Raw genomic sequence first — 57671 nt, 5'->3', positions numbered from 1 at the left:
TTCAAATTTGATAGCTATACTTCAAAAAAAGCATATAGGCAAATTATCTGCATTCTGTGGTGTTGTATGTGCTGCTACAGGTTCTGCCTCGGCAATAGCATATTTGCATGACTGTGATTATAATGTTATTTGCAATACAATAACAAATGCATTATGTACAATAGGGGGTATGGTTTGCGATGGAGCTAAATCTTCATGTGCTTCAAAGATTGCTGAAGCCGTTGACTGCGGTATATTAGCTTTCAATTTGGCTAGAGACGGAAAGGTATTTAAAGCCGGAGACGGACTTGTAAAAAATGATATAGAAGCAACTATTGATAGTATAGGAAGAATGGCTAAAGAAGGTATGAAAAGTACAGATATAGAAATACTTAATATAATGATAGATAAATAAATTGCACTATAATGATAAAATTCCTCTTTATATAAGTTTTTATAGCATCTAAAAAATGCTGCCTTAAAATATAAATCAATATTATGATATTTCTTTATACTAGATTTATTTTAAAAAAATTGTATAATCTATTGTAAAGATTTTTCGATATATTATGATAACAGATAATTTATAATAATTTTTACATATTAAAGTAATACTTTTCATAAGGGAGGTTTCAATGGCAAGTTTAAGCGACAAAGAAATTAATGCAACTTTAACAAAAATAAGAACTGAATATGAACAAGGTGCTGAAAAATATGGTAATAAAATATATAATGTAAACAGTTTTAATGACAGATACAGAGAAGCATTGCAAAACAGACAAGATTTATCAAATTTTTTAATTGTTGAAATAAAAATTTTAGAAGATATAAAAACTACTTTAAGAGAAAGAGAATTAGAAAGACAGAGAAAAAAGCTGAAGAAGAAAAAGCTAAAGAAAATTCTTTTATGAATAAAGTAGATAATATGATAGAAAAATTCAAAAGTGCTACAGAAAAATATCCTTTGGAAGACATACATCCTAAAGCGGATCAGGAAATTTGCCATTTATACGGAGCTTTCAAAGAATTGTATAATTGTTTTTCTGTTATTAGATATTTTTCATGCGGACCTGCAAGTGATTATGTTGTAGAAACTGCTATAAAAGACTATGATAATCAATTCCAAAAATTTATAATTCCTGTTGGAGAAAGTAAAGTACCTCAAATATTTGCTGACTATGTTTTTGCTTTAAACAAAAAAGAAAACTCAAGCAGGGCAGAACAATTCATACTTAAAGAATCAGGCTTCTTCCTTCATGCATTCATTGAAAAAATGAACAACATAAAACCATTAGCTCTCAAAGCAAGCAGCGACGGAGAAATAGTTCTTCCTGATTATTTAAATGTACAATCGCCTAGAGTATATAATTTTTTCAAAGGAAAAACCAAAGAAGAAATGTATGATGCCACTATAGCTTATGCCAATGCTATGATAAACGATTTCAGACTGCAAAGTTTCAAAAAAGATGGACGTTAATAAGCTAATTTTTATACTTTTTTCTTTAGTTACATTATCATTATATTCTCAGACAAATGATGTATTCAAATATGACAGGAAAAATTTATCTAATGCATACAGATATTATAATGCCAAAAATTATAAAAAAGCCGCTGAATTATTTGAATATGAAATAGAATATTCTCCTATTCTTAAAATAGAATATTTTGAAAATTTAGCTAATTCCTACATGAATCTAAAAGATTATACCAATATGCTTAGAGCAGCAAGAAGCGGTATAATAGTAAATAGTTTTTCCTCTAAACTGCATTTCCAAAAGGGATATGCTCTTTATAAATTAGGAGATACAAATAAGGCTATAGATTCTATAAGATATTCTATAAGTCTAAAACCTAATGATGCTTACATGAATAATTTTCTCGGTCTTTTATATTTATATGTAGAAGATTATAAACAAGCTGAATCTTCATTTTTAAAAGCTACAGTTTACAGTCCGAATAATGTAGTATATATGGTAAATCTTGCCGCCACTTATGAAAGAGATAAAAATTTTAGCTCAGCACTTAATACTTATCAGGAAGCATATAAAATAAATCCTAACTACAGAGGATTAAAAGATTCAATAGATAGAAATAAAAATATATTAGCTAGAATATCAGGAAATACAAATAGTATCTCTAATTTATTGGAAGAAAATAAACCGATTAATACAAATCAAAACAATACAATAATAACATACGATGAAGATGTTGAAGTTAAACCAATAGAAATGGATATGATTGAATTAGCAACAAACACTGTAATGACAAATGATATCATCAATACCAATAATATAATAATAAATACAAATGATACAGCAGCAAATACTGCCGATACCAATATCACAATTTCTCAAACCAATACGCAGCAAACTAATAATTAATGATATTGATTATATAAAAAATTATTGTATCATTATATCGTAAGGATTTATAAATGCATACAATAAAAAAGACATTAGAAGAGTACTCAGATAGAAAATTATATCAAAATATTAATTTAGCAAATTACATAAAAATATCTCAAAAATGGGATGATATTATGGGAGAAGTACTTTCCAAAATATGCTATCCGTCATTTTACAGAAATGCCGTTCTCACTGTAACTATAACTGATAGTGTATGGGCTAATGAAATATTTATGAACAGAAACAATATATTCAAAAATATAAAAAAAGAAACTAATATAGAAGTAGTAGAACTAAAAACTAGAATTGGTGAAGTTAATAATAAAATAACAGAAAATACAAATAATAAAGATAAAAAAGAAGAAGAAAAAGAATTAACAAAAGAACATAAAGAATGGATAGAGAATACTATAAGAGAATCGGGTATAAAAGATGAGAGAATGAAAGAAATATTTGCTAATATATTAAAATACGAGGATAATGATGATAGATGATGTATTTATAAAGAAGCTGATTCTGGAATATAAAGCTGCTAGAAGTATTGAAACTTTAAAAGAAATTAATGAGCATTTGTCCAATTATATTTATAATTATCCTAGAAAAGTTTTCGGAGTATTTCATGATGATGCTTTAGAATTCTATTCATATTATATAGAGAGAATAGATAATATAATAATAAAATATAATGAAACAGATGCCAAATTTATCACTTGGTTTACATATACATTAAGAAGCCATTATTTAAATTTCTTGGATCATAAAAAAAGAAAAGATAAATACAAAAAACAAGAAATATCAATAGATGCTCCATTATGCGGTAAGGAGGCATTAACATTGCATGATGTACTCTATGATAGTAAATCTTATGTTATGAATGAGTATACTAATGATTATAATGAAAGCGATATCGAAAAACTCTCGCTTAATATGTTTAATTATATAGAAAAAGAATTCAGCAAGAGAGATTCAATAGCATTTTTTATACATAATTTAGAATTATTTATAAATCTTATAATACAGCCTCTAATGAAATATTTTAATATAAATTATGAAGAAGCATATTCAATAATAGAGAAAGCAAGAGCAACATACATAAAGAAATATAATGAAATAATAAAGCAGCAGGATAAAATAGCAAAAATAAATGCACAAATAGAAATCAACAATAAAAGAGGACTTTTCACAGTACATTTAGCGAGTAAAAAACAAAATTATATTAAGAAACTGCATTCTATAAAAATAAATGTACCTTATGAGTTTATAGCAAAACTTTTAAATATTACAAACAATGCAGTTACAAAAATTATAAATAAAATAAAAACCAGTTTAAAAGAGCATTTTAATAATTTATTGGACTTATAATATGAGCAAATATAATTATACAAAAGAAGAAATTATAAACTATGTTAATGGCATTAAAGTATCTGATGATTTTCTAAAAGAACTTGAATTGAATGCTGACTTACAAAGAGAAGTAAGCTCTCTAAGAAATGATTTATTTCTTATGGAAAATATAGAAGATTCTGATATGCTTAAAGAAGTTAAAATAAAGCCAATTATTAATATAAAAGACAGCATAATTGATTATATGCTTTATTTCAGCAAATTGACTCCATTATCTTCAAGAGGAGAAGAAGATAGTAAAATCAAAGATATTTATGTTTATAAAAATATAGAAATATACAAAAGCAATAATCAATATTATATTAATATCAGCAATATAAAAAATTGGTGTGTAATAGAATACAATGGAGAAAAAATAGTTAATATATTCGGACAAAAAGATAATTATTCTTCAAGTTTAAAAAATGGAAATTATAATATAAAAGTTGATGATGCGGAAGTTTCAATAAATATAGAATAAAATTATAAATAGGAAAATGTTTTTAATTATGCAGACAATATGCAAATGGGCTAAAAGCGAAATAGAGATTAAATACCATAATGAAGAATGGTGCAGAATATGCCACGATGAAAGAAAATTATTTGAAATGCTGATACTAGAAAATATGCAGGCAGGTCTTAGCTGGAGATGCATATTAGAAAAAAGAGAAAATATGAGAAAAGCATTTGATAATTTTGATTACAAAAAAATATCTAAATATGATGAAAAAAAATAGAAGAGCTTTTAAATAATAAAGGAATAATAAGAAATAAAAGAAAAATTAATGCTCTTATAGTAAATGCAAATAAATTTATAGAAGTACAAAAAGAATATGGAAGTTTTGACAAATATATATGGTCTTTTACTAATAGAAAACAAATAGACAATAAATTATGCGATGAAGATCCACTTCCGGCAAAAAATGAATTATCAGATACTATAAGTAAAGATATGATAAAGAGAGGATTTAAATTTGTAGGAAGTATTATTATATACAGCTATTTAGAAGCTATAGGGATAATAAATGATCATTGTGTAAACTGTGATTTTTACAAAAAAACTCAATATGATAAATAAAAAATAAAAACTGAATATTGACTAATAATAATAATGAATTAGAATAAAATAATATAACTGTTATACGGATAAAATATATGCACAAATATAATACAGCACATTTTAAAAAATCAACTATAATTTATATTAAAGATCAAATACCAAAAGATGTCTTTTACATAATAACAAAGGGCAAAGCCATATCTTATGGTACTTTTAACTATAATGTGGAGTTCAATCAAGGAGATATTTTAGGGTTAGTAAATATTTTATTAAATGAACCTTATTTCTTTAATGTAAAAGCTATGGAAGATGTGGAAGCTATAGAAGTAGATATAACAGAGGTAATTAAGACAAAAAATGAAGAGTTAATGGTAAAAATAGCTGCAAATTTAGATGCTTCATTTGAAACTTGGCTTGGAAGATATTATATGCTGCTTTCAGAAAATAAAGAAATTGCTAAGATAAGAACCAAAGAAGAAATAATGAATATGGCAGATATTTACAAAAAAAATGAATTTAAACATGTAGCATATAAACTTTATAATGAATATATGAAGCTATTTCCAGAGAATGCTGATGATGTAAAAGATAAATTATCAGAAATGACTCCTATAGAAGAGCCTCAAAAAAATGATGATAATGTATACTATTATAAAAAAGGATATTGTTTGTATACAGAATTGGAATACACAAATAAACTTTATATTATAAAATCAGGAGAAATAGGAATATACAACATAGTAAATTTAGGACAAGTTACAAGAGCCATTTATTCAAAAAACAATATGATAGACGGATACAAGCCTGTTTTGCAGTATCAGCCTCTTTCAACCTGTGCTGTTGCTTTGGAAGATTCTTATATAAAAGTACTAACTAAAAAAGAATTAATAAATATTACAGAAAATGATCCTGAGCTAAGTCTCTACTATATAAAAATGGTAAGTGTAAAAATAAGAAATACCATATTAAAGTTAATGGTTCTTAGTGTAGATGATTTACTATCAAAACTGCTTATAACACTTTATTATATGTTAAAAACAGAAATATTACCTGAAGATGTTAATTCTGTGAATTTATTATATACATTAAATGATATAAAAACTTTAATGAATATAAAAGATGTAAAACTTATAGAAAGAGAATTAAACAGAGTAAGAGGAGTATCAGTATCATCAGACGGTTATATTAATATAACAGATATAAAAAGTCTTATAATAGAATACAGAAACTGTATTAACAGACTAAGCAACACTCATCATCATAGTATGATGTATTTTTAATTATGTACTAACATAAAGAATATGTTTTTATGTTATATATTTTTAATTGCATCTTAATAAATTTACGGATCTATGTTAGTTGTTAAATTTATTTAAACAAAATATTTTTTGCTATATATAGTAAAAATTAATATTCAAGCAATATATGATAATCTTAAATATAGAATGCCTAAATAAAGAACTAAATATCAATAAAAATTATAAAATAAAAAGCAAAACATTTTACTTTTATACGCAGTTGTTTTATAATATATTAATATAATTTTTCAGGAGTTTTAAATGCCCACTTTAAAAACAAGCATATCAGGAATAAGAGGAATAATAGGAGACGGTTTAGATATAAGAACTGTAGTGGATTATACTGCTGCATTTGCATGTCTTTTTCCAAAAAAAGCTAAAGTTTTAGTTGCAAGAGATACAAGGATAACAGGAGAATCTATATTAAATGCTGTTGCTTCAACTTTAATGGCATCAGGTATAAATGTAATAGATATAGGTATAACTCCGACACCTACTGCTCTATATATGGTGGAAAAACTTAAAATACATGGCGGTATAATGATATCTGCAAGCCATAATCCTATAGAATGGAATGCATTAAAACTTATAGGCAAAGGCGGACATTTTTTAGATGAGAAAGCAGTTAATGAACTTATGAAGCTTTATGATAAAAAGGCATCAAGATTTGTTAAAGCATTGGAAACAGGCACTTATGAGAAAATAGACAATGCTATAGAAGAACATATCAAAAGAATATTAAGATGGATAGATGCAGAAAAGATAAAAAAAGCCAATTTTAAAGTTGCATGCGATTATGTTAATGGAACAGGTTTATTTGCAACTCCTCCTCTACTTAAAGCATTGGGAGTTAAAGAAATTTCTATCAATAAAGAACATACAGGAAAATTTGCCCATGTTGCTGAACCTTCTGCTGCCAGCATGAAAAGTTTATCTGATTTAGTTAAGAAGAATAAAGTCAATATAGGATTTACTCAGGACCCTGATGCTGACAGACTTGCATTAGTTCTTGATGACGGTACTATAATAAGCGAAGAATATACTTTGGCTTTATGTGCTAAATATTTATGGCTTGTAGGTAAAGGAAATGCTGCTGTAAACTTATCTACTTCAAGAATGATAGATGATTTAGCTAAAGAAAAAGGATATTCTGTAGATAGAACAAAAATAGGCGAAATAAATGTTTCTTCACATGTTGTAAAAAATAAATTATACTTTGGAGGCGAAGGAAACGGAGGAATAATAGTTCCGGCTGTTACTCCGGGAAGAGATTCGCTTTTAGGTATAGCATTAATATTGGAATTAATGGCAAAAACAGGCAAAACTATTACTGAACTTGTAAATGAAATACCAAAATATGAGATAGTTAAAGAAAAATTAGAAGTATCAAAAATAGATGAAGATAAATTCTTAAAGCAAATTAAAGAAGAGTACCCTAAAGCTAAAATAACATCTATTGACGGTATAAAAATAGATTTAGAACAAGGCTGGCTTCATGTTCGTTCATCAAATACAGAACCTATAGTAAGAATTATTGCTGAAGCTAAAAGTAAGAAAGAAGCTAAAGACTTAATTACAGCCGCTATGAATATGATAAAAGGAGTAAAACCTTCTGTAAAACCTACAAAGGAAACAAAATCAAAAGAATCTAAAAAAGAAGTTAATAAAAAAACTAAAAAATAAATATTATTAATAAAGCACAAAAACTTTGGAAAATTATAATTCCAGAGTTTTTTGTACTTCGACTTTTAAACCAAAAAAGTCGAAAATTTTAAAATGATATTTTTTGCTTGACAAATTCAATATATTTTGTTTTAATATAACATATATTTAACTAATAAAAATTTTTTTGTTATATATCTATATCTTTATATACTTCAAAAAGGGTAAATATGGACTTAAATCTTAAAAATAAAACAGCTATAATAACAGGTTCAAGCAGAGGAATAGGAAAAAAAATAGCAGAAACTTTAGCAAAAGAAGGAGTTAATGTTGTAATCACTGCTACAAACTTTGAAAAAGCCTCTCAAGTAGCCGATGAAATAAAATCATCTTTCAATGTTGAAACTTTAGCAATTTGCCATGATGCAAAATCCAGCGAATCATGTAAAGATGTAGTTGCTAAAACAATAGAAAAGTTCGGCTCTATTGATATACTAGTAAACAATGCCGGCATCACTAAAGATATGTTAGTACTTCAAATGGAAGATAATGCTTGGAATGATGTAATATCTACAAATCTTTCAGGTACTTTCTATATGTCAAGAGAAGCCGCTAAAACTATGCTTAGAGCTAGAAAAGGCAAAATAATAAATATATCAAGTGTTATAGGAAAAATGGGAAATGCAGGACAGGTTAATTATTCCGCTGCTAAGGCTGGAATCATAGGAATGACCAAATCTATGGCTAAAGAATTTGCCCCTAGAAATATATGCGTAAATGCAATAGCCCCGGGATTCATACAAACAGATATGACAGGAGTTTTACCGGAAGATACTGTAAAAGGAATTATGAGTATTACACCATTAAAAAGATTAGGAACACCTGAAGATGTATCTAATCTTGTATTATTTTTAGCTTCTGATATGAGCAGTTATATTACAGGAGAAGTGATAGCGGTTGACGGCGGTATGTCAATGTAAAATCAACAAAATTATAAAGCTTATAATGTGCTAATATGCACTTTATTAAAAAAATAATAAATAAATATAAATAACTAAGGAGATTAAAAATGGCATTAATCGATGAAATTAAAGATGTTGTTGCTAATCAATTAAACATCTCAGACAAAAGTAAAATCACTGATACAGCTTCTTTCGTAGATGATTTAAACGCTGATTCACTTGATTTAGTAGAATTAATCATGGAATTAGAAAAACGTTATGAAATCAAAATTCCTCAAGAAGATCAAGAAAAAATCAAAAATGTAGCTGATGCTGCTAAATATATTGAAGAACATAAAAAATAATTATACTATTTAATTTCCCGTAAATAGAATCATATCTTTTACGGGAAATTTTTTGTATAGTTCAAAATCATAGGAGTTTTATATATGAGTGAACGCAGAGTTGTAATTACAGGACTCGGTATAGTAAGTTCTCTTGGAAATGATGTAAAAACATTTTGGGATAACTTGCTTAATGGTGTTTCTGGAATAAAAACATTAAGTAAATATTTTGATCCTGAAAAAGAACAGCTTATTACCAAAATCGGTGCTGAAGCTTTACCATTAGAAGGTGATTATTATTCTGATAAAAAAATGTTAAGAAGACTAGACCCTTTTATTAATTTTGGAATATATGCCGCTCATCATGCATTTAAGCAGGCTGGTATAGAACCTAAAACAGGATTTGATCCTTTAAGAGCCGGCTGTGTTCTTGGCAGCGGTATTGGCGGTATGACTACTCTTTTATCTAACCATCAAGTTTTACTTAATGACGGACCTAGCAGAGTATCGCCTTTTTTTGTGCCTATGCAAATAATCAATATGACACCGGGTTTAATATCTATGGAATATGGTATGAACGGACCTAATTACAGTACAGTTACTGCTTGTGCTTCTTCAAATCATTCTATAGGTTTAGGCTACAAACATATTAAAGACAATGAAGCTGATATTATGGTAGTTGGCGGTTCTGAAGCTACTATTAATCCTCTTACTATAGCTGGTTTTAATAATGCCAGAGCTTTATCTACTAGAAATGATGAGCCTTCAAAAGCATCAAGACCTTTCGATAAAGGAAGAGACGGTTTTGTTATAGCTGAGGGTGCCGGTATATTAATACTTGAAGAGTATGAACATGCCAAAAAAAGAAATGCTAATATAATTGCTGAAGTTTGCGGTTATGGATTTACTGCTGATGCTAATCATATCACTGCTCCTTTAGAAGACGGTGCTATGGGAGCAAGGGCTATGTCTTTAGCTATTGAAAGTGCTAAAATCTCACCTGATAAAATCAGCTATGTTAATACTCATGGTACTTCTACTCCTGTCGGAGATATTGCTGAAATTAAAGCTATTAAAAAGGCTTTAGGCGAAGATCATGCTAAAAAAATAAAAATTAACTCTACAAAATCTATGACAGGACATGCTTTAGGTGCTGCAGGCGGTATAGAAGCTATTGCAACTATTATGAGTATGATTGAAGGCAAAGTACACCCTACTATTAATGTAGAAAATCAGGACCCAGAATGTGATTTAGATGTTGTTGCTAATACTGCTCAGGATTACAAAATAGAATATGCTATAAGTAATTCTTTCGGTTTCGGCGGACATAATGCTTCTATAGTATTCAAAAAAATATAATATAAAATCATAAAAATAATAAGCTCTGTTTTTTATGAAACAGGGCTTTTTTATTTGTGCAAAATAAACATTTTTAATATTCATATAAATTTAACTTATATTACAATTTATATACCAATTTTAATATAGCATAAAGACTACAAAATATAATATTAATAAAAAGCCATGCTTAAAATAGAAACATGGCTTTTTATCTAAATAAACTAAATAAATATTTATTATTATTATTTATTCATTAAGTAAATATTTGTTCTCTAAAAGTTTTAAAGGCTTACTTAAATGTTTTGCTATAAATCCTACCAAAATTGCAGCTATTATAGTCCCTTCCCTAACCCCCTCTAAATGACCTAAAAATACCAAAACTGTTATTAAAGAAATCAATACCAATACAACATCAAACATAATTTTTGTATTTCCAAATTTTAAAGGAAAAACTTTGCATATAGCAAGTACAACGCCTTCACCCGGAGTAGTTACAAGTTTTACCATAATTTCTATACTCACTCCCACTCCTACCAAAATTATTCCAATAAAACATAATACCCATTGCTGAAAATAATTGCTGTATGTTATGTCTTTTATTAAAGAGCCGCTTATATCTATCATTATACCAAATAAAATAAGTGCCGGTATTTGAAAAAGCTGAAAAGGATTATATTTCTTTCTAAGAAGCAGTATTTGTGTTAGTATAAATACAAGATTAATAATAATTGTAGTTTCTCCCACAGAAAGCCCTGATATGCAGCTTGTAACATAGGGTACGCTTGAAATAGGAGAAGTACCAAGCGACGCTTTAATAGAAAAAGCTATGCCTAAAGACATAATATAAAGTCCTATTAAAAGTATTATAGTTCTTTCTATAATACGCTTTTCTAAAATTTTCTTAAACATAAATTAAACTCCTTTTAATGAATTACACATTTCAATCAACAGTTTTTTTAATTTTTCTTTATCTTTTTCTGACAATTTATCAGTAGCAATATTCTCAGCATCCTCAAATATTTTTTCCATCTTCTTTGAAACCTCTGCCCCTTTTTCTGTCAAAAATACATAAAGCGAGCGTCTGTTTCCTTCTCTTTGCTTTCTCTCTATAAGACCAGATTTCTCCATACCAAGCAGTATGCTTCCTACTGTTGCCTGCTCTATTTCGAGATAGCTGGCTATAGTTTTTTGATCAGCCTCTTCAAATCTAGATAAAAAATATAATATTTTAGGCTGACCTGATGTAAGCCCTATCTTATTTGCCTCGTACATCACTTTACGAGCAAACATAGAATTGGCTTTCATTAATAAATAATGCAGATTCTCCAATGGTAAGTATCCTTATAGTAAGTATTCTTATAATAAGATAGCTTATTATATATAAAAACAAAAATAAGTCAAGTAAAATATACGATATATAGGTATATTTAAAAAAATAAAAAAAGGTATTGACTTTTAATAAAGTTAGAGTATACTAATTAAATAAATTATAAATATAAGCGAGGGGAAATAAATATGTCAGTACAAGAATTAAAAACAGATAATTTTGAAGCAGCTATATCTGGAGATAAAGCAATATTAGTTGATTTTTTCGCTGAATGGTGCGGACCTTGTAAAATGCAGACTCCTGTATTACATAAAGTAGCAGATCAATATTCTGATAAAATGAATTTCGGAGCTGTTGATGTTGATGCTGCTGAAGAGGTTGCTGCTAAATATGGAGTGCAGTCTATACCTACTTTAATGGTATTCAAAGGCGGAGAAGTTATTAAAAGAGCTGAAGGTATGAAAAATGAAGCTCAATTAAAAGATTGGTTAAAAGAATATCTATAAGAAAATATTTTATTTTTAGCCTAATTTTATTAAAAATTAGGCTTTTATTTATTCTAAATTGATATATAATCGCAATTATATTAAAATTTAAGGTATAATTATGCTTAATACTAATAATAAATTGCTAGAAAATATATCAAATGAATTTAATATAGAAAATAATGAATCTGAAAGCATCATTCAAAAATTATTCTCAAAAATAACATCATCTATTTTAAATGGAAATAGATTCTATATTTATAAGGTTGGTATTTTAAGTTTAGATGAAAATAACAATATTATATTAGATAAGGAAGATGAAAATTTTGATGAATCATTGGAATCTTTAAATGTTACAAATAATAATATAAAAAATATTTTTTTGGAAAAATCTATATATAAAAGCATATTCAAAAATATAGCAGATATATCAAAAGAAGAAGATGTATATATAAAAAACTTCGGTACTTTTTCAAATAATCATTTTGAAACTGATGCTTTTTTAAAAAACCAAATAAAAGAATTGCATAATAATGAAATAGCAGAAGACATATTAGATGAATTGGATAGTCAAATAAAAAATAAAAAATTAAGTTATAACAATGATGATGATGAAATTGAAGAAATTATTGAAATTAATGATGAAGAAAATAAAGACGAAGAAAACAAATCAATAGATAACAATGTCGTAGGAAATATATGGAAAAATTATAATTCTATAGATTTAAATAGTATGATAAAAAAACTAAATGAAAAAAAAGATATAGAAGATGAAAAAGAAAATAATAATAATACATCCGATAATGACAAAAATGATTATCCTGAAATGAAAGAATATTCTAAAGAAGAACTACTTGATATTAATCATTTTGATAAAGAAGACTTAGAGCATGCTGATACTAATGCAAACACTAAAGAAGACGAAAAAGAAAATAACTTATCAGAAATAAATATACAAAAGGAATTACTAAATAATAAAGAAAAACTAAACAATAATATTAAAAAATCAGGAAATAAAACTATGAATAAAAACAATGTTAAAAGCAAAAATATGCTGCTTGTAGGCATAATAAGAGTAATACTCATAATAATAATAATATTTATACTTGGCATAGCATCATCAATATACTATAGCAGTAGTAGAATAATATCTGATAATAGTATAGAAAATAGAAAACTTTATGATATAGTTAATGAATATTTTAATGAAATAGATTCTGCAAACTTAACATATATCACATCAAAAGATATGTATTATTGGGATATAGCAAAAACTCTATACGGAGATGCCACATATTGGCCTTTAATATATGCTTATAATAATGATAAATTCAAAATAAGTAATGTTATAAGAAAAGGAAGCACTATATCATATAGAAATATTGCAGATTTTTATTCTATAAAAGATATAAAATACTTAAATAATACATTATCAAAATCTTATATATATGTTTATCCTGTACTAACAAATGATAATAAATATAATCATGCTTTATGGGCATTAAAATTATCAGCATACTATGATTTGAATGTATTTAAAAACAATTCAAATATTATGCCTAAAGAAATATACACAGAAATATTAAATAATAATAACACAATAAGCACCACATATAATGATCTTATTAAATACGGTCAATTAAATGAAAATATAGTTTTATCTATTTTTGATATTATAAAGGAATCATTAGGAATAAAAAAATGAAAGTTGTAACTACAGAAGATCTAATTAACATAGACAAAAAAACAATAGAAAAAATACCTTCAATACTTCTTATGGAGCATGTAGCCAGTGAAATATTTTATTTGCTTGTAAAAAGACATAGAAAATTATTATATCAAAAAACAGTTTATATTTTCTCATCTGTAGGAGGAAACGGAGGAGACGGACTTGCAATAGCTAGGTATTTAATAAAAAACGGATATGATGTTAAGATATATATCACAGGGAATCTTGACAGAGTTAATAAAGATACATACTCCAATTTTAATATATTAAAATCTATGAATATAGATATTAATTACTTAGGAAGCGAAGAAGATGCTATATCAGCCGCTGAAAATATAGAAAGAAAATCTATAGTATTGGATTCATTATTCGGTACAGGCGGAAACAGACCATTGGAAGGAATACAAAAAACTCTTATAGATAGTTTAAATAAATTAGATGTTCTTAGAATAGCAATAGATATACCTTCAGGATTAGCCTCAAAAATAAATGACTATGACAATGTACATGTTTGTTTTAAAGCACATGAAACTTACACAATATGCTTTGCTAAAGATATATTCTTTTTATATAGAACTAGAGAATATATAGGAAAATTATTCATAATAAAATCAATATTCCCTAATGAAATACTAAATAATTGGGGATATAAGGCCAAATTAATAGATTATAATGAAAAGGTACATATAAATAGAAGCTCACTATACAGTAAAAGAGAACAGGGAATGCTTGCCATAGTGGCAGGAAGCAATAATTATATAGGAGCTGCTGTTTTAGCTGTAAATGCTGCTTATAGATTAGGCGTAGGTTATATAAGACTATATGTACCTAAAGGCATAGTTAAAAATATAAGAGATGCTGTAATACCGTCTATGCCTGAAATTGTTATTATAGGAGTTGGAGAAGAAAATCAAAAATTCTTCACAGAAAATGACATTGAAATAGTAAATGATATAAATAAAAGCGATGCCTGTATAATAGGTTCAGGTATAGGCAGAGATATGTCCACAGAAATTTTCGTAAACAGCATATTAAAGCAGATAAACATACCTACTGTTATAGATGCTGATGCTTTATATTTAATGTTTGAAAGCACTCTTAATGAACTTAAAAATAATTTTATAATAACACCTCATATATATGAATTTGAAAAACTTACACAAATAAATCATATAGAAGCATTAGAAAATCCATATCAGGCATTATTAAGATACAGACAAAAAACAAATGCTTCAATAGTATTAAAAGATGCAGTAAGTTTCCTGATGTATGAAAATGATATATATATAAATTATAATCCTAGAGAATCTATGGGAAAAGCTGGTATGGGAGATGTTTTTGCAGGATTTATAGGTGCTTTGCTTGCCAGAAGATTAAATATACTAGATGCTTCAAAATTGGCATTGATAATACAGGCTAAATCTTTTAATATATTATCAAAAAAATTCGGAAATGACTATATTCAGCCTAAAGATTTAGCAAATATTTCATATAAAATACTAAAAAGGATATAAATTTTGCCTAGAGAAGTTTACGACCCTAAACAAAAAGAATTAGAATTCTATGCTAAAAGAGATATAAAACCTCCTGCCCCTAAAAGAGAAGTAAGCATATTTGCAAGAAGATGGTTTATGTTTTTATACGGTACTTTTCTAACATTAGCAGTAGTCGGCATGCTTTTATATAAAAAAGGTTTCTTTAATAATATACCATTATTTGAAGCTTTAAAGCCTAAAACTGATGTAATAGTAAAGATTAATAAAGCACAGTCTATTGATGATGTCATAATAACAACTATAGAACTTGAAAATTCCAATTATACTAATTCTGAAAGTATAGAAATACTAAGAACTTCTTTTTCATTATACAAATATAGAAAATTAATATTTTCAGGAGATCGTTCTTTTAATAACATAAGATTTCCTGTAGGTCAAAGAATAGGATTCAATCTGAACTTTGATAAAAATTATTGGAAAGAAGCTGATAAACTAGAAATAATACTTCGTTTCGATAATAATCTAGTCAAAACAAATAGCATAAATACCAAAAAAGTCAAAATACAATATTAAGTTATTGAATTAACAAAAATAAATAAAAACTACTATTTTACAAATTGTTTCAGTTTGTAAATATATATTTTTAGTCAAATTAATTATATTTATTGATTAGAAACAGTGTTTGTATTTTCCATAGTTGGGGCAGCATTAGTAGGTGCTGTTAATGGAGCTGTAGTATTTGCTGTATTATTAGCAGGAGTATTCGTAACATTTTCAAAAGCGGTTTTTTGAGTGCTTATAGCAACAGATATAAGTAAAGCTCCTACTATAAATATAGTAGAAAGAAAAGTAGTAGCCTTACTTAAGGCATTTCCTCTTTGGCTTCCCAAAACATTAGCCTGAGCACTCGAAAATAAACCTTCAGCTTTACCGCCTTGTATAATGATTATCAATATTAATAGTACACATATTATAGAATAAACTATGATTCCTAAAGTTAGTAAAGCGTTCATATATATTTTTCCTTAAAATTAATTTCTTATATCATAAAGACTATTTTGTTGCTGAAAATTATACCATTATAAAAAATATTTTTCAAGCATAAAACTATTAATTTTATTTCAGAAATATGATATTATGTAAATAAAAAAATATTTTTATTAGTAAATTTAAATTTTTTCCGTTAATACTAATAAGGACTATAATATAATGGCAGGTACTTTATAATGGCTGTAAAAAAAACCGATACTAAGAAAACTTCATCAGAAGCAAAAACTACAGGCAGAATTTCATACAAAGAATTATCTGAAGAATTAAAATTAAAATTGCAGCAATCTGAAGAAAAAATCGCTGAACTTAATAAAAAATATAAAAAAGTAGTAGATATACAAAAAAAGAAAATAGAAGACAAATACAAAAAAATAATAGAAGATTTAGAGTCAAAAAAATCTATACCTGCTAAAAGTCAAAGCAGTAATGCTGAAATAAATAAACTTCAAAAAAGATTAGAAAAATTAGAAAAGACTAATCAAAAGCTTGAAGAAGAAAAAAGAAAAATAGAATTAAAAAATGAAGAGCTGAAACTAAAAGCAAAAGAAGCTATAAAATCAAAAACTGAAACCGCATCAAAAACTGCTAAAACAGACAGAGAAGCTCTAAAAGAAATTAAAGCATTAAAAGAGCAGTTATTAGAATCAGAACAGGAAAAGAAAGAATTAAAAGCAAAATTAAGAGAAGCTGTATCAGAATTAAAAAATGCTAAAAAAAATACAAATAAGCTCTCTAAAGAAGATAAAGAACAATATAAAGAAAATTTAAAAATATTAAAACAGATAGAAAAAGAATCAAAAGCATTAGATAAAAAAAGAGAACTCTTAAAAAAAGAAGAAGAGAAATTAAAAGAAATAAGAGGGGATATAAAAAGTTCTGCTAAAGATATAGCTTCTACAATGAAAAAAAGCTATATTACAGATGATGATGATGAAGCAGATAGTGAAGGAAGCGGCGATTTGCTTTCTAATATGAATGCAAAAACAGAAGAAGGTATTACAAAATTAGCTACTTTATTATGTGCTGCTATGGACGATTACAGAGAGCAGAAAGCAAAAGAAAGAGAAGAGTCCGAACTTGAAGAAAAACCAGAAGCTGTATCTGTTTTATCTGAAGGGGAAGAAAGACTAAACAGAGCCTCTGAAGAATTAGAAAATCTAGTTGAAAACAGACTCGAAGATTCAGACAGTACTAAAGATGAAAATTTAAATAAAAGACCTTTCACTATAATAGATAAAATAGAAAACAGCCGTGTAGAAATAAATGAAGGATATACTCCTCCTCCCGGCGGACAATCTATAGTAGCTTCTCCAGATTCTGCTCAGCAAATAGGACAGGCTCCTCAAGCTCAGCAGCCTAATATCACAGTTAAAGTTGAAGCTCCTAAAGAAAGTGCTAAATTGGCTAAGCCTGAATCTCAATTAAAACCAGCAAGTGAAACCCCTACTATGAGAATGAAGCTCTTAGATGATATAGATGATTATGAAAAGAAACTTGTAATTACTTATGGTTTTGATAATATGCCTGAAAATACTTACTATTCTAAATACAAAAGAATATTAAGAAATGCAGCTAGAATAAGTTTGTTCGGTAATTTGCAGGAAGGACTTGAAATGTTCAAACTTATAAGAGATCAGAATATACCTGACGAATATAAACAAATGATAGATAAAAATATACAAGATATTACATATTATTTAAGAGGATTGCATAGAGTTAGAATGGAATAAATAACAGGATAATAAATAATAATGAAAAAATTGATTATTATATCACTACTATTGATAATACCTATATTATCATGCTCGCCAAAAAGAATAGTAGACAGAGAAATAGAAGCTGTTTATGATAAAAAAGATAATTCTTATACTATTACATATCCTGAATATAATAAACAGTATCCAAAATTTATAAATTTAAAATATGGAAAGAGTGTAAAAATAAATGACGGAATATTATTAACTTATAATATAGATTCTGATAATATACCAATACAATTAAATATAGAAGTAGAAGAAAACAATATAATAAAGACATTTAATATAGAAAATCCATTAGTTAATAGAAATATAAATCTCACATTATACGCTACAAATTTTAATCCTCCATTGGAAAAAGATAAATTAGACAGACTATCTGTAAGCATAGAAACAGTTGGAAATGTTGATACAAAAGATAAAGTAAAAATAGCAATAAATGAGTATGATGATAAAATAAAATCAAGAGAAAATATAGCATTGATACTTCCTGAAAGCGGACATATAGCAAAGAGTAATCCTCCATTTGTTATGATTAATAAAAGAACTACTCTCACTAGAATATCAATATCTAAAGAGCTTTCATTTACAACTCGTTATGAATATACATTGAGAAATAACAGCTTCTTCTCAATAACAAATACATTAGAAAACGGCAAATGGTATATAGCATTTGATGAAAATGGAGACACAAATTTAAGAAGAGTCTATCATTTCTTTATAGATGACAGCAGTACTAAAATCACACCTATAACAAATAAAACTTTTAATATACAAAGACCTTTTGTATTAATAGATAAGCAGACATTTGAAATATTATATAATTTACTATACAAAGCAAACAGACTTCAGCCTTCTGTACTTTTGAGAAATATAAATGCATTCAAATCATATACTTCAGCAAATATGGGTAAATGGTCTGTAAATAATATATCATATTCATTAACTGATGATACTAATAAATTATACTTTGAGAATCTTCCTTCTCATACTATGGTTATGTCTTTAAAAGCAGCATTTGAGCCTAATAATAATTTATTAAAATATGAAATTAAACAGATGATAAGAGATATAGTGAATTTAGATGAAACAAAAATAGACAATTATAATATTATAGATTCGGTTAATATATTAGCTAATTCTCTTCTTATGCCTTTTGATTTGATGTATGATGAGTTTTCGCCTGAAGAAATAGTTTTGATGAAGCAGGAATTTATAAAATACGGAGAAACACTTTATAACTATATAACAGAAAATCCTTCAGAATACAGAAATAAAAATACTATAAAATACATTACAACATTAGGATTAATAGCAATTAATATGCTTAATGAAAATATAAATCAGGATCAAGTTAGAAATTGGCATTATTTTTCTATGAATTACATAAACAGCATGGTATTTTCTATGTTTGAAAATGACGGAAGTTTTAAATCATCAATAAGCGAAGCATTTGATACTATAATGCCTATATTAACTTATGCATTATCATTGAAAAATGTAGGCATATTCGATGCTTTTACTTTTGAATCATTTAAAAATATAGGAAAATATTTATCGATAGTAGGATATCCGTCAGGCTATACTTTACCTATAGGATACACTGCTATAGATAATAGAAGCAAATTAAGATTTGATACGGGTGCTAGAAGTGCAGTTATGGAGCTTCTAAGCAGAATGTATGCTAATCCATTATATAAAAATTATGCTGTATTTGCACAAAGCGAATCTGCTGAAATAAAATATCTCCCTTATGCTTTAATGTGGAATAATTACTATCTTAGGGATAATGTTAATTCTAATATTGATTTTCAATGTGAGACTTTACTACTAAAAAAAATACAAACTGCTATCTATAATGAAAATATAAAAGCTCTGAATGCACCTTATTTGGCTATATATGCTAAAGGAAGAAACGCTGATGATTCTTTAGGACTTAATCATAATGACAGAATGAGTTTTGTATATTATAATTACGGAGATTCTATAATAGATGAATTAGGCTACAACTTTAATTCTAATAATTATACACTTTTTAAAGATGCTGATTTTCATAATGGAATATCAATAGACGGAAACAAAATAGAAGAAAATATGGGAAGTTATTCTTATATAGAAAATATAACTAATTATTATAAAATGTTCTATGCCCATGCAAAAGCAAATCAAAGATATACATATTCCGTAAATCTTAAAAACTATGACAGAAGATTCTACTATCTAAAACCTAATATTTTAATAATAAAAGAAGATATTGAAGCATTGCCTGATATAACAAAACAATATCATGTTTACGGATATAAATATAAATGGAATGCCAATTCAAAACTTCCAATAACTTTTGATAATGAAGCAAATAAATTCATTATAGAAGGAACCTATTCTTATACATATATACAAATATTATCTTCAAATGAATTAGAATATAATATTATTCAAACCTATATAGGACAGAATAAATTATATACCGCAGAAGTTTCAACAAGAGATAATGTAAAGAAATTTGAACCTTGGATAATTATAAGTACAATGCCTAAAAATAATGTAGCTCAGGCTATTAGAAGAAATATTATAAATACTAATATCACTTTAGGAAATTTTACAAGTACAAATTTAAATTTCAAAGCAGGAAATAAAGAATACTATATAAACATAGAAGATTATATAAATACTTCAGATAATACGAATAAAATAAACAATATACTATATACAGAAAATAGGGAAAATGTTATAATAAGCTCCGATTAATTATAAAGGACTTATTAATGAATATATATATAGCTGATTCATATCAAGATTATACTGTATTCACAGCAAAACATATTCTCAATTTCTTAGAGAAAAAGCAGGAAAAAAAAGAAAAACTTTATATTTCAGTTTCTAGTCAAGATGATACTAAAGACATTTATAAAGAACTAATAAGCAATATTAATAACTATCAAATTGATTTCAAAAATATATTTATATTTCAGCAGTCGGAATATATAGGACTTTCTCAAACAGATAAAAACAGCAAAGCATATTTTTTAAAAGAAAATCTGCTTTCCAAAATAGATATACCTGAAGAAAATGTATTTTTATTTGACGGAAAAGGCGATGAATCTCAAATGGATAAACAGCTTGAAATTATAAAAAAAATAGGAAGATTTGATGTTATATGGTATTCACTTACCGCTGATTCCACTTCGGCAGGAAATGAAAGAATGTCATCATTATCTTCACTGTTTAGAATTAAAACTTTAAGCGAACACTCTATAAATGAGATTAAATATAAATTTGAAGATGAAAGCAAAGTACCTACAACAGTATTTAGCATGGGTATGGGCTTTATAGATATGGTTGATACTGTATTGTTAACATCATCTGGAATAAATAATTCCTGCTCTCTAAGAGATTGCTTAGAGCATGGAATAAGCAATTCTTCGCCTTTAAGTAAATTACAAAAGCATAGTGATGTTACTGTGATAGCTGATTACGAATCATCTTTGAGATTATCAAGTCAGACAGTATTTATGAAAATAGAAAAAAATATAAAATAAAAGGAGAATATACATGAGAATCATTATTACAAATGAAAGCGTTTATGAATGGGCTGCTTATTATACTGTAAAATGTATATTAGACTATTCGGATAAAGACAAGCCTTTTGTGTTATCTTTTCCTTTAAGATATATCAATAAATCATATTATCAAAAATTATTATCTTTCTACAATGATAATATAGTATCTTTTAAAAATATACATATAGTTTCATCTGGCGAATATATAGATTCAAATATATCGCAGAAATATTTAGAAGATAATTTCCTAAAATTTATAGATATACCTAAAGAAAATGTTCATTTATTTGACAGTAATGTAGTAAATAGAAAAGAAGAAGCTAAAAGAATGGCTAATTTAATAAAAGAATTAGGAAACATAACTTTATTGATAGATAATTTGGCTGAAGACGGAAGTTTCTTACTTAATACTCCAAGCTCATCATTAGAAGGAAGCATAAGAGATAAAAAGATAAGCGAAATAATAAGAAGCTATGAATCCAAAAAATTTAATATGCCTATAGAGATGTTCCCAAGAGAGGGTTTCACATTAGGATTTGAGGAAGCATTTAATGCAAAATACATACTTGTTATGGCAAACGGATATGAAGTGTCTGATGCTTTAGCACATTGTGTTGAAGGAGCTATAAGTCAATTCTACCCTACTTCTGTACTTCAGGAACATAAAAAACTTATAATTGTCGCAGATGAAGAATCAAGCAGCGATTTAAAAGTAAAAACTTATAAATATGCTAAAAGTTTGGAAAGCAAAAGTCTTCATCCTAAAGAGCTTATTAAAGGGCTTTATAAATCTTACTATGCACTTACAAACATCAAAATATTTGACGGCGAGAAGTTTATAGACGGGCATTGTATTGTTATAGAAAACAATGTTATAAAAAGCGTTGAGAAAGAAATAGATGTTGATGCTGTTATTACTAGAATAGATTTGGGAGGAAAAATAGTTGCTCCCGGATATATAGACTTGCAGGTTAATGGCATAGGAGGATATGATATTAATGCTACTCCTACAGTTGAAACATTAAAAAATACGAATGAAGTTTGTCAGAGATACGGCTGTACTTCATATTTGCCTACTGTTATTACAAATAGCGACGAATATATGTTAAAAATCATAGATTTATTTAATAGTATAGAAGATCTGTCAGTAATCGGAGTATTAGGAATACATTTTGAAGGTCCTTATATATCACATGAAAAAAGAGGAATTCATAATGAAAAATTTATAAGAGAACCTAATATGGAAATGATAGAAAAAATCAATGCTTCTAAATGCGTAATGGTAACTGTTGCTCCTGAAATGGTTTCCGGAGAAGTTATAGAGGCTTTTGCTATGGGCGGAAAAGTTGTATCTGTGGGACATACTAACGGCACATACAATGAAATAAAAGAAAAAATACCTTATGGAATAACTTTTGCCACACATTTATTTAATGCCATGCGTCCTTGGGGTTCAAGAGAGCCAGGTGCTGTCGGAGCGGTACTTGAAACTAAAGACATGTATGCAGGTTTAATATGCGACGGAGTTCATTGTGATTTTGCTTCAGTAGAGCTTGCATACAAATTAAAAACAGGTCATATATGTATAGTTACTGATGCTATAGCCCCTGCAGCTGCCCCTGAAATAAAAGAATATATTTGGGCTGGCAAGAAAATACATAGAGACGGCAACAGACTCATAGATGATAACGGAACTTTAGGAGGTTCAGCTATAACAATAAGTCAGTCTGTGAGAAATGTAGTTAATGAGGTAGGTGCTACTGTAGAGGAGGCTTTAAAAATGGCTTCGCTTTATCCTGCTAAAGTTATGGGCATAGACGACAAATACGGCAGAATAAAAGAAGGATACATTGCTGACCTAGTTATATTAGATGAAAAATTAGTTGTAAAAGGTGTGGTATTCAAAGGAAACTACAAAGAGTATAATTATGACCATGAATGGGTAACACATGCTTAAAATACTAATTTAAACAAATAAATTTGAAAAGGCTTTAATTAAATATACTTTAGTTAAAGCCTTTTACAAATTTAAAAAAATGGTATAATACAAAAATGAAATTAACAATAAATAATTTTTCCAAAATAAAAAAAGCTGATGTAAATCTAAAAGGTATAACAGTAATATGCGGTGAAAATAATACAGGAAAAACTACTGTAGGAAAAATTCTATTCTCTATTTTTGATTCAAATAAAGATAAATATATTAAAATAGAAGAAGAACTATTATTTGAATTTCAATTAATATTTTTAAAAAACTCTATAGATATTACATCACATAATAGATATTTATATAATAGAATTATTGAAAGATTAGATATTATTCTAAAAGAAATTAATTATTTTAAAGATATAAAAAATATATCTATTAATTTTATAAAAAATATTCTCAAAGAAATATTTGACTATAACTTTTATAATTTTTTAGAAACAACTTCAGATAATATAGAAACTTATGATATCATTATAAATAATATTTCAAATGATATAGAAAAAATATTGAAAAATCCGTATAATAAAATAATGCAGGAAGTAAGTAAAAGATATTTTAATGAAATATTTAAAAATCAAATAAACAATTTACATCACAGAGATATTAAAGCATCATTAGAACTAGAAATAAAAAACAAAAAAATGAATATAGAATTTAAGAATAATGAGTGCATAAAATTTGAAGAAGAATTTGATATTATTAACAACATTTACTATATAGATAACCCATTTATACTAGATGAAATAAACAGTACAGAACATAAATATGGTCTTATAGCTAAAAAATTAATTACTTCTCTTACAAAAGATTATACTGAAAACATGTATAAAAATATTTTCAGTGCTGTAAAAAATAATGATATAATGAAAAATTTAGAAGAATTATTAAAAAATATAACTATTGGAGAAATAATAAAAAATAATGAAATTTACTATTTGAAAGAGGATAATATTGATATAGTATTTGAAAATTTATCTGCGGGTTTAAAATCATTTATAATTATAAAAATGCTTCTATCAAATACATCTTTAAAAGAAAATGATATTCTAATATTAGATGAGCCTGAAATACATTTACACCCAAAATGGCAATTAATATATGCTGAGTTAATAGTATTACTTAATAAGTATTTAAATCTAATTATTGTAATAACAAGTCATAGCCCTTATTTTGTAGATGCTATAAATAGATATTCCAAATTTTATAAAATAGATGATAAAACTAACTTTTATCTATCTGAATTAGAAAAAGATAATAAAAATACAATGATTATAAATGTAAATGAAAACATTGATTTAATATATAAGAAAATGTATGAACCTATAGAAACATTAAACAATATGAAATATGATGAAGATATAGAATAATGGAAAATAAAATTATAAAAGATATAAAACAAATAATATCTAATTTTACACAAAACATAGAAATAAATAATTTAGAAACTACTATAAGGATAGCATCATATTCACCTTCAAATAATGAATATATGACGGATGCTGACAATATTGTAATTAATGGTGATATTTTAAAAGATATTTATAACAGTAAATATAATTTTAATAACAGACCAAAGTCTGCAGATGCTGTTTACAAATTTGAAAATGGAAATATATATGTAATAGAATTTAAAAATGGCAAAATAAATAATAAAGAAAAATTAGATATTTTTAAAAAAGCTTATGATACATTTTTAATACTGCTTGATATAGGAATAATAAAAAATTTAAATTATTCAAGAAATTATGCTACATATATAGTTGTTTATAATAAATTAAAAAATGATGAACCTAACAAAGATAATATTTATAAATATTTTGCTAAAAATGCTTTATCTTATAAAGAATATAAATTTAAAGATTTAAATACTTTGCAGGAAATATTATTTAAAGAATCATTTGCTTGTACAAAAGAGAATTTTAATGAATATATAATACCTGAGCTTAATAAAGAACAAAATTAATAAAAAACAAACTTTAATTAAATATAAACTTGACTAAAAATATTATTTATGTTATCATAACACAATCATTTAAGGAAATATATAGTTATGGAGAGATGCCCGAGAGGCCGAAGGGAGCAGTTTGCTAAACTGTCGTAGGCAACCCCTACCGCGGGTTCGAATCCCGCTCTCTCCGCATCGGTTTATATATGATTAAAAAAATTTCTGTCATATTCTTAATTATTTTCAGCATAGCACTAACTCAAGAAAATACTACAAATCAAAATAACACCAATAATGCTGATATAACAACAGAAGAAAATATAGAAAATACCGCCCCTGAAACTAATTTCTTCAATGCCCCTATAGATAATACAAACAATGCTAATGAACCTGCTATATTACAAGATATTAGAAATATTCAGGACAGAGCAGAAGTAAGTAACGGCTGGATGTTTATAAGAGCTATAATTGGTTTTATAGTTACTTTAATTGGTATATATTTGGTATTTATATATTTAAAAAATAAATCTAAAAAAGTGTCAGGCTCAAGCGATATTATTAAAGTGCTTGCCACTACTCCGGTAGCTGCAAACAGATATATATCTATAATAGAAATTGTTGAAGACATGTATTTGGTTTCTATTTCAGATCATAATATTAATTTATTATCAAAGATAGAAGATAAAGAAACTAAAGATCAAATAAAAATGATGTATATTAACTCTAAAAATAATACAGTAGATGATAGTTTTAAAAATATCTTTAATCAAACATTATCCGTATTCAAGCAGCCTAAAATGAAAGAAAAAGATCCTTTAAAAACGACTTCAGAAATAAGAGAAAGGCTTCATGATTTGAATGCTGAAAATCCTATAATAAATAATAATGATAATCAAAATAATAAAATGCAATAAAAAAGGATAGGCAATAAGCTTATCCTTCTTTATTTTTATATTTAATTAATATACCATTCTTTGATTAGTTTGATTATAATTTATCAATGTATATGAATGAAGTCTTCCGTCGCTTCCCTTATAAACATTCATATTAATAGGATCAACTTCCCATATTCTGTCTACTACAAAGTTATAATAATAATTACCCGCTTCAGGTCTTAAAGTGATAACCCATAAATTATTAGAATAACTCATAGGATATCTTAAACTATCAAAGCCCAATTTATCAGAGGTAAACATAACTTCCTTAGCAGTATCATTGCTGTAAAAGAATGTAACCGTGCCGTCAGAATTATAAATAGGGTTTTTTTCATAAAATCCTACATCATTAGTTAAAACAAAATAACTTACAACCTGATTATTATTATCATATTCAATATTAGCATTTACAGGATCATTAATCCAAACCCCATTAACTCTGTACCTATAACTATATTTTCCTGCTTTAAGCGGATGCTGCCAAAGATAATAATAAACTCCGTAGGAACTCTTTATAAGAGGTATACTATCTTCCCAATTATTGAAATCGCCGGATACTTCTACAGAATCATAATTCTCTGCAAAAGTAAATAATACTCCATCATTTACAATTCTAGGCTGCATAACATCTTGTATATTATAATATTTTAAAATTTCCAGCCTATTCATTCTAGCTTCATACTGCTCTATAGTTTCAGTATCTTTCTCACCGCATGATAAAAGAACTATACTAAAAATAATAAATAATACTGTTAATTTATACATTTTTTCCATTGCTTATTCAACCTGTTATATTTAATTTACTATCGCTATTTTGTGAAGAATTATCTTTACTATTATTAGGTGCTGCTTTACTTTCGCTATTAGTTTTAGACATTTGCTCTTCAACACCTTCCCAAGCTGTTTTAAGCTCTTTGAGATACCTTATAACTTCTAACAAAGGCGGCTTAGTTTTAGATATATTGCCTTCTGTAAGTTTTTGATTCATATATGTATATATAGAAGCAAGTCTATGTGCTATATCTCCGGCTTCATAATTAAGAGAAGATAAAAGCTCATATATGATTTCCTGTGCTTTTACTATATTATTATGTGCCTCTTCAGTACCATGTTTTTTATCCATAGCAGCACAGGCAGTTTCTAAAAACTTGATAGCACCGTCATAAAGCATAACGATAAGTCTGTTCTGTGAAGCGGTACTCACATCAACTTTTTTATATTTTTCGTATCCGTTATTACTAGACAATTTACTCCCCCCATTTGTATTATTATGTTAATTACTAAATATTATCGGAAAATCATAAAAAGCATAAAACATTTTTTAAGATAATAAAAATATAGCTGTAATATTATCTATTATAACATATAATAAAATTAATACCATAATATAAAAAAGGAAGAAGTTATGATTAATGTAAAATTTAATAATGGTATAGAAATGCCTATATTTGGTCTTGGACTATATAAAATAACAGATAAAAAAGAATTAGAAAATGCACTAAGATGGGCTATAGAAGCAGGATATAGAAAATTTGATACCGCCCAATTTTATAATAATGAAAAAGAATTAGGAGAAGCTATAAGAAAAATAGGAATAAAAAGAGAAGAAATATTTATAACCACTAAAATATGGAATACAAAACAAGGTTATAATTCTACAAGGAAATCATTTAAAGAAAGTTTAGAAAAACTTAATATGGATTATGTAGATTTAGTGCTTATTCATTGGCCCGGACAAAAAAAGGAAAGATATTTAGATACATACAGAGCATTAGAAAATATATGCCAAAGTAAAAAAGCCAAATCTATAGGATTAAGCAACTTTGAAATAAAGCATTTGAAAGATATATTTGCACATTGTAATATTGCCCCTGTACTAAATCAAATAGAAAGACACCCTAATTTGCAAAGAAATGAATTAATAGAATTTTGTAAAAATCATAATATCATTGTAGAAGCATGGTCTCCATTGGCAAGAGGAAAAATATTTGATAATAAAACTATAATTGATATAGCAAATAAATATAATAAAACTCCTGCACAAATAATATTAAGATGGAATATAGAAAATAATATATCTGTTATACCTAAATCTGTAACTAAAGAAAGAATAGAAGAAAATATAAATATATTCGATTTCAAATTGGACAAAAATGATATAGAAAAAATAAATTCATTGGAAAACGGATACAGAATAGGAGAAGATCCTTTAACTTTCGATTTTTAAAATCATTTTTATTATAATAAAATATTATAGTTTATAAAAATAGATTTTTAATATATAATTTATTAATCATTATTATTTGGAGGATTATTTTATGTCTGATATAAAAAGAATTGCAATAATAGGTGCTATGGATTCAGAAATTACCAATTTTAAAGGTATGATTGAAAATATAGAAGAAATTGAAATAGCTAATATTATTTACTATAAAGGCACATTATGCGGTAAAAATATAGTACTATTAAAATCTGGAATTGGTAAAGTTAATGCGGCTATTGCTACAACTATAGCTATAGAAAGATTTAATGTAGAAAAAATAATATTTACAGGTGTTGCAGGTTCCGGAAATCCTGATTACGATATATCTGATATAGTTATATCAAAAGACTTAATAGAACATGACTTTGATACAAGCGATTTAGACGGAGAAGAACTTACTGTATTAGTTAAAGGCTATAATAAAAATTATTATCCTGCAGATGCTTCTTTGATACAATTAGCAAAAGAATCAGCACAAAAAGTGATAAAAGAGAATAAAGTATATATTGACACAATAGCTACAGGAGATCAGTTTGTAGGCAACAATCAAAAAGTTAAGCAAATACATAATAAATTTAAGGCTGGTGCTATAGAGATGGAAGGTGCTGCTGTTGCACATGCTGCTTTGATGTATAAAGTTCCTTTTGTAGTTATACGCTCTTTATCTGATAAAGCAGACAGTGATGCCGTGGTAGATTTCCCTAAATTTGTTGTAAAATCTGCACAAAACTCAATGAAAATTGTTGTAGAAATGCTTGAAAACATGAAATAAAAAGCTAGCATAACAATAATAAAAAATAGCCGATGACTTATGAATGAAGTTATCAGCTATTTTTTATATAGTTTATCAAAATAAATAATATAAACTTTTCTAAATATAATTAATATCTATTTTTCATATTGAAAAATAATACTATTTACAATTAATTTACTATTGAAAATATTTTGCATTTATAATATAATCTTTACTATTAATTAACATAATATCGGAGAATACATGCCTGATAAAAGAACGATATTAAATGGAAATGGGGTTGGCGATGATGTAGCTATAGGAAATTCTTTTTTTTATACTCCATACCTAAATACTCCCATATACAAGATAGAAGAATCTGATATAGAAGAAGAATATAAAAGATTTGATGAAGCTGTAAAAAAATCTATAAATGAAATAGAATTATTACAAAATCATGCGGATAATAATATCAAAAATATCTTACATACTCATATACTAATGCTTCAAGACAGAGTAATAATAAAACAAGTGAAAGAAGAAGTTAAAGAAAAATTGCTTAATATAGAACATGTATATGATACTATAATATCAGGATATCTCTATAAATTATCGTCTATAAATAATAAAATGCTTTCAGAAAGAAGCAGCGATATTATTGATATAAAATCAAGACTGATAAGAAATTTGATACAGCCTCATTCAGGAGATTATTCTAAAGTACCAAAAGATAGTATTGTAATAGCAAAAACACTTACACCTAGCGATGTATTAAAATTTAATGCTATAGGAGTTGCAGGATTTATAATAGAAAGCGGCGGATATACATCACATGCTGCAATACTTGCCAAGTCTTTCGGCATAACTACAATATTTAACATAGCCGATATATCAAGCAAAATAAAAAACGGAAGAAAAATAATAATAGACTGCAAAAGTAATATAGTTATAATGAATCCAAGCGAAAGAGATATTTATAATTATACTATATTGACAGAAAATATAAAAAAATTAAAAGAAAAGGCTATATCAGATGCCAAAGAAAAAGCATTAACAAAAGATAATATAGAAATAAAAGTACATGCCAATATAGATATACCGGAAGAAACAGAAAGCTTATTGAAATTTGGCGTAGATTCCATAGGTTTGTATAGAACAGAATTTTTATATATATTTTCAGATGAGGAAATAGCATCAGAGCTTCCCACAGAAGAAACTCAATTCCAAGTATATAAAACTATAGCATCTAAAATAAAAGGAAAAGTTATAATACGAACTTTAGATATAGGCGGAGATAAAATATCACCTGCTTTGGGGTTAGAATTAAAAGAAGATAATCCTTTTTTGGGATGGCGTGCTATAAGATTCTGCTTATCTAATAAACAATTATTTAAAAATCAAATAAAAGCATTGCTTAGAGCTTCTCATTATGGAAATATAGAAATAATGATTCCTATGATAAGCACTTTAGAAGAATTTATTGAAACTAAAAATTTTATAGAAGATATCAAAAAAGAATTAAGAGATGAAAATCAAAATTTCAATGAAGAAATAAAAATAGGTGTTTTAATAGAAACGCCTTCAGCTGCTGCTATAATAGATTTAATAGTAAAAGAAGCTGATTTCTTATCCATAGGCTCTAATGATTTAGTTCAGTATATGATGGCATGCGACAGAACTAATGAAAAGCTGATATATTTGTATAATCCAATAGATATATCAGTTCTTAGAACATTAAAAAGAGTTATAAAAATAGCTAATGAAAATAATAAGCCTGTAACTTTATGCGGTGAAATGGGAGGTGTTCCTGAATATACTCCTGTACTATTAGGACTTGGTATAAGAGAGCTTTCAATGTCTGTAACATCTATTGCTAAAATAAAAAATATTGTTAGAAACATAAGCATAGAAGAATGCGAAGATTTAGTAAATAAAATGCTTGATAAATGCGATAATAATTTCTCAAGGTCAATTTTAAAAGATTTTTTAAGAAAAAAATACAAAATTAATTAATGAAGGTAAATTAAATATGAATAAAATATTATTAAGTATAATTGTATTAATATCTGCTGTACTACTTAGTTCATGCAAAGCGGCAGATTCAATAAATGAGTATAGAAAATTAAAAGATATAGAAAGCACAGAGGATTACGGACCTTTAGGAGACTTTTTAAAAACTCTGCCAAAAACAGAAGAAGAAAATGCACAATCTCCGTATAATGAACTTACAACATTCATCACAGGAAGAAATCAAATATTATCATCAAGCTATAAAGAAGGTTTTGAAACTTTAGCAAGATTTTTATTCACCTACCCTTCAAGTTATTATGAAAGCGAGGCATCATATCTTTTAGGACAGACATTAATATATATGGTAGAAAATGAACCGGCATACATAGAAGAATTCTACACTCAATTATTATCCGAGGGTATAGTTGAAGGTGAAGAAAATAATGATGATGAAGCAGTTACAAACTTACAATCCTCATTAAAAAATATATACAATCAAATGGGAATAATAGCAAAAGACGGACAATACTCTTTTAACGGATATATATTCGACAGAATACTTCAAGATGAAGAAAGTGTTTTTCCTTTGAAAGATTTTGCTTACTACTTCAGCATAAGACATAGATTCAGCAGCATACAAAATGAAAATGATAAAGCTAAATTTATTACAAATATTACTTATTTAAGAAGATTCTCAGACAGATACAGAACAAGCGTACTTCAAGACAGCATATTACATAATCAATCATATTTCCCTGATAATCTGCCTTTTACTTTAACTTCTGCTGAAAATAAAAATTATAAAGGCACTATGGAAACTGTACAAAAAAGAATAGATGCTATAAAAGCAGAATTTGAAGAAGAATACTATGTTATAGGAAATGGAATTATAATAAGAGACAGAATACCTGCTATTACTCCGGGAACTGAAAAAGAACTTTATACATTATATAATTATGATTTTGTAACAGTGCTTAATAAGACAAATGTATATAATCCTAAAGAGAGGGCAAGAGAAGATTGGGCTTTAGTAAAATATGATACTTATTACGGACCTATAGTAGGCTGGAGCTATTTAAGATATATGACAAATAATATTCAGAATATGGGAGATATATTTGAAAATTATAAGGCTGCTATGAATTCATATAAGAATTATGACTACTTAAAATCATCAGACTTCTTCTCTTATATACTTAATGATCCTAATACAAATTATTTCACAGATAAGTCAGTATATTTCCTATGGAAAGTTAATAATAAAATAGGAGAATTAGTAAGTTCAAAAAATAATCCTTATTATAAATATGTATTAGATTATCCTAAATATTTTTATTATAATACTAATAACAATGTACTTCAAAGTTCTACTTTATTGTATAATTATTTAGTTAAAATACTTCCTACTAACCCTTACAGATTTGTTATAAGCGGAGACAGTGAAGCAGAATATAGCGTTGATTAATTTAATAATTAGGAGCATATATGAATGAGAATATAAAATTTATAACAGATTTTATAAAATGCGATTATGAAATACTTGAAGGCGGACTTAAAGATGATACTAAAATAATGAATTGGTATAAAGAGAATTTGGAGAAAGGAAAAAAAGAAGGATACACTCCTTTAATAATAATACCTACAGATATACTCACTGAAGCGATTGAAATGTTTTTGGAAGACAATGATGCAGAAATTGAAGATTCAAAAAAATTAATAAATGAATATATAGAAAAATCCAAAGAAGTAAACTATAAAGAATATTTGCATCAGAATATTGAAGATATTTATGATGATAAAGAATATATTGAAGAAATAAAAAAATCATTCAATGCTCCTATAGTAGAAGGCTTTGAAGTTGTGAATAGTTTTTGTTCCTATTATGATTATAGTTTAGATAATCCTGTTACGGTTGATTTAATATTAGCAAAAATTCCTACTCTTAATCCTTATGAATTGGCATGCTATATTCCAATGGGCGGATTCAATGACTGTCCTAATCCTGAAACGCAGGCAGCAATTTTCAAGTATTGGTATGAAAAATATAATGCCTATCCTGCTGTAGTAGGTTATGATACTTGGGAGCTTTTCACAGAAAAACAGCCTCAAACTGAAGAAGAAGCTAGAGAACTTGCTATAGAACATTATTATTTCTGTTTTGACAGAGTAGATCAATCTGGTGAAGATTATGATCATGGAAAATTAGCAGGTACATTATTAAAATCAGATGTTTGGTATTTCTGGTGGGATTAATCCGTTTTTATAATTGACTTTTATATTTATTAATTTATAATATTTCTTGATTTTCATTTACTACTATATGGTATACTATTTTTGTGGGGTTGAATTATGGAAGAAAACAATATTCAAAATAATACTATAACTGAAAAAACAAATACAATTAATGATATAAATAGTAAAATAGGCAAAATATTAGAAAATAATTTAATATCAAATTTAATAATTATTTTTATAGGTCTTATTGCTTCATCTCTTATTACAATTGCTGCTTTTATTTTTATGGATAATAGAATTTCTAGATTCCTTATGTATTCAGAATATCTTTTTTTATTAATTCCATTTTTTCATTTATTTTATTTTTTCTCTTTAAGTTTAATATTTTATATAAATAAAAATTTCAATTTAAAAAATATATTGATAACATTTCTATCAGTTATTTTTATATTAATTGTAGATTTAAGCACTAGTTTTTTTATAAGAAGTGTTGCTATAGATAATATGGATTTTTTTGAACAAATCTCTATTATAAAATATATATTTAATAATATAATATTTTTTATAATATTAGCCTTGTCATATAATGGTTTTCAAGTATTAAACTCCAAAAGTATTTCAGAGTTTTTTACTTTTTCTGCTGATATATCAATATTTGCAGGTTTAATAGCAGGCATAGTATCAACAGTATTTGGAATATTTGCTATAATAGTTATATTTTTGATAAAAGATATTATTGACATCTTAGACAATGAAATTATAATAAAATTAATAGTATTATCAATATCATTCTTTACTTCATTATTTCCATTTTTGGTATATACAGTTTATAGAAAAATTAAAACTAATATTTCTATATATTTATCAAGAATATTAATGCCTTTTAGTTTATTATTTATATTTATACTTTTGATTCTTTTATTAATGCCTGATATAAGTCCTTATGATAACAGAGTCAGTTTTATACTCTATAATATAATGCTTGCTGTAATTGTATTAAACATGTTCTTTGTAAGAATTGATTATAAATCAAGCATATTTACTAAAGCAGTATATTTAATTCTCCCTATAATAACTATTATTTTTGATATATTGGTATTGACTTCTTCTTTGTACAGATTAATAGAATATGGTATAAGCCCAAATAAAATAACATTGATAGGTACAAATTTAGTTATGTTAGGTAATTTAATTTTTATAACATTTTTTAACATCAAGTCTATACTAATAATATTCAAAAAACCTGATAGTATTCCAAATATAAAAGAAATCACTATTGGAGATACTAAATCAGTATTTTATATATATATTTATGGAGCTTGGGCTTTTATAGTATGTTTTATAATACCTATATTGTTTTCATTATTTAAATAAAAATTAATTATGAATTGACATAAAAATAAAATATTTTATAATACAACTAGGCGATAACTATACAGCTTATATAAGTTCACAATATGGCTGAACGTTTCTACCAATTACCTCAATAATTGACTATAAGTTTTGTGCCTTATTTTAATTAGCGGAGGTATCAATATATGTCTAGTCTATTTATCAAAAATGCTTCTTCTATAGTTACATGTGATAATAATGATACGGTTCATAATTCTAGTAATTTATTTATAGAAAATGGAGTTATAACTTATATCGGTAAAGAAACAAAAGAAGAAAAAAACGCTGATAAAGTAATTGACGCTGAAGGTTGTTTTGTATATCCGGGACTTATAAATACACATCATCATTTATTTCAAATATTCACTAGAAATCTGCCTCAGGTTCAGAATATGGAATTATTTGAATGGCTTACTAATTTATACGAAATATGGAAAAATCTTAATAACGATGTTGTGTATTACAGTTCTATGACAGCAATGGGGGAATTATTAAAAACAGGCTGCACAACATGTTTTGATCATCATTATTTATTTCCTAATAACAATGCAGAAGGAATATTAGATTCTCAATTTGCTGCTGCTAAAGATTTGGGAATAAGAATGTATGCTTCAAGAGGAGGTATGGATTTAAGCAAAAAAGACGGAGGACTTCCTCCTGATTCTGTGGTTCAATCAATAGATGATATTTTAAAAGATTGTCAGAGAGTAGTTGAAAAATATCATGACAGCTCAAAATACTCTATGAAAATGGTGGCATTAGCTCCTTGTGCTCCTTTCAATGTTACAGGTGAATTATTAAAGCAGTCTGCTATTTTAGCTAGAGATTTGAAAGTAAGACTTCATACACATTTATGCGAAACTAAAGATGAAGAAGTTTTCGTTAAAGAAAAATTCAATATGCGTCCTTTGGAATATATGGAATCTCTTGGCTGGGTTGGTGAAGATGTATGGTATGCTCATGGAATTCATTTTAATGAAAAAGAGTTAAAATATTTGGCTGATACAAAAACAGGCGTAGCTCATTGCCCTATATCAAATATGAAATTAAGTTCAGGAATTTGCAAAATACCTGAAATGCTTGAATTAGGTGTACCTGTAGGTTTAGCAGTTGATGGAAGTGCAAGCAATGACGGTTCCAGCTTACTTGAAGAGATGAGAGTATGCTATTTACTTCATAGACTCAATTCAAGCAATAAAGCTCCTAGTGCTTATGATATATTAAAAATAGCAACAAATGGAGGAGCAAGAGTTTTAGGCAGAGATGATATAGGAAGTTTGGAAATAGGAAAAGCAGGCGATTTATTTATTATAGATATGCGAAAATTAGAAATGGTAGGGGCTAATTTCGATGCTAAATCTTTATTTGGTACTATAGGATGGAAAAATACTGTTGACTATACCATTGTTAATGGAAAAATTGTTGTTGAAAAAGGAAAAATTATCACTATAGACGAAGAAAAAATATATAAACTTGCCGACGATACAGAAAATAAATATCTTAGTAAAGATAGATAATTATAAATACAATAATTGACTCCTTGTTTAATATACAAAATATAAGCACGGCTTTATATATTGGGCCGTGCTTTTATTTTTTTAATATTTAGTTTATATTTTAACATAATTGACAAATATATAATATGATATAAAATTTAAACAAAATGGAGTGATTACTATATGAAAAAAATTTATTTTATTTTAATTTTTATATTAATAACAATATTATCATGTCAAAAAAATAATATTTTACATCCTAAAGAAAGCGGAAACCTTATAATAATTCACATGAATGATACTCATGGAAAAGATGAAGAAGAAAATGGAATATACGGAGCTGCTAGAAGAGCTGCTTATATTAAGCAAGTAAAGGCAACTAATAATAATGTTTTGGTTCTTCATGCAGGTGATACCATTACAGGAAGTATTTATTCTACAGTTTTCAAGGGGGAAGATGAAGTTAAAATTATGAATGAACTTGGTGTGGGTGCCGTAACAGTTGGAAATCATTTTATAGATTACGGACTTGATAATTTCAATCAAATAATAAAAGACAGAAACTTCCCTACTCTTTCAGTAAATATTAAAAATAAATCAGATAATAGCTATTATGCTAAACCATATATGGTTACAAATATAAACTGTATAAAAATTGCTGTAGTAGGCGTAACTGTAAAAAATGCAGGATACAATCCTCAATACACTCAAAATTTAGTATTTGAAGATGAAATACAATCTTTACAAAATTTTATGTCAGAAATTCCTTTAAATACTACTAATGATGTTACAATACTTCTAAGTCATGCAGGATATAATGTTGATATAGAAATTGCCAATGCTATGCCTAATATCTTTGATGTCATAATAGGAGGACATACTCATACTGTACTTCAAAATGCTAACACTATAAATGGTACTCCTATAGTACAGGCAGGTTGTTATGGGCAGTATTTAGGAAATATAAATTTATATGCCAATAATGGAAATGTTTCAAGATTTCATTATAAACTAATTCCAATGGATAGTAATATAAAACAAGATCCTGATATGCTTGCTTTGGTTAATGAAATGAAAACTCTGGTAAAACAGGAATCTAATGTAAGGATAGGTACTTTATCTGAAGATTTGCCTCTTAATGTTATAGAAATTAGATCTAAATCTACACCTCTAGGAAATTTTGTATGCGACTTGATATATGATTCTAATCAGGAAGGAGATAAGGCTGATATTGTTTTCATAAATTCCGGAGGAATAAGAGCCGGATTTACAAAAGGAGACATAACATTAGCAAATGTAATGACAGTTTCATCTTTCGATAATGAAGTAATATTAGTTACATTGACAGGAAAAGATATACTTGATTTATTAAGGATTTCATGCAAAAAAAGTACAGTAATTGCCGGAAATTCAGGCGGAAGTTTCCTTCAAATGTCAAGAGGAATGGAAGTTACATACAACAGCAGCGGAAATTTAATATCTGCTAAATTAAATAATACTGCTATTAATGAATCACAATCATACAGAGTAGCTTTATCTACATTCATATATAACAGCAGCGATTATGTTAATATTACTCAGAAAGGACAGAATATTAATATGACAGGAAAAGACTGCAGAGATGATATGATATCAAAAATTAAAGCTCTTGGAAATATAGACAGCAGTTATATAGATAAGACAGTCAGAGTTAATGTTCAGTAAATAAAAAAATATATAAATATCATACTTAATTATTTAAATTAAGTATGATATTTTTTTATTTTAATTTTTTTATATTAAAATTTTCTTTTTAATACTATCGCTTTATGTGGGCATAATTCCTGACAGCAGTAGCATGATATACAATGTTTATAATAATATTCAGGCGGATAATCTTTACCTTTTTTCTCAAAATTAAGTGCCAATGGTGTTACAGGACAAACCTTGACGCATACTCCGCATTTTACACATTTATTTTTTTCTATTACAGGTTTAGGTATTATAGTTGCAAAAAGTCTTTTAATGATAGGGAATCTGCTTAACTTCATTAAACTTCTTCCTATACCGACACCTTTATGAGGCTTTTTAAAATCTGTTACTTTTACGCTTTCTATACCATCGCCTACAACTTCTATTTCCTCTTTATTTGAAAATCCAAGTTTAAATCCCATTTTTAAAGTAGGTATAGTATTATAATCGAATGATATTATTTGAGAAGCAACATAATCCAAAGCAACTGCATCTGATGATACTATTAAAGCATTAACTTTTCTAGGATTTCCATTTCTAGGTCCGTTTCCTTCCATAGCAAGAATTCCATCCATTATATAAAGCTTAGGATTAACAAGTTTATTCAAATCAAGAAGCATAGTAGAAAAATCTTCAAAATCTGGAAGCTTCAAATGATATTCCGCCTTTCTAAAACCGGGTATGCATCCGAATTGATTTTTTACTGCCCCTGTCATAGTTGTAAGGGCATGCGATTTCAATTTTGGTAAACTTATTATTACATCAGCTTCCTGTATAGGCTTTGCTATAGTAAAACTTTTCTCCTGTACTCCATCATCATAAGTAACTCCTACAGGCTCTTCAAAATCAGCGTATTTAACATTTAATTTATTAGCTATTTCATCTATACCGGACTTCAATGCCACACTGCTTCCCTTACCTATTCCCGGAGAATCTCCATAAGAAATATTTTTAGTTTTTTCCTGAAGTATAGATACAACAGCTTCAAATACTACAGGATGAGTTGTTACGGATCTTTCGGCAGTTTCAGCAGCTAGAAAATTTGGCTTGAGCAATACTTTATCATTTTCTTTAACAAATAAATCTATTCCGCCAATCAAATCTATAGCTTTTTTAACAGCAGATTTTACTTCTTCAAAATCATAATTTTCGCATTTTATTACAGCAACTTTGCTCATAATCTTATCCTCAAATTAAAACTGTATTTATATTATATAAAAATTACTTTAATTGTAAATAGATAAAATTATGAATTATATTAAAAAACAAAATTTATAATTTAAATTTTTATTATTATTAATCTTATTAACCGTGCGTTAATTAAAATAATAATTTTAAAAAAATTTGGGCGGACAGCTAAAACAACAGTTAAAAATTTAAAAGAAATAAAATACAAAAATAACAAAAATGATAGAAAGCCTATAGGGCGGGGTATGTAAATATAGTTTTAAAATTATTTTCATTCCCACCCTCTATATTAGATAATTTATTTTGAATTTTAAATTTTTTCTTTTCTTATTATCTAATTAGAATTTAAAAGCACCAACCCAAGTTTTTATAAGATTTATGATCCATACACCGCACGCAGAGTAAAATTAAAAATATAATATTATTTTAAATTATAATTAGAATAAAAATTGAAGTTCTGTTTAGCGTGCGTTAAAAACTTTTAATCATATTTTAAATGATTTTATTTATCATTCTCGTAATATTTGTATCTGTTTTCTCTATATCGTATAGATACATCTTTTCCGAATAGTGTAAATCTTATATAATTATATTTGCATTTTATTTTACTATAATACTCTTTGATTGTATCAGACTCTATAAGAATAATAAACTCTTTAGAAAAATATTTGTTATAATCTTCTGTACTTATATTTTTTATGACTTTATTTAAAGTGGATTTTATTATATCAAAAACTTTTCTCTCATCTTCAACTGTAAAATTTTTTGTTCTAAAAGCTAAAAATGCCTCGCCTTCTATATATTTAGCAAACGATAATGACTTGCTTTCCCAAAAATTATATTTAGTATAGAAATCTTCTAATATCTCAAACCACTTTGGTATAGCATTAACTAAAATAAAAGGTTCTTTAACTGCTCTTTGCGAATCCTGACCAGGTCTTTTTACATAATGATAATTTGTATTATAAACAAAACTAACATTCTTAGTATACATTAGAAGTTCATGTGAGAATATACCATCTTCTCCCGGCTGAACATTTAAAGGATATCTTAAATATTTATAATTATCTAATACGGACTTTTTTATAAACATAGAACAAGTAGGAAGTGCTGAATGATAATCTTTATTTACCCTTTTATCCAAATTCCAAAAAGTGCTTAATACCACTAAATCGCTGTTATTCTTTTTAGAATTATTATAAAAAACTTCAATAAAATCATTATCTATATAATCATCACTGTCCATAAAGAATATATATTCACCCTTTGATTTTTCTATACCGTCATTTCTTGCAGCAGATACTCCGGCATTTTTTTTATCTATTATAATGATTCTATTATCTTTATATGCATACTCTTTTAATATTTCTAGAGAATCATCAGTAGAACCATCATTAATACATATTATTTCTAAATCCTTGTATGTTTGATTAACCGCACTATCCAAGCAAGTCCTCAAATATTTTGAAACATTATAAACAGGAATTATTATACTAATCATAATATTTTATATCCGTATCAACTTAAATTTATTATATTATAACAAATTATTTTTTAAAGTACATCATATAAAAAAGAGAGGCTTAAAAATAGCCCCTCTTTTAAAATTTATTTAATAATAATTAATTAGTTTCATTGATATATGATAATAAATTTTCGTACTGCACTTTCATATTCTCAGGAACCTTAGGATCATCAAGAAGTTTCTCTAAATATTTTTTAGGCTCATCTTTTTCTCCTGCCAATGCCATCATAACTGCTTTATAATAATGAGCTACATAAACCTCTTCAGAATTAGGATAATTTTTTATTATATCATCAAAATATTTATTAGCATTATCGTAATCCTTTTTCTGTGCCTTTATTAAACCAAAACCAAGTAAATATTTAGGCATTTTTTCTTTAGATATAGCTTTTTTCTGAATTAAAGCATCATATATCTTTTGAGATTCTGTTTCATTACCTGATTCCATATATAAATCTAATTTTTCCAAAGTAGGTTCTTTATTTGCCAATACAGAATTTACTTTATCCAATTTTTCTATAGCACTTTTCATATAAGGAACAAATTTTTCCCACTCAACATATCCTCCTACATTTTCTAATATAAAACCATCAGCACTTATAAAAAGTATTGTAGGAAAACCTTGTACACCATATCTCTGAGCTATCTTTGCTCCTTCTTCTGAAGTTTCAGGATTCAATTTAATAGAAACCATTTTTTTGGCAGCATCTATAACATCTTTATGTGAATAAGTATTTTTATCCAATTCCTTACACCAAGTACACCAATCAGTATAAACATCTATCATTATAGGCATATTCTTCTCTTTAGCTTTCTTCATAGCGGTAGCCAAATCTTTTTCCCATTTTATCTCAGCACTTGCCTTATTACAAGAAACAATAGAGATAAATATCATTATAGAAATAATCAATGTATTTTTATTCATAGTTTTCTCCTTTTTTTATTATACTATTATAAAGTATTTTAATAATAAAACAATATATTTAATTGGAACTAAAATAATTTATAAAGTCCAGATATTCATTTTTTATTCCGTCTGGTACTTGATTAGTGAGATTTTCTATATATTTTATACCTTCATTTGTCTGAGCATTATTAATTATCATATCCAAAGCCTTATAATAATGAGCTATATAAACTTCATTATAATTGCTGTATTTACTTATTATCTCATTAAAATATTTCATTCCTTCATCTTGTTTATCATTATCTAAAAGCAAAAGAGCAATACTTGACATATACCTAGCCATTTTATCTTCAGGTATTTTATTTTCTTCTGTAAGTTTATTATACATATCCAAAGCTTCATTATCATAACCTGATTCAAGATAAATATCTAACTTATCTAATGAAATATTATCATCTTTGAATATGGTATTTACTCTATCATTTCTTTCTTTCATACTATTCATTTCATTTATTAATTCATCGCTTTCAATATAACCAACTATTCTCTTTAAAATAAATCCATCGCTATTAATAAAAAGCATAGTAGGAAAACCTAATATATTATATTTTTTTAGTATATCTTTTCCATTAGGCATTTTTTCAGGATTGAATTTTAATGCTATAAAATTTGTGCTGCTATCAGCTACATTTTTATTTTTAAAAACATTTTTATCCATTTCCTTGCATGCCCCGCACCAATCCGTATATATATCCATCATTATTATTTTATTTTCAGACTTTGATTTTTCAACTGATACATCAAAATCACTTTCCCAATTTATTTTTACGGCATTAGAGCATGACAAAAACAAAATAAAACTAAATATCATAATATATAATTTATTCATCTGATATTTTCCTTAAACTATATTCTCTATTAAAAAATCTCTCATATATAAAAACAATAAAATCATATAAATGTAAATCAATAAACAATACCGCCGCATAAAGTTATATCATTATCATAACATACGCATGACTGACCTTTAGCTATAATACCTGTAGGTTCATGAAATTTTATATTAATAGTATTTTCATCTATTGGAATAACAAGAGCCATAGTACCTTTATGAGCACTTCTTGTTTTTACTAATGCTTCAAATTCTTTTTGTATAGGTTCAGCTATCCAATTAACATCATATATTTTTACTTCATCAACCAATGTATGATTTTTATTTCCAACATAAACTGTATTTGTTTCACTGTCCAATGATACTATAAATAGAGGTTCTTTATAAGCTATACCTAAACCCTTTCTCTGCCCTACTGTATAATGCCATATTCCTTTATGATGCCCCAATATTTCATTAGTATCTATATTTATTATGTTACCTTCTTTATCTTCATCAAATAATCTATGATATTCTCCAGCAAAAAAATCCTGACTTTCACTCTTTTCAGCAACATCCAAATTATAGCCTCTTGCAATGTTTCTTGTATCTTCCTTTGTATTTTCATGCATGGGAAAAATTATTTTAGATAATTGATCTTGAGTGAGCCTGTACAAAAAATAAGACTGATCTTTTATTAAATTTTTTCCCCTTAAAAGAAGATATCTTTTAGTATTTTCATCGTATTTGACGCCAGCATAATGCCCTGTAGCAAATTTATCGAATTCTAAACCTTGCTTTTCTATAGCCTCAAATAAAGCCATAAATTTAATCTGACTGTTGCACATTATGCAAGGGTTTGGAGTAAATCCTTTTTTATAAGATTCTGTAACATAATCTATAACTTTTTTCTGAAACATCTCACTTACATCGAATGCATAATAATCTATACCTATTGCCTTTGCATATTTTTCGCATTCCTCTACAATATTTTTCTGATAAGGACTATAACAAGAACCGCTTAAAGGTGCTCTTTCATCTCCATTCCATAAAAGCATAGTAACACCGAATACCTCATTACCTTGTTCTTTTAAGAGTTTTGCCGTAGTAGTAGAATCAACTCCTGCACTCATTCCAACTGCTATTTTTTGCATACTACTCTCCTTTTATTCTTTATATAATAAAACTATATAATATTTAATTTAATAAAAATTACAAATAAAGGAAATATTTTAAATTTATACGGGAATATTATTTTTTATATTTTTTCGGCAGAGCTTTTACTTATCCAGCCCTTAAAGTTACCTTTCACATAGTACCAATTAGTATACTCTTCAATCACTCTCAATTTTTCGCCTTCGGATATTTGAGAAACTATAGATGATTTAGTACTGCTGCCGCTGTATAAATTGGCATTATTTACAGTTATTACATAATCAGAATTTATATTATTATTTAATATAATAGCGGGTATTAAAAGAACTATAGAAAGCATTAATAAAAATTTATTTATCTTTTTTCTCTTTATAAATATCAAAATCATCAAAGTAAAAAATATTAAAAACAATATTAAAAATCCATACATAATAACTATAATTTGAGAATCATAATCATTATTTCCTGTTAATGAATTTATCATAATTTTTATTTCCTTATCAAAAGGCGATATATTCAAAGCCTTTTCATAATAAAGAACAGCATATCCATTGCTTCCAATAGCCGCATAAGATGAAGCTAAATTATAATACAAATCTTTTGAAACAAAATTAGATGCAGCAATATCTTTATATAAATAATTAGCTTCTAAATATTTACCGTCATTATAAAGTTTATTAGCAGATTCAAATAAATTATTTAATCTGTCTAAATCAAAAGCACTATATAAATAATACGATTGAAAAAGCAGAAATGTTATAATTAATTTTTTCATGTCAATATATACCTATCATAAAATTCATTTTTTAATTTTTAATTCTTTTATATATTTTATTAACTCTATTGATTTTGTATGATAATCTTCATTGCCTGAAGATTTTCCTGAATATAATTCAAAGTTACATCTGTCAATTATATTTTTTATTTCATCAGCCTTTTCATAATCAATATAATCTTTTAATTTATCATAAAAAACATTATCATATTGTATATTAAATTTATTATTTATTTCAGTTAATAAAAGATTTTCTACAGATTTGCAGTATTCCTTTCGATTATTAGAATTATAATAATTTAAAATATCATTTATACTATTATCTTTATTATCTTTTTTAGCCAATGAAAATTTTATATTACTAAATCTTTTAGCATTATAAATAATCAAAGCAGCAATTATCAATATTAATATATAAATATAAACTATATTAATACTTAATACTTTAAAATTTTTATCTTCTTTCAGATATGTATCTCTCACCGCTATTGTATTTATTTCTTCACCGTCATTATTAACAAATGAATTATTATTAATTTTATTTCCTGATATTGTTAAACTTATTGGATTAGAATGTATATTAGTATAAGCTTTATCATTAGGAGAGAAATAACAGAAATTAATACCAGCAATCGAAGAAGCCCCTTCATTTTTAGCTACTAAAATATACTCCTTAACTTTTCTGCCAAGCATTTTATTATCATCAAACCAATTAGTTTCATATATTTTAGGCTGATAAACAGAAAAATAATTTGTAATATTATCATTAATATTCGGCATTGTTATTATAGAAGTATTACCCTCACCGGTAACTTCCATTGTAATTAAAAGCTCCTCTCCGACAGCAACATTAGTTTTATTTGCCTTTGCAGTAAAAATAAAATTTCCTACTGCACCTGAAAAATTTTCAAAACCTTTTTTATCAGGAAGCGGAATAACTTTTACAGAAAAAGTATCTTCTCCGTACTGTACTCTGTCATAAAACATACCGTCTTTTTCAAAAACAAATGGAGTAGTTAATATATTCTTTGTACCTGTTTTTACAGGATAAAGCACTTCTCTTTTTAATGGTATGCTGCTTACTCTCTTTCCATCTATTATTTCAGTAAAAGTATTATACTTTGAAGAATCTGAATATGAAATAAAATCTGTTCTGTCAGGTATCTTAGAAAAACCAAGCACTGTAACAGGAATATGAGTATAAGCCTTTTGTGTTATGTATATAGGCTCATACAGATATACTTCTTTTTTATTAATAATATTATCCACATATATATCATCTGAATAATTCATAAAATCATTAAATCTGTTTCCGCTTGGAGTATAAGAATCATCATTTCTAGTAGGAGCATTTACAACTTCTATTTCTACAGGATTGGATATATAAGTTCTATTATTAATTTTTACAGTTATATTATCAAATTTATATTTACCTTCGATGTTAGCAACATAAGTAAAATTATATGTTTTTATAGATTTGAAAGTGCCTGAAGAATACATCATATTTATTGACTGAGATGTACCTCTTAATGTAAGTCCCGGCATATCATCTATTAAAACTCTTCCTGTACTATTATCTATGGTTACTGATACAGTGAATACCTCGCCTACACCAACTTTAGTGTCCGATATTTTCGCATTTATGCTGGTTTGAGAAAATAAAGATGAGCAAGCAATAAAAAATACTGCCAATATATATTTTAAAGCTGTATTACCAATCCTTATCAATTCTGCCTCCGCCATAATACTGATCTCCATTATCTTTATCTTTTCTGTACTGCCTTAAAGATTCTAATAATCTGTCTATATCAGATTTACTGTCCTGATTGTCATTTTGATTATTATCTCCACCATTATTATTCTGATTATCCTGATTATTATCCCCACCATTGTTATTCTGATTATCATTATTTCCGTTGCTATTTTGGTTATTTTGATTTTGCTGATTATCGTTGTTCTGATTGTCCTGATTATTTTGATTATCGCTATTTTGATTGCCTTGATTATCATTATTCTGATTATCTTGATTATTTTGATCATTATTTCCTGAACCGCTATTATTATTATCGCTTTGTCCGTCCTGATTCTGATCTTGATTCTGCTGAGAGCTTGGACCTGTATTGTTATTCTGCTTTTGTTCTTCTAATTTTTTCTGTGCATATTCTAATGCCATTTTGGAATTGTTATCATTAGGAGTATTCACAAGAGATTCTACCAATTCATTTATGGCACCCTGATAATCCTTCATTTCAATTCTAGTTAGTCCTGCATTATAATGTACTGAACTTTTCATTTCTTTACTAGTATTATCTGTAAAACTTTTTTTAGCCATATCAAATAATTGTACAGCACTGTTCATATCTCCTATAGAAGACATAGTAGTACCCATATTATAAAATATTTCAGGCGAATTTGGTACTTTGCTTAAAGCCTTTTCATATAAAGTTACCGCTCCGTCATAATCTCCTTTCTTCATAAGTCTGTTTGCTCTGTCCACATCAAGTTTTGCAGTAAACTCATTGAATGAAAAAGCATATATATTTGAAATAAAGCTGAATAAAAATATTATAATTAATAAACTGCATTTTTTCATTTTAATAATTCCTCTTAATAATTACTAACTTCAGATTTTCTATTGAGTATTTTTTCTTTTATTATTTTCTTTTTAATAGTTTCTCTCACCTTTAATTGAGTTAAAATACTGAATATACTTGCCAAAAATATCAAACCTGCAGAAATAGCTAAAAATATTTGAAATCTTTCTTTATAGCTTCTATTATTTCTCACAGATGAAACACTATCCATATTCTGCTTCATATCATTAAATATACTTTCAAGCGAAACATTTTCTGCAATATAGCTTTTTCCATGAGTGGAATCAGCTATTAACTTTAATGTATTATCATCTCTTTTTGAAATAACAGATTTTTCTCTTACTCCTAAATCGGTACTTATGCTAGCACCTGCTTCAGTCCCGACACCGACAGTATATACACTGACATTCATCTCATTTAATTGTTTTAATATGTCATCAAAATAACCGCCATGATCTTCACCATCAGTTATCAAGATAATAGATTTTTTACTAACCGCATCTACATTAAAAGTATTTTTAGCAGTAACTAAAGCATCTGATATTCTAGTACCTTGCAAAGTAACAGATTTAGTTGTCAAATTATCAAGTATATAAGTAAAAGTTTCCATATCCTGAGTAAAAGGCGAAGCTATAAAACTTGTTCCTGCAAAACCAACTAATGCTACAGATAAATTATCGGTTGTTTTTATAAATTTTTCTATTTCTAATTTAGCCCTTTCAAGTCTGGAAGGCCATACATCATCAGCATCCATAGATCTTGATAAATCTAATGCTATAGTTACCATGTAATTATCTGTTTTTATTTTCTGCTCTATTATTCCCCATTTAGGCTGCATCAAAGCAAATATTAAGCTGGCAGATGCAAGTATCATAAATATAATAGAAAATATTCTTAAATTTGATATTCTTTTATAGTTTTTATCATTTTGAAAATTCAAGTTTTTAGTAAATATTGACAAAACCTTATGTACTTTTCTCCTTGACATAATAAATAAAATTATAAGTACAGGAATAAATACATACAAAATTATAAATTTAAAATCTCCAAAAAACATACTGTTTCCATTTATATAAAATATTGTTAATATTATACCTATATTTAGTATAATATCAATATGCTAATCTTTGATAATAATAACCATTATGTTTAAAATATATTAAAAAACTATGCTGTGATTTTTAATTAATATGTTGCCTTAGCAATAGAATTTTATATATAAATATTCTATTATTGCTCCTAAAAGATATCATAAAATAATAGAGCATATTGTAAATGAGAGGATATTGTAAATGAAAAGAAGAATAATAAAAATTGATGAAGATAAATGTACAGGATGCGGAGTATGTATACCTGATTGTCCGGAAGGAGCATTACAGATAATAGACGGAAAAGCAAGACTTATAAGCGATTTATTCTGCGATGGGCTTGGTGCTTGTATAAAGGCTTGCCCTGAAAATGCTATGGAAATAGAAGAGAGAGAAGCCGAAGAATATGATGAAAGAAAAGTAATGGAAAATATTGTAAAAGGCGGAGTTAATGTCATAAAAGCACATCTTGAACATTTAAGAGATTATGGTGAAGATAAGCTCTTTAATGAAGCTGTAAACTATTTAAAAGATAATAATATGGAGGTTCCTAACATGGAAGAAAATAAACATTGCGGTTGTCCCGGAAGTATGCAAAAAGATATGAGAAATCAATTCAGAGGAGAAAATAATAATAATATACAAATGAGTTCTGAATTAAGAAATTGGCCTATACAATTAAAATTAATGAACCCTAATGCTAATTATTTAGATAATGCAGATTTATTAATAGCTGCAGACTGTGTGCCTTTTTCTTATCCTAATTTTCATTCAAGATTTTTGAAAAATAAAACTCTTTTAATGTTCTGTCCTAAACTAGATACATATATAGATGAATATATAGAAAAATTAACTAATATATTTACAAATAAAAATATAAAATCTATATCTATAGTAAGAATGGAAGTTCCTTGCTGCGGAGGAGTTGAAATGATAGTGCAGAAGGCTCTTGAAATTGCTAATAAAAATATAATAATTAAAGAATATGTAATTTCAATAGACGGAAATATAATTTAATAATATATTTAAATATAGTTTAATAAATATAAAAAATACTATTCTCTCATAAATAAAGAAGATAGTATTTTTTATTTTTAATTAAATAAAAGAATCACTCAAAAAGATCTGAACCCAATACTTACTTCCATTATACTCATAAACCCCAATACCAATGGTTGTATAATAATCAGCTAAAATATTGTCTTTATGTCCTTGAGAGTTCATCCAAGCATTCATAGCTGAAGAAGCACTTTCCCTCATAGCAACTATATTCTCTCCTCTAATATAAGCTTTTGAATTAAACCCATATTCATCAAGCACTGTATCCCATTCTCTTCCGTCAGGTCTTACATGATCATATTTATCTACTATTTCTTTAGCTCTTTGGTTTGCAGCTTCGCATAATTTGGCATCTAATTTGTATTCTGTAAGTCCTGCTTTTATTCTTTCTTGATTAACCAAGCCGAATACTGCCTGAGCATCAGGACTTATTGAATTATTATTATTTGAAGTGTCATTATTACTAGGATTAGTAGCAGTATTATTACAAGATATTATCACCAGCAATAAAAAAATTAAAATATAGTTTTTCATTTTACACCTTTTAAACCTTTGTTTTATATAATTTTTAATATAACAATTTTATTTATAATATCAATAGCAAAATAAAATTATTTTAATGCCGTACTTGAATTTTTACAGATATATGATATATTCGATTTTCATGAAAGATATTATTATTTTTTGCATAATAATTTTTAAAAAATAGATTTTCAAAGAATACAATCTTCTATAAAAAGAAGGTGTATTCTTTTTTTATAGAAAAAAATTGAAAGGTACAAAAATGTTTTTAGAAGATTGCATTATAACAGATAATATACAAATATCAGATGATAAGTATTTACTTAAAGTAAAGTCTAAAGAAAGCTTTAAACATGCAAAAGAAGGTCAATTTTTCATGCTTAAAAGCAGTACATTTTTAAGACGCCCTATAAGTATTCATTATATTGATAATGATATATTAGAATTTTATTATCAAGTAAAGGGTGAAGGCACAAAATATTTATCAAAGTTAGAAAAAGATGATATTATTAATATTCAAGGACCTTTGGGTAATGGATTTAACAGCGAAATAAAAGATAAAAAAATATTATTAGCAGCAGGCGGAATGGGAATAGCTCCATTTAAATTATTAATAGAAAAATTATTAAAAAATAATAACTCTATAACTTTAATAATGGGCGGAGCTAATGAAAATGCAATAAAAATAATAACAAGATTTGATACAAGCAGTATTGACTTATATATCACAACAGATGACGGCTCTGTGGGAGATAAATGCAATACAGTAGACAAAACAAAAGAATTATTAAAACAAAAAAATTTTGATATTATATATACATGCGGACCTACTGTTATGATGAAAGGAATAGTAAATATAGCTAATGAGAATAATGTACTTTGCTATGCTTCTCTTGAAGAGAGAATGGCTTGCGGCGTTAATGCATGTTTGGGATGCAATATAGAAATAAAAGATGAAAAATCAGAAAATGGGTACATACTAAAAAAAGTTTGTCATGACGGACCTGTATTTGATTCTAAATTATTAAATATTTAAATAACGGATACTATTATGAGTAAATTAAATATAAACTTTTTAGGAAAAGAATTAAAAAATAATGTTATAACCTCTTCAGGCTGTTTCGGATTCGGAGAAGAATATAATAATTATTTTGATGTTAATAAACTTGGAGCAGTTAATTTAAAAGGAATAACATTAAATAAAAAAGACGGTAATAAAGGAACAAGAATAGCAGAAACTCCATCTGGTATGATAAACTGTATAGGGCTTGAAAATCCGGGAATAGAATATTTTAAAAATAATATAGTAAAAAATATAAAATATGATACTCCTATAATTTTAAATATAAACGGAGCTTCTATAGAAGAATACATGAAAGTTGCTGAAATAGCAAATGAAATAGAAAGAGTAGATTTTGTAGAACTTAATATATCATGCCCAAATGTAAAGAATGGAGGAATGGCTTTTGGGGCAAGCTGTGAAAGTGCAGAATCCACCACTAAAGCTGTAAAAAAACTTCTCACCAAAAAACCTCTTATAGTAAAATTATCTCCTAATGTTACAGATATAGCAAGCATAGCAAAAAGTGTAGAAAATGCAGGTGCTGACAGTGTATCGCTTGTTAATACTTTTTTATCAATGAAAATAGATACTAAAACAAGAAAACCTCTTTTAGGAAATATATTCGGAGGATTATCAGGAGCTTGTATAAGACCTATAGCTGTAAGAATGGTTTATCAGGTGTATAAAGCTGTGAAAATTCCTATTGTAGGTATGGGAGGCATTACAAATTATAATGATGCTTTAGAGTTTATATTTGCCGGTGCTTCTTTGGTCTCTATAGGTTCAGGTATATTTTCTAACCCTGTGCTTCCTATAGAAGTTATTAATGGAATAGATAATTACCTTAAAGAAAATAATATAGATAATATAAAAGATATAATAGGAGCTGCACATTTATAACTTTTATATTTCAAATAAAAAGTCGATTCTTATTTGAAATAATTTAATATATAAAAACTATAAAAGGATAAATTATGACAAAATTAAGTGAAAATCCAAAAGAAAGATTAATTATAGCATTAGATTTTAATTCTATGGGAGAGGCGACCAAACTTATAGATGAGCTTGGAGACGAGGCTGTATTTTATAAAGTAGGTCTAGAACTCTTTTTGTACACAAAAGGAGAAATAATAGAATATTTGGCCAGCAAAAACAAAAAAGTATTTTTAGATTTAAAATTCCATGATATACCAAATACAACCGCTATGGCTTCATTATTTGCTGCTAAACAAAATGTATTTATGTTTAATGTACATACTAGCGGCGGTAAAAAAATGATGGAAAAAACTGTGCAGGAGATAAAAAAACTTAATAAGGACAATTTAATAATAGGAGTAACAATACTTACAAGTCTTTCTGAAAATGATGTAAAAAATATGTTCAGCTCTAATTTGGCACTTACAGATTTAGCTGTTAATTGGGCTAAATTAGGAAAAGAATCAGGACTTGACGGAGTGGTATGTTCTCCTAAAGAAGCTGCTGTAATAAAAAGAGAATGCGGGGAGAATTTCAGAACAATTTGTCCGGGAGTGAGACCTAAATGGGCAAGTACTGATGATCAGGAAAGAGTTATGACTCCTAAAGAAGCTATTGAAAACGGCTGTGATTATCTTGTTGTTGGAAGACCTATTACAAGAAATGAAGACAGGGTTAAAGCCTGCAAAATGATAGTTGAAGAAATTGCTGAAGGTATGGAGAACAATAAAAAAGCAAAATCTAAATTAATAGCTAGTGCTTTACTAAATACTAAAGCAGTTAAACTTAATGTTAAAGAGCCTTTTACATTTGTATCAGGAATAAAAAGCCCTATATACTGTGATAATAGATATGTAATAGGATTTCCTAAAGAAAGAAAGATTATAGTTGATGCTTTTGTAAATATTTTAAAAGATAAAGAATTCGATGTTATAGCTGGTACTGCCACAGCAGGAATACCATGGGCTTCTTTCATCGCTTACGAACTTAACAAGCCTTTATGCTATATAAGAGCTGAAAAAAAGGAATATGGCAGAGGAAAACAGATAGAAGGTGCTGAATGTAACGGCAAAAAATTAATATTGATAGAAGATTTGATTTCTACAGGCGGAAGTTCTATAAAAGCATTTGAAGCAGCTAAAGCTGAAGGGGCTATAGGGCTTGAAATTATAGCGATATTCTCTTATGAATTTGAAAAAGCATATAAAAACTTTGAAGAAGCCGGCATTAAATTTTCATCTCTTTCTAATTTCTCATCTCTTATGGAAATAGCTAAAGATGAAAAATATATAACAGAAGAAGAATTATCTAAGGCTTTGGAATGGAATAAAAATCCGGATTCTTGGGGTAAATAAATAAAAAAATAAATAAAAAGCAAGGGATTAATCCCTTGCTTAAAAAACAATTACTTTATGAGTTTTCTCATATATCTAAAGAAATCATCTTTTTCTTTAGGCGAAATCATACATGTATTCAAAAATACTTCCATAATTTCCTGATTAACACTTCCCATAGCAGCCTTAACAGCTAAAGACTGATTAAGTATATCTCCGCAATATTCACCTTTAGCAAGCATTTTTTTCATTCCTTTAATTTGACCTTCAATTCTGTTTAATCTGATAATAAGTCTTTTTCTTCTTTCTACAGCTTCTTCTCTATCAAATTTAGAAACCCTATTATTATCTCCAAAATGTTTACTCCAAGCTTTTAATCCTCCTTCTAATATATAAAGATTTTTGAAGCCCTCTTCTTTCATATATTCAGCTGCTTTCATACTTAATTTACCAACCGAGCAATATAATAAATATGGTGTTTCTTTATCTAATTTAGATATTTCTCTTTTAAACACTCTTGGCTTAAGGAAATCCATAGAAACAGAATCTTCAATCATACCTTCATAATTATGTTCCATTTCCGTTCTTACATCTAATATTACTATATTGTCTGTACTATTGATGATTTCATCGGCTTCAGAAGGAGATAATATTTTTAAATCATTTTCTATTAACATATTTCAATCCTTGTTAAAAGTATACATTTGTATTATATAATATAATACAAAAAAAATAAAATTATAAAACATTTTTTTATAAAAAAATTTGAATTTATACATTTATAACAAAAAAAGAGCCATTTAATAAAAAAATAGCTCTTTATATTTATTATTAAGGTATACAAATATAAATTTATCCAAAATATCCTGTTAATATAGGTTTTCTTCCTGTAGTTTTATCATTAAAATATTCATATTGTGATAAGCCTACAAATCCGCCTGAAACATTAACAACATTATTGAATCCTATATTCTGAAGTATTTTGCATGCCGTATAGCTAGTTAAACCTGTTTTGCAAGTTACATATACTGTTTTATCTTTAGGTATCTCATTATATCTGCTTCTTAAAGCCCCAAGAGGTATATTAACAGCTTTTTCTAAATGTCCTACCGCAAAATCTTCAGGCGGTCTTACATCTAAGAAATAAGAATCTTTTTCTACTAATTCTCTTACTTGGCTGAAATGAACCTGTTTATAATCTCCATTTCTTAAATTAGAAGCAACATAACCAGCAAAATTAACAACATCTTTAGCAGTGCCGAATGAAGGAGCATAGCATAATTCTAAATCTTTAAGATCATCTATAGTTCCGCCTAATTTGATAATAGTTGCTATAACATCTATTCTCTTATCAACATTTCCTTTACCTATAGCCTGAGCACCTAGTACTTTTCCTGTAGGAACTTCATATATTAGTTTAAAATGCATCAATCTTGCATTAGGCATAATTGATACGCCGTCAAAAGGAATAATTTCTACAGTATCATAATCAATATTCAAATTCATAGTTTTAATGAATCCTTCAGAAAGCCCTGTAGAAGCTCCATTATATCCGAATACTTTAATAACTGATGAACTTATAAATCCTCTGTTATCAACTGTTCGTCCATTAATATGATCAGCAACAGCCCTAGCCTGTTTCTGAGCCGGACCTGCTAAAGGAAGTCTGTAATAATCATTGAATAAAGGACTATATACTTCTATAGCATCTCCAACTGCATAAATATCTTTATCATTAGTCCTATAAGTAGAATCAACTTTTATAGCCTTAGTTTTTCCTAATTCTATTCCTGCCTTGACAGCAATATCAGTTTCAGGAGCAACGCCTATAGCAAGAATAACAGCATCCGCCTCTATTTTCTTACCTGAAGCTAAAATAACTGTATTTGTATCGAAGCTATCAACTTTATCATTAACTATTAAATTAACACCATTGTCCATAATTTCTCTGTGAAGAATTTGAACCATATCATAATCAAAAGGCTTCATTATCTGAGGCAATGCTTCTACAATAGTTACATCATATCCTACCTTTTTTAAATTCTCAGCCATCTCAATACCTATAAATCCGCCGCCTATAACAGATACCTTAGCATTTGGCTTTCCATTAAGAAAATTATGTATTTTGCTTATATCAACAACATTCCTTACTGTAAATACATTAACTTTTTCGATTCCTTTTATAGAAGGAACTATAGGCTTAGCCCCCATTGAAAGTATAAGTTTATCATAGCTTTCTCTATATTCTCTGCCTTCAGATACAACTACAACCTCTTTATTTTTCCTGTCTATAGCAACAACTTCGCTATTAACTCTTGCATCTACATTGAATTGTTTTAAAAATTTCTCAGGATTCATCAAAAGTAAAGTTTCTTCATTTGGGATAAGTCCTCCTATATGATAAGGAAGAGAGCAATTAGAAAAAGATACATGAGGACCTTTCTCAAACATTATTATTTTATCTTCTTCATTCAATCTTCTAAGTCTTGCAGCTGCAGAAGCACCGCCTGCAACACCACCTACTATTAATATTTTTTTCATAGCAAAAAACTCCCTGATAATATTTTATATTATATACCTAGTATATGTATTATTAAAAAATAAGTCAATATTTTTTAATAAAAAATATCATAATACTATATTAAATAATATTACTTATATTTTCTCTTAAATTTCCAATTATAAAAATTAATATATTTTTTACATTTTTTAGATTTTTCTTTATTTTAATAATAAATATTCCGATATTATATGTATAATAAGTCTTTGGAGGTATTAAATGGGAGTTTATTCTATTTATTCATCTGAAATGTTTCCATTGACTAGACATATGACTTCTGCAGGATTAAATGTTTACAACTCTTCAGCTTACAGCTCAGCCCAATCTGCTGATAAAGTTGCAAGTATGGTAACTCCTCAGGGATCATCTGCTCCTATAAATAACAATATTGGAAAGACTTTGGATGTATATGCTTAATTATCAGTTTTGACCAATTATGTAAAAGTTATATTGCTTAAGTTGATAAAAAATAAAAATAATAAAAACATAATTGGTCATAATTTTTAAGCAAAAAACTATATTATGTAAACTCTATTGTTATCATAACATATTCTATAGCATTTATTTTTTAATATTTTTTAATATTTTCCTTGATTTAATCTTACATTGATTTACAATTACATCGTAAATTTGTTATAATTTATAAATTAAATGGAGGGAATATATGGATCTTTCAGCTTATACTTCTTATTCTACTGGAATGCTTAAACAAGATATTTCTTTAAGCATGATAAGAAAAACTTCAGATATGCAAGCTCAGGCTGTTGACAAAATTATGACTAGCATTCAGCCTCAAGCTGTTTCTGCACCTATGAGACCTGGTGTAGGTGAAAGATTAAGCACTTATGCTTAATTAAAGTAAAGTAATTTTGTAAGGCTGCTGATATTTATTATTGGCAGCTTTTTCATTTTTTATACCAACTATAAAATACCAAAATATACTTTTTTTACAAATAATCAAATTATAAATTGTTTTTTTAATTAAATTTTTTATATATCATAATAAATATACACAAGTATAAATGGAGTTTTTTATTATGAATACAGAACCAGTATTAAAAAATCTAGGTCAAAATATAAGAGAATTAAGAAAAAATAAAAAAATGACTATAGATGAATTAGCTGAACAATCTTCACTTTCTGGAAAATACCTTCAAGGTGTTGAAGTTGGAAATAGAAATATATCAATTAAAAATCTAAATAAAATCTGTAAAGCATTAGAAACTTCTCCAGATATATTATTAAATATTAAAATATACTATTTAAAATCTTCAGAAGAAAAAATATTTGCAATATCGGAAAAACTTAAAAAATTTGAAAAAAACAAATTGGATTTTATAGGAGATATTATAGATCAGTTAAATAATATTATGAAAAATGAAGAAAAAAATAAATAATTAATATTAAATTATCTTATACTAAATTCACATCCGCAATAATGCTGCCTGTAAAGTCCTGCTTCATTAGCTATTATATTAGTCTTTTTAAACCCTTCTTTCTTTTTAAAA

56 protein-coding genes, 1 tRNA gene, 1 pseudogene and 1 riboswitch (2 of these 59 only partly in view) are annotated in these 57671 nt (G+C 26.9%); of the genes and pseudogenes, 40 read left to right on the top strand and 18 right to left on the bottom strand.

Going from position 1 to position 57671, the window contains the following annotated elements; all coding sequences use genetic code 11:
• From BHAMNSH16_RS11645 to fabF, 13 genes and pseudogenes are all read left to right on the top strand, one after another.
• Positions 1-394, top strand: partial view of an L-cysteine desulfidase family protein gene (locus BHAMNSH16_RS11645; RefSeq protein WP_008727309.1) — the 3' end only. The gene continues 875 nt to the left of window position 1, outside the view; the window shows 394 of its 1269 coding nt (coding positions 876-1269); the start codon falls outside the window, past its left edge; the stop codon is at positions 392-394.
• A gap of 220 nt (positions 395-614) precedes the next feature.
• Positions 615-890 (top strand): hypothetical protein, encoded by a 276-nt coding sequence (locus tag BHAMNSH16_RS14680; protein ID WP_241033615.1) that lies wholly within the window; start codon positions 615-617, stop codon positions 888-890.
• On the top strand, positions 887-1456 hold the full coding sequence (locus BHAMNSH16_RS11640) for a hypothetical protein (RefSeq protein ID WP_241033614.1): 570 nt from the start codon (positions 887-889) through the stop codon (positions 1454-1456). The genes BHAMNSH16_RS14680 and BHAMNSH16_RS11640 overlap by 4 nt, the downstream gene beginning before the upstream one ends.
• Positions 1446-2360, top strand: a complete 915-nt coding sequence (locus BHAMNSH16_RS11635; RefSeq protein ID WP_069731543.1) for a tetratricopeptide repeat protein — start codon at positions 1446-1448, stop codon at positions 2358-2360. The genes BHAMNSH16_RS11640 and BHAMNSH16_RS11635 overlap by 11 nt, the downstream gene beginning before the upstream one ends.
• A gap of 53 nt (positions 2361-2413) precedes the next feature.
• Entirely contained in the window at positions 2414-2878 is a 465-nt protein-coding gene (locus BHAMNSH16_RS11630; protein ID WP_008727511.1) for a DciA family protein, read from the top strand.
• Complete coding sequence (locus tag BHAMNSH16_RS11625) at positions 2868-3746, top strand: sigma-70 family RNA polymerase sigma factor (RefSeq protein ID WP_069731544.1); 879 nt, start codon at positions 2868-2870, stop codon at positions 3744-3746. Before BHAMNSH16_RS11630 ends, BHAMNSH16_RS11625 begins: the two co-directional genes overlap by 11 nt.
• Before the next feature lies 1 nt (position 3747).
• Entirely contained in the window at positions 3748-4248 is a 501-nt protein-coding gene (locus tag BHAMNSH16_RS11620; protein WP_008732363.1) for a hypothetical protein, read from the top strand.
• Positions 4249-4276: 28 nt separating this feature from the next.
• A pseudogene (locus tag BHAMNSH16_RS11615) lies at positions 4277-4845 on the top strand (DNA-3-methyladenine glycosylase I).
• Between the two features lie 77 nt (positions 4846-4922).
• Positions 4923-6107 (top strand): cyclic nucleotide-binding domain-containing protein, encoded by a 1185-nt coding sequence (locus tag BHAMNSH16_RS11610; protein ID WP_008727083.1) that lies wholly within the window; start codon positions 4923-4925, stop codon positions 6105-6107.
• Between the two features lie 279 nt (positions 6108-6386).
• A complete protein-coding gene (gene glmM / locus BHAMNSH16_RS11605; RefSeq protein WP_008727081.1) occupies positions 6387-7808 on the top strand; it encodes a phosphoglucosamine mutase in 1422 nt (473 codons plus the stop codon).
• Between the two features lie 209 nt (positions 7809-8017).
• Complete coding sequence (fabG, locus tag BHAMNSH16_RS11600; protein WP_008727079.1) at positions 8018-8767, top strand: 3-oxoacyl-[acyl-carrier-protein] reductase; 750 nt, start codon at positions 8018-8020, stop codon at positions 8765-8767.
• Between the two features lie 89 nt (positions 8768-8856).
• Complete coding sequence (gene acpP / locus BHAMNSH16_RS11595; protein WP_008724300.1) at positions 8857-9093, top strand: acyl carrier protein; 237 nt, start codon at positions 8857-8859, stop codon at positions 9091-9093.
• Positions 9094-9177: 84 nt separating this feature from the next.
• On the top strand, positions 9178-10431 hold the full coding sequence (gene fabF / locus BHAMNSH16_RS11590) for a beta-ketoacyl-ACP synthase II (protein WP_008727077.1): 1254 nt from the start codon (positions 9178-9180) through the stop codon (positions 10429-10431).
• A gap of 228 nt (positions 10432-10659) precedes the next feature.
• Here the strand turns inward: fabF and BHAMNSH16_RS11585 are convergent, their stop codons facing one another.
• Both BHAMNSH16_RS11585 and BHAMNSH16_RS11580 read right to left on the bottom strand, forming a co-directional pair.
• Entirely contained in the window at positions 10660-11322 is a 663-nt protein-coding gene (locus tag BHAMNSH16_RS11585) for a YczE/YyaS/YitT family protein (protein ID WP_008727075.1), read from the bottom strand.
• A gap of 3 nt (positions 11323-11325) precedes the next feature.
• Positions 11326-11718 carry a MarR family winged helix-turn-helix transcriptional regulator gene (locus BHAMNSH16_RS11580; RefSeq protein WP_008727072.1) on the bottom strand — a complete coding sequence of 131 codons (393 nt, stop codon included), beginning with the start codon at positions 11716-11718 and terminating at the stop codon, positions 11326-11328.
• A gap of 210 nt (positions 11719-11928) precedes the next feature.
• Between BHAMNSH16_RS11580 and trxA the strand changes: the two genes are divergently transcribed.
• The 4 genes from trxA (at position 11929) to BHAMNSH16_RS11560 (ending at position 16023) form a co-directional block, all read left to right on the top strand.
• Positions 11929-12246 (top strand): thioredoxin, encoded by a 318-nt coding sequence (gene trxA, locus BHAMNSH16_RS11575; protein ID WP_008727069.1) that lies wholly within the window; start codon positions 11929-11931, stop codon positions 12244-12246.
• A gap of 100 nt (positions 12247-12346) precedes the next feature.
• A complete protein-coding gene (locus BHAMNSH16_RS11570; protein WP_069731546.1) occupies positions 12347-13930 on the top strand; it encodes a LysM peptidoglycan-binding domain-containing protein in 1584 nt (527 codons plus the stop codon).
• A complete protein-coding gene (locus BHAMNSH16_RS11565; protein ID WP_008727484.1) occupies positions 13927-15468 on the top strand; it encodes an NAD(P)H-hydrate dehydratase in 1542 nt (513 codons plus the stop codon). The genes BHAMNSH16_RS11570 and BHAMNSH16_RS11565 overlap by 4 nt, the downstream gene beginning before the upstream one ends.
• Before the next feature lie 3 nt (positions 15469-15471).
• Positions 15472-16023: a hypothetical protein gene (locus tag BHAMNSH16_RS11560; RefSeq protein WP_008727483.1), complete on the top strand. Its 552-nt coding sequence runs from the start codon at positions 15472-15474 to the stop codon at positions 16021-16023.
• 89 nt (positions 16024-16112) lie between these two features.
• Here BHAMNSH16_RS11560 and secG read toward each other — a convergent pair whose 3' ends face one another.
• Positions 16113-16463 carry a preprotein translocase subunit SecG gene (gene secG / locus BHAMNSH16_RS11555; protein ID WP_008727482.1) on the bottom strand — a complete coding sequence of 117 codons (351 nt, stop codon included), beginning with the start codon at positions 16461-16463 and terminating at the stop codon, positions 16113-16115.
• Positions 16464-16676: 213 nt separating this feature from the next.
• Here secG and BHAMNSH16_RS11550 point away from each other — a divergent pair, with 213 nt between their 5' ends.
• The 8 genes from BHAMNSH16_RS11550 (at position 16677) to BHAMNSH16_RS11515 (ending at position 26666) form a co-directional block, all read left to right on the top strand.
• A complete protein-coding gene (locus BHAMNSH16_RS11550) occupies positions 16677-18230 on the top strand; it encodes a coiled-coil domain-containing protein (protein WP_069731547.1) in 1554 nt (517 codons plus the stop codon).
• Positions 18231-18251: 21 nt separating this feature from the next.
• Entirely contained in the window at positions 18252-21005 is a 2754-nt protein-coding gene (locus BHAMNSH16_RS11545; RefSeq protein ID WP_069731548.1) for an RNA polymerase subunit sigma-70, read from the top strand.
• A 17-nt stretch (positions 21006-21022) separates the two neighbouring features.
• Positions 21023-21796, top strand: coding sequence for a sugar phosphate isomerase family (locus BHAMNSH16_RS11540; protein WP_008728034.1), 774 nt, complete (start codon positions 21023-21025; stop codon positions 21794-21796).
• A gap of 13 nt (positions 21797-21809) precedes the next feature.
• Complete coding sequence (gene nagA, locus BHAMNSH16_RS11535; protein ID WP_008728033.1) at positions 21810-23774, top strand: N-acetylglucosamine-6-phosphate deacetylase; 1965 nt, start codon at positions 21810-21812, stop codon at positions 23772-23774.
• A gap of 95 nt (positions 23775-23869) precedes the next feature.
• A complete protein-coding gene (locus BHAMNSH16_RS11530) occupies positions 23870-25174 on the top strand; it encodes an AAA family ATPase (protein WP_069731549.1) in 1305 nt (434 codons plus the stop codon).
• Positions 25174-25770 (top strand): hypothetical protein, encoded by a 597-nt coding sequence (locus BHAMNSH16_RS11525; RefSeq protein WP_008729309.1) that lies wholly within the window; start codon positions 25174-25176, stop codon positions 25768-25770. The genes BHAMNSH16_RS11530 and BHAMNSH16_RS11525 overlap by 1 nt, the downstream gene beginning before the upstream one ends.
• A gap of 89 nt (positions 25771-25859) precedes the next feature.
• A tRNA-Ser gene (locus tag BHAMNSH16_RS11520) sits at positions 25860-25945 on the top strand.
• A 13-nt stretch (positions 25946-25958) separates the two neighbouring features.
• Positions 25959-26666: a flagellar biosynthetic protein FliO gene (locus BHAMNSH16_RS11515; RefSeq protein WP_008729308.1), complete on the top strand. Its 708-nt coding sequence runs from the start codon at positions 25959-25961 to the stop codon at positions 26664-26666.
• A 45-nt stretch (positions 26667-26711) separates the two neighbouring features.
• On the opposite strand, the gene BHAMNSH16_RS11510 is transcribed toward BHAMNSH16_RS11515, so the two are convergent.
• Both BHAMNSH16_RS11510 and fliS read right to left on the bottom strand, forming a co-directional pair.
• Entirely contained in the window at positions 26712-27461 is a 750-nt protein-coding gene (locus BHAMNSH16_RS11510) for an early set domain-containing protein (protein ID WP_008729307.1), read from the bottom strand.
• A gap of 7 nt (positions 27462-27468) precedes the next feature.
• On the bottom strand, positions 27469-27933 hold the full coding sequence (gene fliS / locus BHAMNSH16_RS11505) for a flagellar export chaperone FliS (protein WP_008729306.1): 465 nt from the start codon (positions 27931-27933) through the stop codon (positions 27469-27471).
• Between the two features lie 159 nt (positions 27934-28092).
• On the opposite strand from fliS, the gene BHAMNSH16_RS11500 reads away from it, so the two are divergent.
• From BHAMNSH16_RS11500 to BHAMNSH16_RS11465, 8 genes are all read left to right on the top strand, one after another.
• Positions 28093-28914, top strand: a complete 822-nt coding sequence (locus tag BHAMNSH16_RS11500) for an aldo/keto reductase (protein ID WP_069731550.1) — start codon at positions 28093-28095, stop codon at positions 28912-28914.
• 91 nt (positions 28915-29005) lie between these two features.
• Positions 29006-29722 (top strand): 5'-methylthioadenosine/adenosylhomocysteine nucleosidase, encoded by a 717-nt coding sequence (locus tag BHAMNSH16_RS11495; RefSeq protein ID WP_069731551.1) that lies wholly within the window; start codon positions 29006-29008, stop codon positions 29720-29722.
• Between the two features lie 225 nt (positions 29723-29947).
• Positions 29948-31696 carry a phosphoenolpyruvate--protein phosphotransferase gene (gene ptsP / locus BHAMNSH16_RS11490; protein ID WP_008727039.1) on the top strand — a complete coding sequence of 583 codons (1749 nt, stop codon included), beginning with the start codon at positions 29948-29950 and terminating at the stop codon, positions 31694-31696.
• Positions 31697-31712: 16 nt separating this feature from the next.
• Positions 31713-33158 carry a tol-pal system YbgF family protein gene (locus BHAMNSH16_RS11485; protein WP_069731552.1) on the top strand — a complete coding sequence of 482 codons (1446 nt, stop codon included), beginning with the start codon at positions 31713-31715 and terminating at the stop codon, positions 33156-33158.
• Positions 33159-33178: 20 nt separating this feature from the next.
• Positions 33179-33946, top strand: a complete 768-nt coding sequence (locus BHAMNSH16_RS11480; protein WP_008726475.1) for a DUF4253 domain-containing protein — start codon at positions 33179-33181, stop codon at positions 33944-33946.
• A 96-nt stretch (positions 33947-34042) separates the two neighbouring features.
• A complete protein-coding gene (locus BHAMNSH16_RS11475) occupies positions 34043-35302 on the top strand; it encodes a hypothetical protein (RefSeq protein ID WP_069731553.1) in 1260 nt (419 codons plus the stop codon).
• Between the two features lie 46 nt (positions 35303-35348).
• A riboswitch (purine riboswitch) is annotated at positions 35349-35445 on the top strand.
• A 21-nt stretch (positions 35446-35466) separates the two neighbouring features.
• Positions 35467-36837 carry an 8-oxoguanine deaminase gene (locus BHAMNSH16_RS11470; protein WP_008726477.1) on the top strand — a complete coding sequence of 457 codons (1371 nt, stop codon included), beginning with the start codon at positions 35467-35469 and terminating at the stop codon, positions 36835-36837.
• A gap of 162 nt (positions 36838-36999) precedes the next feature.
• Positions 37000-38520: a bifunctional metallophosphatase/5'-nucleotidase gene (locus BHAMNSH16_RS11465; RefSeq protein WP_069731554.1), complete on the top strand. Its 1521-nt coding sequence runs from the start codon at positions 37000-37002 to the stop codon at positions 38518-38520.
• A gap of 74 nt (positions 38521-38594) precedes the next feature.
• On the opposite strand, the gene BHAMNSH16_RS11460 is transcribed toward BHAMNSH16_RS11465, so the two are convergent.
• From BHAMNSH16_RS11460 to BHAMNSH16_RS11420, 9 genes are all read right to left on the bottom strand, one after another.
• Positions 38595-39725, bottom strand: a complete 1131-nt coding sequence (locus BHAMNSH16_RS11460) for a DUF362 domain-containing protein (protein WP_008726481.1) — start codon at positions 39723-39725, stop codon at positions 38595-38597.
• A 512-nt stretch (positions 39726-40237) separates the two neighbouring features.
• Entirely contained in the window at positions 40238-41236 is a 999-nt protein-coding gene (locus tag BHAMNSH16_RS11455) for a glycosyltransferase family 2 protein (protein ID WP_069731555.1), read from the bottom strand.
• 121 nt (positions 41237-41357) lie between these two features.
• Entirely contained in the window at positions 41358-42185 is an 828-nt protein-coding gene (locus BHAMNSH16_RS11450) for a thioredoxin fold domain-containing protein (RefSeq protein WP_069731556.1), read from the bottom strand.
• 58 nt (positions 42186-42243) lie between these two features.
• Positions 42244-43056: a thioredoxin fold domain-containing protein gene (locus tag BHAMNSH16_RS11445; protein ID WP_069731557.1), complete on the bottom strand. Its 813-nt coding sequence runs from the start codon at positions 43054-43056 to the stop codon at positions 42244-42246.
• Positions 43057-43133: 77 nt separating this feature from the next.
• A complete protein-coding gene (gene mnmA / locus BHAMNSH16_RS11440) occupies positions 43134-44192 on the bottom strand; it encodes a tRNA 2-thiouridine(34) synthase MnmA (protein ID WP_069731558.1) in 1059 nt (352 codons plus the stop codon).
• Between the two features lie 104 nt (positions 44193-44296).
• Positions 44297-44968: a tetratricopeptide repeat protein gene (locus tag BHAMNSH16_RS11435; protein WP_069731559.1), complete on the bottom strand. Its 672-nt coding sequence runs from the start codon at positions 44966-44968 to the stop codon at positions 44297-44299.
• 24 nt (positions 44969-44992) lie between these two features.
• Positions 44993-46711, bottom strand: coding sequence for a BatD family protein (locus tag BHAMNSH16_RS11430; RefSeq protein ID WP_069731560.1), 1719 nt, complete (start codon positions 46709-46711; stop codon positions 44993-44995).
• Entirely contained in the window at positions 46680-47561 is an 882-nt protein-coding gene (locus BHAMNSH16_RS11425) for a tetratricopeptide repeat protein (RefSeq protein ID WP_008726544.1), read from the bottom strand. The genes BHAMNSH16_RS11430 and BHAMNSH16_RS11425 overlap by 32 nt, the downstream gene beginning before the upstream one ends.
• Positions 47562-47575: 14 nt before the next feature.
• Positions 47576-48619, bottom strand: a complete 1044-nt coding sequence (locus BHAMNSH16_RS11420; RefSeq protein ID WP_008726546.1) for a vWA domain-containing protein — start codon at positions 48617-48619, stop codon at positions 47576-47578.
• A gap of 235 nt (positions 48620-48854) precedes the next feature.
• Between BHAMNSH16_RS11420 and BHAMNSH16_RS11415 the strand changes: the two genes are divergently transcribed.
• Positions 48855-49667, top strand: a complete 813-nt coding sequence (locus tag BHAMNSH16_RS11415; RefSeq protein ID WP_008726549.1) for an ATP-binding protein — start codon at positions 48855-48857, stop codon at positions 49665-49667.
• Positions 49668-49748: 81 nt separating this feature from the next.
• Here BHAMNSH16_RS11415 and BHAMNSH16_RS11410 read toward each other — a convergent pair whose 3' ends face one another.
• A complete protein-coding gene (locus BHAMNSH16_RS11410) occupies positions 49749-50243 on the bottom strand; it encodes a CAP domain-containing protein (RefSeq protein WP_008726551.1) in 495 nt (164 codons plus the stop codon).
• 250 nt (positions 50244-50493) lie between these two features.
• Between BHAMNSH16_RS11410 and BHAMNSH16_RS11405 the strand changes: the two genes are divergently transcribed.
• From BHAMNSH16_RS11405 to pyrF, 3 genes are all read left to right on the top strand, one after another.
• Positions 50494-51267, top strand: coding sequence for a dihydroorotate dehydrogenase electron transfer subunit (locus BHAMNSH16_RS11405; RefSeq protein WP_008726553.1), 774 nt, complete (start codon positions 50494-50496; stop codon positions 51265-51267).
• Between the two features lie 15 nt (positions 51268-51282).
• Positions 51283-52194, top strand: a complete 912-nt coding sequence (locus BHAMNSH16_RS11400; RefSeq protein ID WP_008726555.1) for a dihydroorotate dehydrogenase — start codon at positions 51283-51285, stop codon at positions 52192-52194.
• A 74-nt stretch (positions 52195-52268) separates the two neighbouring features.
• The gene (pyrF, locus tag BHAMNSH16_RS11395) at positions 52269-53624 is read left to right on the top strand and encodes an orotidine-5'-phosphate decarboxylase (RefSeq protein WP_008726557.1); all 1356 of its coding nucleotides are present in this window, start codon (positions 52269-52271) and stop codon (positions 53622-53624) included.
• Between the two features lie 50 nt (positions 53625-53674).
• Here pyrF and BHAMNSH16_RS11390 read toward each other — a convergent pair whose 3' ends face one another.
• The gene (locus BHAMNSH16_RS11390) at positions 53675-54280 is read right to left on the bottom strand and encodes a metal-sensing transcriptional repressor (RefSeq protein WP_008726558.1); all 606 of its coding nucleotides are present in this window, start codon (positions 54278-54280) and stop codon (positions 53675-53677) included.
• A gap of 175 nt (positions 54281-54455) precedes the next feature.
• Positions 54456-56144 carry an FAD-dependent oxidoreductase gene (locus tag BHAMNSH16_RS11385; RefSeq protein ID WP_008726840.1) on the bottom strand — a complete coding sequence of 563 codons (1689 nt, stop codon included), beginning with the start codon at positions 56142-56144 and terminating at the stop codon, positions 54456-54458.
• A 238-nt stretch (positions 56145-56382) separates the two neighbouring features.
• Here BHAMNSH16_RS11385 and BHAMNSH16_RS11380 point away from each other — a divergent pair, with 238 nt between their 5' ends.
• From BHAMNSH16_RS11380 to BHAMNSH16_RS11370, 3 genes are all read left to right on the top strand, one after another.
• Positions 56383-56580 carry a hypothetical protein gene (locus tag BHAMNSH16_RS11380; RefSeq protein WP_008726841.1) on the top strand — a complete coding sequence of 66 codons (198 nt, stop codon included), beginning with the start codon at positions 56383-56385 and terminating at the stop codon, positions 56578-56580.
• 247 nt (positions 56581-56827) lie between these two features.
• Positions 56828-57016 carry a putative motility protein gene (locus tag BHAMNSH16_RS11375; RefSeq protein ID WP_008726842.1) on the top strand — a complete coding sequence of 63 codons (189 nt, stop codon included), beginning with the start codon at positions 56828-56830 and terminating at the stop codon, positions 57014-57016.
• Between the two features lie 184 nt (positions 57017-57200).
• Entirely contained in the window at positions 57201-57560 is a 360-nt protein-coding gene (locus tag BHAMNSH16_RS11370) for a helix-turn-helix domain-containing protein (RefSeq protein WP_008726843.1), read from the top strand.
• 11 nt (positions 57561-57571) lie between these two features.
• Here the strand turns inward: BHAMNSH16_RS11370 and BHAMNSH16_RS11365 are convergent, their stop codons facing one another.
• Positions 57572-57671 carry the 3' end of an epoxyqueuosine reductase QueH gene (locus BHAMNSH16_RS11365; RefSeq protein ID WP_008726844.1) on the bottom strand. Its footprint extends 446 nt past the window's final position, so only the last 100 of its 546 coding nucleotides appear in the window; the start codon falls outside the window, past its right edge; the stop codon is at positions 57572-57574.

The organism is Brachyspira hampsonii (assembly GCF_002214805.1).
Classification (GTDB): Bacteria; Spirochaetota; Brachyspiria; order Brachyspirales; family Brachyspiraceae; genus Brachyspira; species Brachyspira hampsonii.
The sequence above is the reverse complement of the archived record's forward strand: the minus strand, read 5'-3'. Positions and strand labels throughout refer to the sequence as shown.

Excerpts from the sequence above, each read along its gene's own strand:
- BHAMNSH16_RS14680 (WP_241033615.1), top strand. The coding sequence starts at position 615 with ATGGCAAGTTTAAGCGACAAAGAAATTAATGCAACTTTAACAAAAATA.
- BHAMNSH16_RS11640 (WP_241033614.1), top strand. The coding sequence starts at position 887 with ATGAATAAAGTAGATAATATGATAGAAAAATTCAAAAGTGCTACAGAA.
- BHAMNSH16_RS11635 (WP_069731543.1), top strand. The coding sequence starts at position 1,446 with ATGGACGTTAATAAGCTAATTTTTATACTTTTTTCTTTAGTTACATTA.
- BHAMNSH16_RS11630 (WP_008727511.1), top strand. The coding sequence starts at position 2,414 with ATGCATACAATAAAAAAGACATTAGAAGAGTACTCAGATAGAAAATTA.
- BHAMNSH16_RS11625 (WP_069731544.1), top strand. The coding sequence starts at position 2,868 with ATGATAGATGATGTATTTATAAAGAAGCTGATTCTGGAATATAAAGCT.
- BHAMNSH16_RS11620 (WP_008732363.1), top strand. The coding sequence starts at position 3,748 with ATGAGCAAATATAATTATACAAAAGAAGAAATTATAAACTATGTTAAT.
- BHAMNSH16_RS11610 (WP_008727083.1), top strand. The coding sequence starts at position 4,923 with ATGCACAAATATAATACAGCACATTTTAAAAAATCAACTATAATTTAT.
- glmM (WP_008727081.1), top strand. The coding sequence starts at position 6,387 with ATGCCCACTTTAAAAACAAGCATATCAGGAATAAGAGGAATAATAGGA.
- fabG (WP_008727079.1), top strand. The coding sequence starts at position 8,018 with ATGGACTTAAATCTTAAAAATAAAACAGCTATAATAACAGGTTCAAGC.
- acpP (WP_008724300.1), top strand. The coding sequence starts at position 8,857 with ATGGCATTAATCGATGAAATTAAAGATGTTGTTGCTAATCAATTAAAC.
- fabF (WP_008727077.1), top strand. The coding sequence starts at position 9,178 with ATGAGTGAACGCAGAGTTGTAATTACAGGACTCGGTATAGTAAGTTCT.
- BHAMNSH16_RS11585 (WP_008727075.1), bottom strand. The coding sequence starts at position 11,322 with ATGTTTAAGAAAATTTTAGAAAAGCGTATTATAGAAAGAACTATAATA.
- BHAMNSH16_RS11580 (WP_008727072.1), bottom strand. The coding sequence starts at position 11,718 with ATGAAAGCCAATTCTATGTTTGCTCGTAAAGTGATGTACGAGGCAAAT.
- trxA (WP_008727069.1), top strand. The coding sequence starts at position 11,929 with ATGTCAGTACAAGAATTAAAAACAGATAATTTTGAAGCAGCTATATCT.
- BHAMNSH16_RS11570 (WP_069731546.1), top strand. The coding sequence starts at position 12,347 with ATGCTTAATACTAATAATAAATTGCTAGAAAATATATCAAATGAATTT.
- BHAMNSH16_RS11565 (WP_008727484.1), top strand. The coding sequence starts at position 13,927 with ATGAAAGTTGTAACTACAGAAGATCTAATTAACATAGACAAAAAAACA.
- secG (WP_008727482.1), bottom strand. The coding sequence starts at position 16,463 with ATGAACGCTTTACTAACTTTAGGAATCATAGTTTATTCTATAATATGT.
- BHAMNSH16_RS11550 (WP_069731547.1), top strand. The coding sequence starts at position 16,677 with ATGGCTGTAAAAAAAACCGATACTAAGAAAACTTCATCAGAAGCAAAA.
- BHAMNSH16_RS11545 (WP_069731548.1), top strand. The coding sequence starts at position 18,252 with ATGAAAAAATTGATTATTATATCACTACTATTGATAATACCTATATTA.
- BHAMNSH16_RS11540 (WP_008728034.1), top strand. The coding sequence starts at position 21,023 with ATGAATATATATATAGCTGATTCATATCAAGATTATACTGTATTCACA.
- nagA (WP_008728033.1), top strand. The coding sequence starts at position 21,810 with ATGAGAATCATTATTACAAATGAAAGCGTTTATGAATGGGCTGCTTAT.
- BHAMNSH16_RS11530 (WP_069731549.1), top strand. The coding sequence starts at position 23,870 with ATGAAATTAACAATAAATAATTTTTCCAAAATAAAAAAAGCTGATGTA.
- BHAMNSH16_RS11525 (WP_008729309.1), top strand. The coding sequence starts at position 25,174 with ATGGAAAATAAAATTATAAAAGATATAAAACAAATAATATCTAATTTT.
- BHAMNSH16_RS11515 (WP_008729308.1), top strand. The coding sequence starts at position 25,959 with ATGATTAAAAAAATTTCTGTCATATTCTTAATTATTTTCAGCATAGCA.
- BHAMNSH16_RS11510 (WP_008729307.1), bottom strand. The coding sequence starts at position 27,461 with ATGGAAAAAATGTATAAATTAACAGTATTATTTATTATTTTTAGTATA.
- BHAMNSH16_RS11500 (WP_069731550.1), top strand. The coding sequence starts at position 28,093 with ATGATTAATGTAAAATTTAATAATGGTATAGAAATGCCTATATTTGGT.
- BHAMNSH16_RS11495 (WP_069731551.1), top strand. The coding sequence starts at position 29,006 with ATGTCTGATATAAAAAGAATTGCAATAATAGGTGCTATGGATTCAGAA.
- ptsP (WP_008727039.1), top strand. The coding sequence starts at position 29,948 with ATGCCTGATAAAAGAACGATATTAAATGGAAATGGGGTTGGCGATGAT.
- BHAMNSH16_RS11485 (WP_069731552.1), top strand. The coding sequence starts at position 31,713 with ATGAATAAAATATTATTAAGTATAATTGTATTAATATCTGCTGTACTA.
- BHAMNSH16_RS11480 (WP_008726475.1), top strand. The coding sequence starts at position 33,179 with ATGAATGAGAATATAAAATTTATAACAGATTTTATAAAATGCGATTAT.
- BHAMNSH16_RS11475 (WP_069731553.1), top strand. The coding sequence starts at position 34,043 with ATGGAAGAAAACAATATTCAAAATAATACTATAACTGAAAAAACAAAT.
- BHAMNSH16_RS11470 (WP_008726477.1), top strand. The coding sequence starts at position 35,467 with ATGTCTAGTCTATTTATCAAAAATGCTTCTTCTATAGTTACATGTGAT.
- BHAMNSH16_RS11465 (WP_069731554.1), top strand. The coding sequence starts at position 37,000 with ATGAAAAAAATTTATTTTATTTTAATTTTTATATTAATAACAATATTA.
- BHAMNSH16_RS11460 (WP_008726481.1), bottom strand. The coding sequence starts at position 39,725 with ATGAGCAAAGTTGCTGTAATAAAATGCGAAAATTATGATTTTGAAGAA.
- BHAMNSH16_RS11455 (WP_069731555.1), bottom strand. The coding sequence starts at position 41,236 with ATGATTAGTATAATAATTCCTGTTTATAATGTTTCAAAATATTTGAGG.
- BHAMNSH16_RS11450 (WP_069731556.1), bottom strand. The coding sequence starts at position 42,185 with ATGAATAAAAATACATTGATTATTTCTATAATGATATTTATCTCTATT.
- BHAMNSH16_RS11445 (WP_069731557.1), bottom strand. The coding sequence starts at position 43,056 with ATGAATAAATTATATATTATGATATTTAGTTTTATTTTGTTTTTGTCA.
- mnmA (WP_069731558.1), bottom strand. The coding sequence starts at position 44,192 with ATGCAAAAAATAGCAGTTGGAATGAGTGCAGGAGTTGATTCTACTACT.
- BHAMNSH16_RS11435 (WP_069731559.1), bottom strand. The coding sequence starts at position 44,968 with ATGAAAAAATTAATTATAACATTTCTGCTTTTTCAATCGTATTATTTA.
- BHAMNSH16_RS11430 (WP_069731560.1), bottom strand. The coding sequence starts at position 46,711 with ATGGCGGAGGCAGAATTGATAAGGATTGGTAATACAGCTTTAAAATAT.
- BHAMNSH16_RS11425 (WP_008726544.1), bottom strand. The coding sequence starts at position 47,561 with ATGAAAAAATGCAGTTTATTAATTATAATATTTTTATTCAGCTTTATT.
- BHAMNSH16_RS11420 (WP_008726546.1), bottom strand. The coding sequence starts at position 48,619 with ATGTTTTTTGGAGATTTTAAATTTATAATTTTGTATGTATTTATTCCT.
- BHAMNSH16_RS11415 (WP_008726549.1), top strand. The coding sequence starts at position 48,855 with ATGAAAAGAAGAATAATAAAAATTGATGAAGATAAATGTACAGGATGC.
- BHAMNSH16_RS11410 (WP_008726551.1), bottom strand. The coding sequence starts at position 50,243 with ATGAAAAACTATATTTTAATTTTTTTATTGCTGGTGATAATATCTTGT.
- BHAMNSH16_RS11405 (WP_008726553.1), top strand. The coding sequence starts at position 50,494 with ATGTTTTTAGAAGATTGCATTATAACAGATAATATACAAATATCAGAT.
- BHAMNSH16_RS11400 (WP_008726555.1), top strand. The coding sequence starts at position 51,283 with ATGAGTAAATTAAATATAAACTTTTTAGGAAAAGAATTAAAAAATAAT.
- pyrF (WP_008726557.1), top strand. The coding sequence starts at position 52,269 with ATGACAAAATTAAGTGAAAATCCAAAAGAAAGATTAATTATAGCATTA.
- BHAMNSH16_RS11390 (WP_008726558.1), bottom strand. The coding sequence starts at position 54,280 with ATGTTAATAGAAAATGATTTAAAAATATTATCTCCTTCTGAAGCCGAT.
- BHAMNSH16_RS11385 (WP_008726840.1), bottom strand. The coding sequence starts at position 56,144 with ATGAAAAAAATATTAATAGTAGGTGGTGTTGCAGGCGGTGCTTCTGCA.
- BHAMNSH16_RS11380 (WP_008726841.1), top strand. The coding sequence starts at position 56,383 with ATGGGAGTTTATTCTATTTATTCATCTGAAATGTTTCCATTGACTAGA.
- BHAMNSH16_RS11375 (WP_008726842.1), top strand. The coding sequence starts at position 56,828 with ATGGATCTTTCAGCTTATACTTCTTATTCTACTGGAATGCTTAAACAA.
- BHAMNSH16_RS11370 (WP_008726843.1), top strand. The coding sequence starts at position 57,201 with ATGAATACAGAACCAGTATTAAAAAATCTAGGTCAAAATATAAGAGAA.